The sequence below is a fragment of the Rhizobium sp. P40RR-XXII genome (assembly GCF_012641405.1).
In the GTDB taxonomy this organism is placed as follows: Bacteria; Pseudomonadota; Alphaproteobacteria; order Rhizobiales; family Rhizobiaceae; genus Rhizobium.
On sequence record NZ_JABAII010000030.1, the window covers coordinates 1 to 42,394 of the forward strand.

Consider the following 42,394-nt stretch of genomic DNA (forward strand, 5'->3'; position numbering starts at 1 on the left):
ACTTGCCTGACTTTGCCACGTCTTCTGGAGAGCTGGATGCATAACGAAAGATGCACGTCCGGTTCGGTGAAAGGCGACTAGAAACCGACTGCCGTGAGGCAGCACGGCGCTAGTCGCCTATTCTACCCCGCGGCGGCTGGGTCGATGAACCCCATACGAAAAAGGGTTATCGTTCCGACTTCGACATATTGATCATCGTCAACGATAAGAGGCTGACCGATTTCGACCGCTACTGGCAAAGGGCGGCCAATCGATTCATGCACGAAGAGGAGTTCAAAACGCCGGTCAATTTCATCGTGCACTCGCTTCGTGAGGTGAATATTCTGCTGGAGCAAGGCCGGTATTTCTTCGTTGACCTGCGCCGCGATGGCATCGTTCTCTATGAATTTGACGACAAGCCGCTGGCCACGCCAGGACTGCTGCCCCCAGCCGACGCTTACAGATTTGCCAAGGAATATTTCGAGGATCGGCTGCCTCACGCGGAGACTTTCGCGGAGGGAGCTGAATTCTTTAAGGAGAAAGGTAGACTCAAAGAAGCGGCCTTCCTTTTGCATCAGTCGATCGAGCAGACCTATGCGACCTTGTTGCTGGTTCTGACCAACTACAGCCCCGCCGCCCACAATATCAAACATTTGCGCAGCCTCGCTGAAAGTCAGTCTCAGCAATTGATTGAGGTATGGCCACGTGATCAGCAGCGCTTCATTGCGTGGTTCAATATCCTTAACGAGGCCTATGTTAAGGCACGCTATTCAAAACACTTTGAAATCAGCCGAGAAGCGCTCGTTTGGCTGCAAGGGCGTACAGCGGACCTGATCGACCGCGTGGCAAAGGCTTGCCTGACGCATCTTGAAGCGTTGAGACAACAAATCGAAGACGCCGAGCGGCGCTCCGGTAACGCGTGAATTCGCCTTGATCGGGAAGGTTCCGAATCGCTTTTTTTCGAACAAGAATTTCTACTCTAAACTACCGCTTGCAAATGCCATGGACTGCCAGAAGTCAGTCGAAAATATCGACTGATGTGCCGCTGAGCACCAAAGTCCGGCTTCGATCTTTGTTCCCTGCGCCGGACGCAGGAGGCTTTTGCATGTCACGAAACTCAACAACCCGCCCGATCGGCGGCGACCATGGTGCCGCATTGGACGTCGCAGACAATAGTCATCAAATTGTCCAGGATATCATTGCACTCCACGGCGATCAGGCGCCGACCGCTGCAGCCTGGTGCGCTTTCACAGCCTGGTGCGAAGGCGACGATGAAGAGTATCGTTTTTGGTCGCGCATCTTCCTTAGACTGCGCAACTAACGTTGGCTTGCTCGCCCTTGATGACCAGAGCTATTTCACTTTCCGCAATCAGATTCGGACCCAAGGCATAGCCTTGCGAGCGAACAGTACGAATAAGATCAGGGCCAAACCTACGAAGCGCTCGGCGGATATGGCCCATATGGATATCGACGGTCCTGGGTTCCACATCCGCGACCGCCGAACGGGATCGAAAGGCCGCAAGAGAACAAAGTCAGCGCCAGTCCCGTCAAACCTGTGATCGGGAAGCACCCGCCGCCGACCAAACCCAAGGCCTGTCGTTATCGCAACGGTTCTGCGCGACACGCAAGAGCGTGATGCCGAAAAGTGTAGGCGGTTTTCGGACGACATCACGCTCTCCTTCTTTGATTCTAAAGCGAATTCAGATTTTAGGTCAATTCGACCTAAAATCGTCCGGCTCTAGCAAAAGACATGGGCAGCGTCTGGATCGAACTCCAGATGCACATTGTCGCCGCGGCTCAAGCCCGAGATGGCCTCGTGGCCGAAAGGCAGCCTAACGGACAGGGTTTCGCCGGCGGCGATCCGGGTCGTCACATGCACGTTGTTGCCGAGGAAGGTGATGTCGTTGACGGTCGCGCTGAGGCCCTTGTTCGCGCTCGCTTTGCGCCCGAGGCGGATGCGTTCCGGCCGCAACATCAATGCCGCTTTGCTGCCCGATGTCGGCCGGCCGTGAACCGGAATGCTTTCGAAGACGGTCTTGTCGCCGAGTGAGATCGTCGCCTGGCCATTGTCCGAAGACAGCAGATGGCAGGAGATGAAATCGCTGTCGCCAATGAATTCGGCCACGAAGCGGGTGCGCGGATTTGCGTAGAGCTCTGGTCCCGTTCCGATTTGGTCGATGACGCCCTTGGAGAAGACGGCGATGCGATCCGACAACCGCAGCGCCTCCTCCTGATCGTGCGTGACATAGAGGATTGTTACTTCCGTCTGCTGGTGGATGCGCCTGATCTCGTGCTGGATCTCCTCGCGCAGCTTCTTGTCAAGCGCCGACAGCGGCTCGTCCATCAGCAGCACCGGCGGATCGTAGGCCAAGGCTCTGGCAAGGGCGACGCGCTGCTGCTGGCCGCCCGACATCTGCGCGGGCTTGCGATCCTCGAAGCCTTCGAGCCGGACGAGACGCAGCATTTCCTTAACGCGGCTGTCGACCTCGGCCTTGGACTTGCGACGGACTTTGAGCGGAAAGGCGATATTTTCTCCGACGGTCAAATGCGGAAACAGCGTATAGCGCTGGAACACCATGCCGATATTGCGCTTGTGCGACGGCGTCGACAGCAGCGTCTCGCCATTCAGCAGAATATCGCCCTTGGTCGGATTCTCGAAACCGGCCAGGATATAGAGCGTCGTGCTCTTGCCCGATCCGGAGGGGCCGAGAAAGGTCAGGAACTCGCCGCGCTTGACTTCGAGATTGACGTCGTGGACTGCGACGACGGGGCCGTATTCCTTGCGGATACCTTTGATCTTCAGGAGGGATTCGCTCATGATTTCAGAACCTTGCGTACGATCGCGGCCAGCGTCATCAACATGACCGTCAACAGAATGAGAAGTGTGGAGGCGGCAGCGACGACCGGGGTCAGATCCTGCCGGAGCGTCGCCCAGACCTTGACCGGAAGCGTCTGCAGCGTCGGGCTTGCCATGAAGATCGCCACGACCACCTCGTCCCAGGATGTCAGGAACGAAAAGACGGCTGCCGAGAATAATCCATGGCTGATGGCGGGCAGCGTGACCCTGATCTTCGCCTCGAGCGGAGATGCGCCGCAGAGCACGGCTGCATCCTCAATGGACTTGTCAAAGCCTTCGAGCGCGCCGGAAATCGACAGGATGGAGAAGGGCAGCGCCAGGACAAGATGCGACAGCACGAAGCCGATCAAGGTGCCCCCCAGCCCGATCCGCAGGAAGAAAGCGTAGAGGGCAACGGCGAAGACGACGACCGGAAGGATCATCGGCGTCAGGAACAGCGCCTTCAATGAGTGGCGAAACAGGAATTTTCCGCGCACGAGGCCGAAGGAGGTCACCAAGCCGAGCAGTACCGAAAGTATCGTGACGATCGTCGCGATCTTGAAGCTCGTCCAGGCGGACGCCAGCCATTGCGGATCGGAAAGCAGTTCCGTGTACCAGCGCCAGGTCCAGCCCGGCGGCGGAAAGATCAGCCATTGCGAGGAGCCGAATGACAAGGCTGCGATGAAGAGGATCGGCAGCAGCAGGAAGGCTGATGTGAGAACCGTGATCGCGAGAAGCACATATTTCCACCAACCAAGGCGGTCGAAATTCAACAGCATCTCAGCGCCCTCCCGTATTCTGGACGCCGAACAGCCGCAGCTGGACGGCATAGAGCGACAAGGTGACGACAAGCAGGACGAAAGCAGCCGCTCCGCCCATGCCCCAGTTGACCAGGGATTGCACGAATTGCGCGATGAGTTCTGCCAGCATCATGTTCGCCGTGCCACCCAAGAGCGAAGGCGTCACGTAGTAGCCGAGCGACATGACGAACACCATCAGGGCGCCCGCCATCATGCCGGGAGCGGCAAGGGGCAAGAGAACACGGATGAGACATTGCAAACGGTTCGCACCGCAAAGTGCCGCCGCCTGCAGCACGGCCGGATCGATCTTCCTGATCATGCCGTAGAGCGGCAGAATGATGAAGGGCAGCATGATATAGGTCATGCCGATCGTCACGCCGGTGAGATTGTTAACGAGAGCGAGCGGTTTGTCGATCAACCCCATGCCGACAAGGATCTTGTTGATCAATCCCGTGCGCTGCAAGAGCACCATCCAGGCATAGGTCCGCGCCAGCAGGTTGGTCCACATCGACAGAAGCAGGATCGCAAAGACTACCGAAGACCAGCGCGTCGGCATGATCGCCAGCGTCCACGCGACGGGAAAGCCGATCAGCAGCGATATGACGGTGACGAGGCCCGACACGATGAACGTGTTGGCAAAGATCTTCAGATAGGTCTCGGATCCCAGCAGTTCGGCATAATTGCCGAAGCCGAATGCCGGTTCCAGCACGCTGCGCAGGAGCAGCGCGATGACCGGAAATATGAAAAAGATCGTCACGAAGGCGAGAGCCGGAGCCACCTGGACAAATCCGTTGGGCTTTGCCGCCTTGCGTGCCGGTGCAGCCTCGTCCGCAACGTCAATATATGTCGACATGGCAATTCCTTCCCACCAGGGGGCCTGCGCGCAGCGATCGCCGCCAGTAGGCCCGGACCTCGCATTGCCCCACCGCGGACCTTAATCCGCGGTGGCGTAGTCGTCCCTTACTTTGCCTGCCAGGCGTACCACCTCTTGCCGATCTCATCGCGGTTTGCGGCCCAGTAGCTCATATCGGCATTGACCTGGCTCGCCGTCTGCTGGTCCGGCAGGGTCTTGGCCGTCTCCGAATCCATCAGTTTCGCCGAGTCGAGATTGATCGGCGCATAGCCCGTGGCCTTTGCCAGATCGGCCTGCGGCTGTGCCGAGGTCGCAAGCGCGATGAATTTCATCGCCGTCTCCAGGTTCTGCGCGCCCTTGGGGATGACGAGAGAATCCGCCGCCGTGATGTTCTGGCTCCAGGAGGTCTCCGTCTTAACGCCGCTATTGGCGAGCGCCGTCATGCGGCCGTTCCAGAGACTGCCGAAGGGTGCTTCCGCCGATGCCAGAAGCTGCTGCGACTGCGCGCCGCTCGACCACCAGACGATATCCGATTTGATCGTATCGAGCTTCTTGAACGCACGGTCGAGATCGAGGGGATAAAGCTTGTCGGTGGGAACGCCGTCAGCCAAGAGCGCCGCTTCGATCACGCCCGGCGCGGACCACTTGTAGAAGGTGCGCTTGCCCGGAAATTTCTTCGTATCGAAGAGATCGGCCCAGGTCTTCGGGCAGGCGCTCACGGCATCGGCATTGCATCCGATGACGAAGGAATAATAGAAACTGCCGACCGAATAGTCGCTGACGAAACGCGGATCGAGCTTGGACTTGTCGATGACGGAGAAGTCCAGCTTTTCGAGCAGGCCGTCTTTCCCAGCCTGCGCGGCATAGTCGCCCTCGACGTCGACAACGTCCCAGCTGACCTGGCCGGCTTCGACCATCGCTTTCAGCTTGCCATAGTCCGTGGGGCCGTCCTGCATGACGCCGATGTTGGTCTTTGCCGTGAACTGGTTGGCCCAGGCGACCTTCTGCGCATCCTGCGTCGTTCCTCCCCAGCTCGTGAAGACCATGGTGTCGGCCTTGGCAGGCATGGATGCGGCCATCATTGCGGCAAAGGCCGCGAGTGCAATTTTTGCTTTCATGTTCCCTTGTCCTTTTTTTCAGTCTTTGGAGGCATGCCTTATGCGGCCGGCCGTTCATCCCGTTGGAGAAAACCCGGCAGGCTTCATAATCTTGTTTTCCGCCACCTCGATCAGGTCGCGGATCTTCGGCAGGAAAGCCTGCCACTGAGGGTCGGCAGCCAGTCGCTGGCGCCGTGCCTCGCGATCGTCAAGGCTTGCATAGGACCAGATGTGGACGATCTCGTTGATCGTGCCGATTTCCGAGTAGAAATAGCCGACGAGATTGCCGAGATGCGCCTTCTGGATGGCAATCCCCTCTTCCTCCACGACCTTTAGATATTGCGGGATCGTGCCGTTCTTCAGCCGGTAGGTGCGGATCTCGTAGAACATCGGCCTCACCTCATGACAAAGGGATCGGGGATCGGATCGTCTGACGTGCGAAGCCAGATGGTCTTGGTGCGGGTGTAATCGAGCGCTGCCGCAAGCCCACCTTCCCGGCCGTGGCCGGAGAGGCCGAAACCGCCGAATGGCGCGATCGGCGATACCGCGCGGTAGGTGTTGACCCAGACGACACCGGCACGAATTCCCTTCATCAGGCGATGGGCGCGCGTGAGGTTCTGGGTGAAAACGCCGGAAGCCAGCCCGTAGCGGGTGTCGTTCGCAAGTCTCAGGGCTTCGGCCTCGGTCTCGAAAGACACGACGGACAAGACCGGCCCGAAGAATTCGTCGGTCAAGGAAGGCGAGCTGACGCCATCGCAATCCAGGATCGTCGGCGGGAAGTAATAGCCCATGCCATCGGGCCTTTGTCCGCCGGTGACGAGCCGGGCGCCGCTCTGGATGGACTTCTCGACAAGAGCCGCTACATGATCCTGCTGGCGCTTCGTGGCAAGCGGGCCGACCTCGGTCGCCATGTCGAGCGGCGAGCCGATGCGGATGGCCTCGGCCTTGCGCTTGAGGATCGACAGGAATGCGTCCTTGACGCTGCGCTCGACGATCAGGCGCGAGCCGGCAACGCAGCTTTGGCCCGTCGCCGCGAAGATCCCGGCAACCTGCGCATTGACGGCACTCTCGAGATCGGCATCGGCAAAGACGATGAAGGGCGACTTGCCACCCAGCTCCAGCGACGTCGAGGCAAGATTTTCGGCCGAGTTGCGGATGACATGGCGTGCCGTCTCCGGTCCGCCGGTAAAGGCGATATGCGCGACTTTGGAGTGGCGCCCGAGTGCCGCGCCGCAGGAAGGGCCGAAACCGGTGACGATATTGACGACGCCGGCCGGGAAGCCGGCCTCATGAACGAGGCGGGCAAACTCCAGGAGCGGTGCCGGCCCATCCTCCGATGCCTTGACGACCATGGTGCAGCCGGCCGCAAGCGCCGGCCCGATCTTGACTGCCGACAGGAACAACTGGCTGTTCCAGGGCACGACCATGGCGACGACGCCGATCGGCTCGCGGCGCAGCCAGACATCCATGTCCGGCTTGTCGATCGGCAGGTAAGAGCCCTCGATCTTGTCGGCGATGCCGGCATAGTAGCGGTAATAGTCGGCGACATAAGCAATCTGCGCCGAGGTCTCGCGAATGATCTTGCCGGTGTCACGCGTTTCCAACTCGGCAAGCCGTTGTGCATTGGCGGCAACGAGATCGGCGAGCTTGTAAAGCAGTTTGCCGCGCTGCGTCGCCGTCGTCTTCGCCCAGGGACCGTCGTAAAGCGCCTTCTCGGCGGCATCGACGGCGCGGTCGACATCGGTCTCGCGCGCTTCCGGCATTTCTGCCCAGACGTTACCGGTCGCGGGATCGATGCTCTGGAAACGGGCCTCCCCGTCCAGGAACTCGCCGTCGATATAATACTGGAAGTGCTGCATGGGGTTCACTCCGCAAATGCCGGCATGACCTCGGCGATGAAGCGTTCGAGCGAAGCTTTCTTGCGTTCGAACGACATGCCGGTGTCGATCCAGAAGGAATATTCGTCGTAGCCCATTGCCTCATAGCTCTTCAGCCGGGCGATCACGGTCGAGGCATCGCCGACGACATTGTTGCTGCACATGACTGCTTCGGACAGCATGGCGTTGGCGCGAATGTCTTCTTCCGGGATGCGCTCGATCAGGCCCTGATGGATGGGCTTCTCGTTCTTGAACCAGGCAAAGAAGTAATTGTAGTAGACGCTAAGCTCATGCGCGGCCCGCGCTATGTCGTCCTCGAACGAGCCGACATAGGTATGGCGCAGAAGCATGATCTTCGGCCGCTCGATGTGAGAGTTCTTCGCGCAGGCATCGTTGAAGCGCCCCATCAGCGCCTCGACCTCGTCATCGCCCTGCCAGAGCGGTGTCACCTGGACATTGCAGCCATTGGCGACGGCAAATTCATGCGAATTCGGGTCGCGCGCCGCAACCCATATCGGTGGGTTCGGCTCTTGCAGCGGCTTCGGCGCCGAGGTGGTCGATGGAAATTTGAAGAACTCGCCCTCATGGGCGTAATCCCCCTTCCAGATGCCTTTGACGGCCGGGATCAGCTCGCGCATGCGCTGGCCGGCACCCCAGGCGTCGAGACCCGGTAGCAGACGTTCATATTCGAAGGAATAGGCGCCGCGGGCAATGCCTATATCGAGCCTGCCGTCGCAGATGATGTCGGCCATGGCGGCTTCGCCGGCGAGTTTGATCGGATGCCAGAACGGCGCGATCACCGTTCCCGTGCCCAGCCTTGCCCGCGACGTCCGCCGCGCCAGATCGGCGATCGTCACGAAAGGGTTGGGCGCGATGGTGAAATCCATCCCGTGATGCTCGCCCGTCCAGATCGCATGCATGCCACCCTTGTCGGCAATCTCGCAGAGCGCGACGAACTCCTCATAGAGGCTCTTATGGGTCTGGCTCGCGTCGAGGCGCTCCATGTGAACGAAGAGAGAAAATTTCATGCTTGCACCGCCTTCCCCGAGACCGGACGCACCATGCCGGAGGTCTCGTCGCCGAAATAGACCCCGAAATTGCCGATCTGGCTTTCCAGCGCGAAGCGGGAAACGATATCGGCTGTCGAGCTCGTCTTGAAGCGCGCAGTCTTCAGCGCATCCGGCTTCAGGAACCTGCCCTGGCGCGGCTCGCCTTGCGAAGCGAAGGCGCGATAGACGATATGATGCTTGCCGTCGCTCTTGCCTTCATAGACCGAATAGAGGAAGCCGACGGTTACCGTGAGACCGGTCAGCGCCTGCAGGTATTGACCGAGAATGTCGGCGGGGCTTCCCTCGCTACCCTCGCAATCCGGAAGAGCAAGGACATCATCCCCAAGCAGCAGGATCTCGCCGTCGCGCTCGAGGACGGCACCCAGCTCGATATTGCCTTCCGCGGCAGCGGAGACCGCCTTGCTCGCCAGGATCGGCGTGAAATAGCCGCCTCGGGCATAGCCCAGGCCATTGCGGCCGCTATTGTCGAACGAGACGATGCGCCCCATCAGGACAACATGGTCGCCGGCTTCGATCACCTGGTTCATGGCGCATTCGAACCAGGCAGCGACATCGGAAAGGATCGGACAGCCATCAGCTCCCGAATTCCATTCGACGGCGGCGAACCTGTCTTCGACGGGCCGCGCAAAGGTGTTGGAGACGGCCTTCTGCGCCTCCGACAGCACGTTGATCGCAAAATGCTTGGCGCCCGTCATGGCCTCGAAATTACGCGAGGTCTTTGCCAGGCAGACAAGAAGAAGCGGCGGGTCAAGCGATACCGAGGTGAAGGAGTTGGCCGTAAAGCCGATCGGCAGGCCCGCCTGATCACGCGCGGTCACGACCGTAACACCGGTCGGAAATGCACCGAAGGCGTCGCGCAACGCCCGTGGATCGAAATCTTGCGTCGTCATCTTGCGTCCTCCCCGCATGAAAGCCACTCGGCGAGCAGCTCATTGACGATTTCAGGTGCCGTAAGGTTCACCATATGGCGGTGCCCCTCGACGATCCGTACCCAGCCTTTGGGCGTCGCCGCCGCCATCTGTTCGGCCATCAGTGGCGTCGAATTCGGATCGTCCGAGCCCGTCAGGAACAGTGCCGGCGCCTGCACTTGCGGCCAGCGATCGGCATAGGTCTCATCACCACCGGCGAAAGCCGCATAGGCCGTCACATATCCTTGCGGATCGACAAGGCTCAGCCAGTTGCGCGTCAGTTCGCGCGCCATCGCGCTTTGAGCATCATCGCCAAACCAGCGCAGCAGCGGGCCTTCCTTGTCGACACCGACAAGCGTTATTGCCGCCGCACGCGCAAGTACGGCCGCCTTGGCCTCGGGATCACGGCGGTAGACGCCGTTGAGATAGGCGATCCGTTTGATCCGTTCGCCGAAGGTGGCGGCCGCCCCGCCGGCAACGAGCGCGCCCATCGAATGGCCGGCGACGCTGACCTCACTGAGCGCCATCTCATCAAGGAAGCCGCCGAACCAGGCGACGAAGGCCTCCAGTTTGCTGCCGACAGACAGGGCAACGCTTTCGCCATGGCCCGGCATATCGACGGCAATGACACGATGGCTCCGGGAAAAAGCCGCGATCTGCGGCAACCAGGCTTCAAGCCGCATGCCGACTCCGTGGATCAGAACCAGCGGCTCGCCTTTGCCCACTTCATGATAGGCAGTACCACGCGCCGTATGCTTGCGGAGCAAGCCTTCCGTATTGAGATGATCCGCCTTGTTCTGGTCTATGGTTTCCATCGCCGGCATCCAGACGCTCGATCTCTCACACGCCGGCCGGATTGGCGACATCCTGTCCCAGATCCTTGAGGTCCTGGTAACGGTCGCCGATGCGATGATGCGGCCGACCGCCGACCGAGGCGCCGAGCGCGACAACGATTTCGTCGGCCGCCGGCGCATCCGGTATCGACGTCTGGATCGTCAGATAGTGCGAGCGACGACCTTCATCATTCTTGTCCATGAGCGGGATCATGACCGGCGCATTGGCCGGTCCGCGCGTATTGCAGAAGGCGAGATAGGACTTGGCGCCGACGGCGTGGCGATAGTGATTGCCGAACCGCAGTGTGTGGATCAGCGCGGATGCATGCTCGATCTCGCCATCGAGACCGACAACGGCCGATTTGCCATAGGCTTCTACCGCTTCACCCGATCCCACCGCATCGATGATCATCTTGGTGAGCAATTCGCCGAGCACAGGAGCGGCGGCGTGAATCTCCGGCTTGAGATCCTCGACAAAACCGCGGCCGGCCCAGGGATTTTTGACGATCGCGCATGCCGAAAAGAGCTTCAAAGGCGCGGCCGCTGCCCTGCCCCCTTCAACAAGCGTCGTTTCGATCTGCAGGACAGTTTTTCGGATCTGAAGGCTCATGGCTCACTCCCGTTTAGGATTAGATGTGATGGTATGCCATAATACCAAACTGTCAAGCAACTTTGAGCAGACGGATCAAAGGTCGCGGTGCATATGAAGAATTAACAGTTACAACAATGACTTATTGATACAAAAAGGAGGCGCTGCCGGTCATCGCATGTCTCCAGCGATCCGTCGTTCCCGCTTTTGTATTCATTATTATGGTATACCGCCACATCGAACGGAAGACGGAGTCAACCGGCGTCGTCAGCCGGACGGCGATTTAATGTGACGTGAGCTCTTCGAGATCGCCCGGGCGTCGTAAGCTAGTCGCGATAGGCCATCGATGCATGGGCACGACCAAGGCCGATGAAGCGAAAGGCTCGGTATCAGCGCTCGCAATCGGATCGACCGCGAACGAGGTCTCGCATGGCCGCTATGCTTGCGGGAAGCCGACTGGGTTCAAACCTGCCGGACGATGGCGCCGATCGCGTTGACGACAATGCGCGACGCCGTCAGGGCCGACAGACCGTCGATATCGGCGGGAGGATAGAGTTCCACCAGATCGAAGCCCGCAATCTTCGCCCGCCTACCGAGGCCGGCGATCAGATCGGTGATCTGTGTGTAGGTGAGGCCACCGGGTGTCCGCGCCGCGACGCCGGGCATGATACCGGGATCGATACTGTCACAATCCAGGGTGACGACGACATGCGCTCCCTCCGGAATATGCCGGAGAGCCGCGTCTACCCCCTGGGCATGGATTTCGCGGGCAGTCACGAAATGGCTGCCGTAGCACCGTGCAGCCTCGATATCGGCAAGACGCGCACTGCCGACGCTGCGAAGGCCGACTTGCACCATTCCGGCGACATGCGGCATCTCGCTCGCCCGGCGCATCGGGCTCGAATAACCGTAGCGCTCGCCATATACTTCGTCGCGCCAGTCGATATGGGCGTCGATCTGCAAAATCCAAACCGGCCCGTGATCCGCAAAGCCGGCGAGGAAAGGCGTGGTTACCGAACAGTCGCCGCCGAGCAGGATCGGCACGACAGGCAATGCCAGCATCTCGCGCGTCTTCGCCTCGATCCGAGCGCGGTTGCCTGCATTGTCATGCATGATGGTCGCGATATCGCCGGCATCGATGCAGCAGGCCGGCTTGCCGTCGAACAGCGGGCCGCCGAGATCGAAATCCCAATGTTCGACGAGTGCGGCGTCATCCTGGCTTGCTGCACGGATCGCGTCAGCGGCAAGGAGATAGCCGCTGCTGTCCTTGCCGGGATAGGTGCTGCCATGACCGGCCCCAAAGATCGCCACGCGCGGCGAAAGGGCATCGTCGAGGCGATATGGAAAGCCGAGAAACGACGGAGAGGCTGTCATTTCGTGATGGCCTTGACGAGGGTTTCGCTGAGGGCTCGATGTGGGCGTGCGGAAATCAATCGGCGGACTGCCGCCCGGAAAGCACGGCCTGAGCGATCGCGCTGGCGCTTGCGACATGATCCATTGCGGCCTTATACGCGCCCTCGCCGTCACCGCGCCGGATGGCATCGACGATGCGAGCCATTTGAGCCGGCCCCTGGACATCGCGATTTTCCGTCTTGATCGTCATGGAACGCAGGTGATTGATGCGCACGGTCAGAAGGTTGACGACGCCCCAGGCCACATGGCGGTCGACCATGCTGAACAGCGTCTGATAGAAGGAAGACGTATGGGCGAGCACGCCGGCCATGTCCCTCTCGCGATAGCTGTGCCTTATATCCTCGAGCGACTTGTCCAGCGCGTCGGCGATTGCGGGATTGTTCTGCTCGGCGCAAAGCCGCGCCGCCATTCCTTCGAGGGCACCGCGGATCTCGTAGATCTGCTTGGCTTCGTCATGATTGAGCTGCGCGACGATCGGCCCCTTGTTCGGGAGATTGGCGACTAGGCCCTCGGATTCGAGATGACGCAGAACCTCGCGCACGATCGTGCGGCTGACGCCGAGCTGGGCGCAGAGATCGCGCTCCACCAGGCGGTCCCCCGGGCGGAAATAGCCGTTGACGATCGCTTCCCGCACCTTGTCGAGGGCAAGCTCACGCAGCGTCTTTGCCGGACGCTCCACGCGAATTGCGGCGCTGTGCGCATGGTCATTCATTCCCGCATCCCTTGCTATCCGGATACCATATTATGGCCTACCAAGATCATTCATTGTCGAAATGAAGTCAATGCAGCAGAGAGCGCCTCAGAGCAAGGCCTGTTGCCGGATGCCGAAATGCTCCTTGAGCCCTTTCCAGCCTTTTGGCGTGACGTCACCGGCACGGGACGATGGCGATCGCCGTATCCAACCCTCCGCAAAGAAGAGATTGGCAAGATGAATACCAAGCGGTCCGGCGAGGTGATGTTGCCGCTCCGTCCAGTCAAGCAATCCGAACGTCTCCGGACAGACACCGAAACATTCGGCTACCGCATCCTGGAACTTGACGGTGCCGAGATCCGAACACAGGTCGTTCTTTTCGCCGGATCCGGCGCATGCGCGAGCGGATGAATGACGCCGCGATCATCGCTTGCCATGCGGTGCAACTGCATCATACATCAACCTGATGACGGCCTTCGGAGCGGCTCCGGTCAATGCACCGGTGCCGGCTCTGCTTCTGACGCAGCCTGCTTGTGGTGGTCGGCGGCGAGCAGCATGTAGACGGCGGGCACCACGAAGAGCGTGAACAATGTCCCGATAGCGAGCCCCGTCGCGATCACCAGGCCCATGTTGAAGCGGGCCGATGCGCCGGCGCCGGTCGCCAGAATCAGCGGCACGACGCCCAGAACCATGGCACCGGTCGTCATCAGGATCGGACGCAGACGAATGCTGCAGGCACCCTCGATCGCCTCCCGCTTGGTCTTTCCCGATGCCTGCAGCGTATTCGCCACCTCGACGATCAGGATGCCGTGCTTGCTGATCAGCCCCATCAGCGTCACCAGGCCGACCTGCGTATAGATGTTCATCGTCGCGCCGCCGATGCCGAGGCTGATGAAGGCGAGCGCGCCCGCGATCGACATCGGCACCGATACCAGGATGATCAGCGGGTCGCGGAAGCTGTTGAACTGCGCCGACAGCGCCAGGAAGACGATGATCAAGGCGAGAGCGAAGGTGGTGGCCATGCCGCTCGATTCCTGCACGTATTGACGTGACTGCCCTCCGTAATCGACCGAGTAGCCCTGTGGCAGCGTGCGCGCTGCGATCGACTTGAGGGTTTCCAGGGCATCACCGACAGCGACGCCCGGCGCCGGCACGCCGGAGACGGTGGCGGAATTCAATTGCTGGAAGTGCGCGACCGAGCGCGGCGTCGCCTCGAGTTTCGCAGTAGCGATCGCCGAAAGCGGGATCTTGGAACCATTCACGCTTGCGATCGGATAGTTCATGATCTGATCGATGGTCTGGCGCGAACGCTGCTCCACCTGCGGAATGACCTGATACGAGCGATTGTCGATACTGAAATAGTTGACGTAGCCGCCGCCCAGCATGGAGGCGAGTGCAGAACCGACATTGCTCATGGACAGGCCAAGCGTCGCCGCCTTGCTGCGGTCGATCTGGATCGAGTATTGCGGATTGTCGACGTAGAGATCCTTCGTCAGAAAGATGAACTCGCCGGATTTCTGCGCTTCCTGCAGGAAGGTGTTGGATACGTCGTTGAGCTGGTCGAAGCTGCCGGTGCTGCCGACGGCGAACTGCACCGGCAAGCCGCTGGCGCCGGGCAGCGGCGGTATCTGGAAGACCACCGCCTGTCCGCCGGCGATCTTCGCGAGGTCCGCCTGCACCAGCGGCTGCAGTTGGTCCGCCGTCCGGTTACGCTGGTCCCACGGCTTCAGCACCATGCCCTCGAAAGACGTGCCCGGCACCTCGACCTGCAAGGTCTTGTCGGTTTCCGGGAAACTACGGAAGATCTTGGTGACCTGGTCGGAATTGAGCAGCTTCTGTTGAAGCGTCGCATTGGGGGCGTTGGTCACCTGTGAGGCAAGGAATCCCTGATCTTCATTGGGAGCCAGCTCGCTCTTGGCACTGGTGTAGAGGAAATAGATGCTGCCGAGGACAATCACGGCAAATACCAGCGTCACCGGCACGGTATTCAGGCTGCCATGCAGCATGCGCACATAGGGCCGATGAATTTCCGAGAAACGACGGTCGATGAAATCGGAAACGCGCTCCTCCCAGCCGCTACGGTCAGTCAGATGCGGTTTCAGGATGCGCGAACACATCATCGGCGTCAGCGTCAGCGCGATGATCATGGAAACGGTGACGGCGCCAACCAGCGTAAAGGCAAACTCCGTAAACAGAGCTCCGGTCAGGCCGCCCTGAAAGCCGATCGGCACATAGACGGCGACAAGCACGACCGTCATGGCAAGGATCGGCCCCACCAGTTCGTGCGCCGCGGCCAGCGCCGCCTGCATCGGCGGCGCCCCCTCCTCGATATGACGGTTGACGTTCTCCACGACAATGATGGCGTCATCAACCACGAGACCGATGGCAAGCACCAAAGCCAACAAAGTCAGAAGATTGATGGAGAAGCCGAAGATCAGCATCATCGCGAAGGTGCCGACCAGCGATAGCGGTATGGCGACGATGGGAATGGCGACCGATCGCGGCGAGCCGAGAAATGCGAACACCACGAAAATGACGATCAGCAGAGCCTCGACCAGGCTCTTGACGACCTCGTCGATCGACTGGGTGACGAAGGTGCTGGAATCGTAGACGATATAGCCCTCAAGCCCCTGCGGCAGTTGTGCCAGAATGGCCGGAAACACCGCACGCACACCGGCAATCACATCGAGCAGATTTGCCGTCGGCGCGATTTGGATACCCATGAACACGCCGTCCTGAGCATCGAATCCGATCTGGACATCGGGGTTTTGCGAGCCGAGCGCAACGGTGGCGACATCCTTCAGGCGAACGATCGTATCGCCGATCTGCTTGACGACCATCTCCCGGAACTCGTCGGCCGAATGCAGATCTGTCTGCGCCGTCAGCACCGTCTGCGTCATCTGGCCGCGCGTCGTGCCGATACCGGAAATAAAATTGTTGTTCGCAAGCGCGGTGCTGACATCGCCGGCCGTCAGCCCATAGGCGGCGAGCTTGTCAGGCTTCAGCCAGGCTCTCAGAGCAAAGGTCCTGCCACCGAGGATTTCAGCCGTCTGAACGCCCGTGACTGCCTGCAGTTTCGGCTGGACCACGCGCGTCAGATAGTCGGTGATCTGGTTGCTGGCCAGAACGTCGCTGCGGAAGCCGATATACATCGCGTCAATCGTCTGGCCTATCGACACCGACATGATGGGTTGCTGCGTGCCCGTGGGCAGCTGGTTGAGAACCGAGGATACCTTGGCGTTGATTTCCGTCATCGCCGCATCGGCATCATAGTTGAGACGCAGGTTGACCGTGATCGTCGAGGTACCGCTGGTGCTCGACGACGTCATGTAGTCGATGCCGTTGGCCTGGGCGATGGCGTTTTCAAGCGGCGTCGTGATGAAACCGGCGATAACGTCGGGCGCGGCACCCGGATAGGTGGTCGTCACGGTCACGACGGCATTCTGGGTCTGCGGGTACTGACGCACCGTCAGCGTACGGAACGACTGGTAGCCGATCACGATAATCAACGCGCTGACCACGAGAGCAAGCACGGGGCGCTTGATGAAGATATCGGTGATATTCATCGCCACACCTCAGTTCGGGTTTGCCGGATTTGCATTGGGATCGTTCGACGCCTGCACCTCGTTATTGATGATAACAGGCGAGCCGTTGTTCAATTTCAGCTGGCCGGAGGTCACCACCACCTCGCCTGCGTTCAACCCCTTGGTCACCGCGATCTGATCGCCACGCGCCTGTCCTGTGCTGACGAATTTCTGATTGGCGACAAGCTGCGGCTTTCCATCCTGTCCGCCGCCCTTGTCGGTCACGACATAGACGACGTTGCCGTAGGGGTTGATGGTGACGGCGGTCTGCGGCAGGGCGATATAATCTTTCGGCTCCCCAACCGTTACCGATACGTTGCCGAACATTCCAGGCAGGAGCTTGCGATCGGAATTCGGGAAAGTCGCCCGGATGGTGATGTTGCGGCTTTGGGTATCCACCAGCGGGCTGATTGCCGTAATCTTGCCCTCGAAGGTCTGGCTCCCATAGGCATCGACCGTTGCCGTCACCGCCTGTCCGACCTTCAGTTGCGACAAAGCCTGCTGCGGCATCGAGAAATCGAACTGGATCGGGTCGAGCGACTGCAATGTGACGACCGCGGTCCCGGCCGCCAAATATTCGCCGAGGCTGACCAGCCGGATGCCGAGGTGCCCGTCGAAGGGCGCGCGGATCGAATATTGATCGATCAGCGCCTGCTGCGACGCGACTTGTGCCTGCGCAGCCTTCCATGTGGCGAGATCACTATCGACCTGGCTTTGCGCGATGGTATTTGCCTTGATCAGCTTGGAATCGCGCTCATAGGCGATCTGCGCGTTCGCCGACGACGCCTGATATTGCTGCAGCGTTGCGATCTGCTGGTCGGCAAGCAGCTGCACGATGAGATCGCCCTTCTTGACATCCTGGCCATCCTGAAAGCCGATCTTCTGGACGATGCCCTGCACCTGGGCGGAGAGATTGGCGCCCTCGACCGCATTGAAGCTGCCTATGGATTGCAGCGTGGTTTGCCACGGGCTCGTCGCCGCCGTAATTGTCGAGACCGTCTGCGGTGGCGCCTTGAGGTTAGCCAGATACGCCGCGATCATGCGGTTCTTGAATGCCTGGAAGCCGAAAATCCCACCCAGGATCAGGCCTATGACGATCAGCATGATCACCATGCGTTTTATCATGACTGGTAACTCTATTTTTCGGGAACAGGTCGCTGGGAATTCTGATGGTGCCGGCTCCGGCGAGGCTTACGAGAGACCCTTCCGCGCCAAAATTGTCTCATCCTTACTGACGCCTGCGATCGGCGCCTGCTTTGAAAGCGATCTTGATCGGGTTTGGCTGGATCGCGGGAAACGGCGCTTTTATATCGGTGGCCGCCGAACAACGTCTTTCGGCCGCCGTAGGCGGCATCGACTTCGCCATGATTGAAGCTGGTGGCGTCCAAATCGGCCGTCCTCAGCAAACAGACCAGTCAAACGTCATTCGCACGCCTCTGCTTCTGATTCAGCACGAGTTTTTACGATCCGAATTACGATAGGCAATTTGCTATGTCCGAAACTTTATTTAGTAGAGTCCTGAATAAAGGCAATAATGGTACAGAAACTATCACCGCTGGGCGAAACGAACTCATTCGCCCGATCAATATTCTGTGCAGTCTGGCGAAGCTTCCCAGCCGGTGCCGCAGAGAGCCGATCCTATCTTATCAGACCGAGCCGAATGGCGATCGCAATGGCGTTGGTTGTGTTTCTCGCCTCGAGCTTGTCGCGAACCGAGCGCAGATGCTTTTCGGCGCCATGATGGGTGATGCCCATCCTCACCGCGATCTCATGATCGCGCAAGCCGTCCGCTGCCAATTGCAGCGCACGTCTTTCCCTTAGCGTGACGCCCTTCAGCAAAGGAAGCTGATCCAGTTCCTGGAGCTGGAGGGCACGATCCACGGCAAAGGTCGCCAGCAATTGCAGACCGCCGCGCTCCTCCTCCCTGATCTCGAGATGCTCACCGCCGATGGAAAAGCCTATTGCGGTCCCATCAAAAGTCTGCAGGGCAATGGTGAACCCCTCGCGCAAGCCAAACTCCCCGGCTTCGCCCATGACATCGCGCGCCATCACATTCTGCAGTCTCTGCCCCTCTATGTCCCGCCAGAAGAACGGCGCATGCTGCTCCTTGACCATGCCTATCGTCGGATCGTGGCGCAGATAGTCATTGCTGAAATAACGGGAGATCCAATCGGTCGGCCACGCATTGAGAAGAATATGGCCGACTTGCTGTCGCTTGGTGTCGCCGATCGGCGGCATCGTGCCCGCCAGCACGTTTGTCGCGCCGAAGCGGCCGATATAGACGAGCACCAGCCGCAGGATGTCGGCTTCGGTCTGCGCTGCCTCCATGGCCGTTATCAAGGCCGTCGTTTCTTCAAGCAGATGCGCTGGCATCGTTTCCGCGGAGGGTGGCGAGGAACGCGTGTTCATACTGATCTCACAGACTATTCGAAGGCAGAGAAGGACTGCTTATATTAAGCATTCCTCATTAATTATGAATGCCCCAGAGAAAGGAAAATTGAAAGGCGAAAACCTCCGTTCGATGCCGCGCAATATCCAACAATTCGCCGCAGAACAGGCGACACCAGTGGGATGCGTCAGGCGCTCCAGCACGGAACTGAGCGACCGTGCTGGAGGGCTGATTATATAGAGGAAGGAGGCTGCATATCGAATAGCAGACGTGCGCATGCCGCTAAAGCATCCGATGGCATTCCATCTAAGCCGCGCGACGGCGCAGGTCTGTCTTCAAGGAACGAAGCTTCGCCAGCGTGCGTTCATCGAACGATGCGGTGACAGCCACGACATCCTCTCCTGAAATCGACTGCGGCAATCCAAGCGCGCTGACCCGGAAATGAAGCTGCAGCAGCCGGAGGATCCAGAGTGGCTGCATTTCGATGATCACGGTATTGATATCGTTTTCCAAGCCCCATTCGACAAAACCCGAAAGCAGCGTGTTGGAAACCGCGCTCAAGGCGCGGCCATGCTCTCTGTAGGCCGGCTCGACACAATAGCGCGTCCATTCCCATATGTGCCAGCCGACGGGCCTTTCCTGCTCGCAGAGTTGCGGCAGCACCTCGGACAGGAGGTGAGGTTTGGTGGAGGGCAGCATTCGCTGATATCCAAGAACCTCGCCTTCATTGATGAAAAGCATGTGCACCGCATCTGCCGTATCGAATTGGTCGGTCTCGCGACCATCGGCACGCGTCAGATCATTCCATCCGCGCTCCTCGACGAATACGCGGTGCCGCAGGCGAAATGCCTGATCCATCTCGTCCTGATAGTCGTGCATGTTCCGGTCGGTGATAATATGAAGCATCTCTACAGCTCTCCTGTTTGGGCAAGCTGATCATCGAGCCGTTTCACGATCACCACAGGTACGGAAAAGCGTACCTCACGAAATCAGACCCTTTCGCAGAGCAAGGGCAATTGCGTGATTAGTATTGCGCGAACCAAGCTTTTCGCGGCAGGAGCGCATGTATTTGTCGATGGCATGATCGGTGATTCCGAGGCGAGAGGCGATCTGCCGCTCCTTCCAGCCTTCGGCCGCCAGCTGAAGAACCTCACGCTCCCGTGCCGTCAATTTAAGGACGCTGCTGTTTTGCTGAGTGCGCCGGATCCGCAAGGCGCGATAGACTGCAAAATTCGCAACAAGCGCCAGATTCCTCTTGTTTTCCGGCGAGAGCTGAAGCCGCTCGCCGGCGATCGAAAACCCGACATGTTCGTGTTCCTGCCCCAGGCTCGGAAGCGTCATGGTGAAACCCTCGGCAAGGCCGAACTCCTTGGCTTCGCCCATAACACGCAGCCCGGACCGAAATCCGACGACTTCGTCGTCGTTCCAGAAAAAGCTTTCAAGCCCTTTGCGCACCAGCGTGATCGTCGGATCCTTGAAGAGATAGTTCTGAGAAAAATAGCGAGCCGACCAATCATTCGGCCAGGCATTGATCAGGACATGGCCTATCTGCTGGCGTTTAGTCGCGCCAATCTGGGGCATGGTGCCGACCAGAACATTGGTCGCGCCGAAAGGCTCCACATATCGAATGACGACCTCGGCCAGCTCCTCCTGAGTTGTGCAGGCTTCGAGCTCAGCCAGAAAATACTGTGTCTCCTCGAGAGTACGGGTCGGAAAAATTGGATTGCCGGGCAATATCCAGTGGTTTGACATAACAACGATCTTCGAAGTTTCACGATGAAGCAAGAAACATGGCCACGACACCGGCCAGAAACTTCGGGCAGTGCATTGGTGATTATTTGCTCATATATTCAACGATACGGTCTTATCAACGCGACCATACCAGGAAGGCATCACGTAACGCGCCTGACGCGGCAATGCCAAAGTATTTCAGCTAATATACACTTCATACAGTCGTTTGACGACCGGCACGCAGCGTCTCAATCTTCTTTATCGATAGGACGGCCGGCCAGGCTATCGGCAGTGCCCTTCACCGATCCTGCCGAGCGCTGCATGACCGAAAATCGTTCCTCGTTAGAATTTTAAATAAGCCTGCAAGTCGTCAGCAAGACCGCTGCTCTACTATCGGTGTGTCTGGCCGAGCTGATTTCGGCGGCACCATGACAGTGCCAAGGCATCCGCGAGCCGGTTCGCCTCAGACGGCTGCACTTTTGAGCAAGGGGTCCCTCAAGGGGAAAAGTGCTTTCATGGCTCTGTCAGCTTTCCTTCGCCGCCGCGCTGCGATGGCGGTTCGCGTGCACAACACGCTATGTACCTTCGTTGATGGAACGATCGTCGCGCGAGCGGACAATTGGCGACCGCTCGGCAAAGGCCCGGATTCGTGTCGTGCGACACTCGGTCACACGTCGTATCGTGGCGAATTGGTACCGGTTTACGATTTGGCGCCGATGCTCGGCGACATTCCCTCAAAGAGCTGCCAACTCGCCATTGTGAAAATGGCGGCCGGGCATATTGCATTCCTGATCGACGAATTCATCGGACGCACGACTGCAGCGAGCGAAGCCATCAACCTCTCGCAACTCGGGATTTTCCACCGTGAATTTACGGCCGCATGACATGCTTGTCCCACGACTCTAGGCATCCTTCCATTTGGAAAATGTGGCGGCCTGCCCGCGCAAATTCCCGTCGCGATCCACGAGCTGCCAGACAATGCCGTCTTCGATCCAAAAACGACGCCCGGATTTTGCAATCCGCAGCCCGCGATAGTCGGAAATAAAGCCATCGCGCGTCACCGCGTCCAACAGCCGTTGGCGCTCCGCACGATCGGGAAGCTCCGCCGAAAGCCGCGAGGGGAGCGTCACAAACTCATCCCACGGATATTCGAAGCAGTTCTGCGCTGCCTTGTTGGCGTAGACGAAACGGGGATCGGCATCCGTATTATGGGCGACGACCACGAAGGGCGCGTCGCGATAGAGCCAATCCGTCCCGGTTCCTTCATCGACAAGGGCAACGCCTACGATGCGACGAAAACTATCCGTCAGAAGGTCGAAGAACGCATCATCGACCGATAAATCCACAGCCTTGCCTCTAGCTTCGCCTGCCATCAATCCCATCCTGTCACTCGGTGCATCGACGGCGATACTTAGTAAAATGCCATGAAGATCAAGGGGCGACGGCCGGTCCTTTATAGGCCGGCTTGTGGATTGCCGGCGCAGGCAGCTCAGGGACAGACGGAGCGCCGACAGAAATCGGTAACGGCGTCGACCAGTTTCTGCCGATCGACGGTCGGTCCGTCGGCCAGACAGTCATCGACGGCGCTGTGCATGGCATTGAACTGCATGACGGCCGAGAGCCGGGCGTCGATGAAGGAGAAGGCTTTGGCTTCCTGCCCTTCCAGCAGGAAGGATGAAAGGCGTGCTACCAGCGGGTTGGCGCGTTTCATGCCGCGTTTGGCCGGGTGGAACTCATGGAAAACCAGATCGTGCAGCGCGACCTCGTCGAGATAGCCGACCACGCATGACCCTATCCAGACATCGAGCCTATGCATCCAGCTGCCGGAAGACGCCGCCGCGGCTGCCGCGTCTATCTTTTCGCAAAAGCGCTCGATGAAGCGCGCCTTCAGAGCGGCAAGAACATCCTCTTTCGTCTGGAAATAGAGATAGAAAGTGCCCTTGGCGACATCGGCGGCCTCGACGATTTCCGCAACGCTGGTCGCGGCAAAGCCCTTCTCCAGAAACAGGCGCTGCGCGGCGTCCATCAGTTCCTCCCGGCGGATTTCCGGGGGCTTGGTGCGCGGGCGCGGGCGTTCTGCGGCGGTCACGGGCTTTTCCTCATCTACAGCCTATCAATGGCAAGGCCCGCCGGCACGAGAATGGAACTGCGTAGCCATTCCGCCGCGGGCGGAGCCTGGTTGAAGATTTCTAGCGGCATATGAAGCGGAAGACGAGCAAGACTTTGCCGCACGCCGTCAGCCGTCGCCGCCGGAACGACGACGGCAATGCCGAGCAGAAACCGATGAAGCGCGTCGCGGACAATCCCGATCCGCTGCGCCACCATAGCCAGCAAGGCCGCATCGCTGGCAAGCGGCGGTCCGTATGCGGAGATCAACAGAAGAGCAAACGGCTTTTCGTGCGCCAGCCAGCGCTCGATCGTATCGAGGTCCGATCCTATCCCATCGGCGCCCAGCCTTGCCTCCGCGACCACGATCGCCAGCGGCCAGTGCGTCTCGTCGCAATCAGGCAGCAAGGTTTTGAACGCCATCATGACGGCCTGCACAAATCGGTCAGGCTTCGCAGCACATGTCCCATGTGCACCGGCTTTCCGCGCACGGCGGAAACCGAGGCGAGCCACATCGTCGCCTCGTTGGCCTCATCGAAGATCTGCGCCGGGACGCCATACAGCTTTTCGGCATTCATCCGGCTCATCTCTTCCAAGGCACTGGCCGGCACGACGGTCGCCATGCCGATCACGAGCCGCTTGATCCGCTCGCCGTTGGACTGAAGCCAGGCCCTTGCCTCCCTTGCGCTGCCTTCGGGGCGCTCGAGCGCGTCAACATCCGTAAAGACACGCAGGGTTGAAAAGGGTTCGCCGCGGTCCAGCCACGACGTCCAGTCGGAGAGGAAAGCAAGCTGTTCTTCGCGCGACATCGAATCACGGGCGGCGGACAGCACAAGCGGCCATTGGCTAAGATCGTGACGGATCATGATGGGGATTTCTCCTATGCGATGAGATGCGGACAGCAACGGCTCCGCGCTGCTGCGGTCCCCACACCCAAAATAAGGGCGACCATTCGAACGTCTCCAGATTCCGATGATGGCGTTATTTATGACTGACCGTCGGTCATTTGTAAAGAGCGTAGTTGGATGACCGCCGATTTCGTCCGGCATCGCCTTGCTCGGCTCCCCATGCGACGGTGATCGACCGTAGCCGGACCAAGGCCTATTGTATGTCGCGCGACTATGCGGGAACGTATGTCAACCTGATCACGTCCTTGCCAATGCGATCGCTCGCCACCAGGTGGAGCGGCGGCCGCGGACCGGCAAAGAATGGCTTGCCGCGACCAAGCACGACGGGATGGAGATACAGCCGATATTCATCGACAAGACCAAGGTCGGTCAGACTTCGCGCCAACTCAGGCCCGGCAACTTCAATCTCGCCATTCAGTCGAGCCTTCAATTCGCGTATCGTCGCCTCGATGTCATCAGCGACAAGAGTGGCATTCGGGCCGACTAATTTCAGCGAGCGCGACACGACCCATTTCGGCAGGCTCCGCCAGGCTGCTGCATAATCACGTCGCTCCTCGTCCCACTCGGAATGATCGTCGTCCCAATACCGCATCACCTCGTACATGCGGCGACCATACACACTGCCGGCCAGCCCGCGCACGTCGTCGATGAAATGATGAAAGAGCGCGGCATCGGGCGCAAAGTCCGTGTGGTCGACATAGCCGTCCAGCGACTGGTTCAAAGCGAACACAAGCTTCGCCATGTCGCAGGACCTCCCCCCGAGTTTCCCAAAAAGGCGTGAGCCGATGCTACGCGGAAATGGAGTTGGCTACAATCCGGCAGCCGCTTCGCTGGTGAGCCAATAATTGGGCTCCGCTTTCCAGCCTCTACGAAAGGCCTTCTTCCCAATCGCTGCTTTTATAATTGATTGACCGGTCGGTTTATGCAAGAATTTTCCCCAGTCGCCATGGGAAAGGCGACGGGGAGGAAGCATGTCCGATTCCGACACCATTCTGTCGGCACTAGCCGATGGCGTTTTGAGCCTCACGCTCAATCGACCCGACAAACTCAATTCCTTCAACGAGGAAATGCATCTGGCGCTGCGCGCCGGTTTCGAGCGTGCGCACAAGGATGCGGAGGTGCGTGCGGTGCTCCTGACGGGAGCCGGCCGCGGCTTCTCGGCCGGCCAGGATCTCGGCGACCGTGACCCGCGCAAGGGAACGCCGGATCTCGGCCATACGATCGAGACCTTCTACAATCCGTTGCTCCGCCTCATCCGCAGCCTGGAAAAGCCCGTTGTCTGCGCGGTCAACGGCGTGGCGGCCGGCGCCGGCGCCAATATCGCTTTTGCCTGCGACATCACGCTTGCCGCCCGTTCAGCCCGCTTCATCCAGGCCTTTGCGAAAATCGGCCTGGTGCCGGATTCCGGCGGCACCTGGAACCTGCCGCGGCTCATCGGCGAAGCTCGCGCCAAAGCGTTAGCGCTAACGGCCGAGCCGCTCGATGCGGAAACGGCGGCTGGCTGGGGCCTGATCTGGCGCGCGGTGGACGACGACAAGCTGATGGACGAGGCAACGGCCCTTGCCATCAAGCTCGCTGCCGGTCCGACGAAAGGCCTTGGTCTGACGAAGCGCGCCATCCAGGCGGCGGCGACCAACTCGCTTGACGAGCAACTCGATCTTGAGCGCGACCTGCAGCGCGAGGCCGGCCGCAGCGCCGATTATGCCGAAGGCGTCACCGCCTTTCTCGAAAAGCGCAAACCGGAGTTCAAGGGGCGATGAGCACAGTCGAAAACCTTACCACGCAGGCGCTCGCGGAAGCCTGTGCAAGATGCATGTGGGACGAAGACAATGCCAGCCGCCGCCTCGGCATGGAACTGCTTGCCGTCGTCCCCGGCGAAGCAAGCCTTTCGATGGCGATTACCGAGGCAATGACGAACGGTCATGGCACTTGCCATGGCGGCTACATCTTCACTTTAGCCGACTCGGCCTTCGCATTCGCCTGCAATACCTACAATCAGCGCACCGTCGCCCAGCACTGTTCGGTGACCTACATCGCGCCGGCGTTCAAGGGCGACCGGCTGACGGCGACGGCACGGGAGGTGTCGCGCCGCGGACGAGGCGGTATCTACGACATCGCGGTTACCAATCAGGAGGGCGAGCAGATCGCGGAATTCCGCGGCCACTCGCGAACGGTCAAGGGCACGCTTCTGCCGGACTAGCGGTTCACGCCGGCAACATCTGGCATTTCTGGAGGAGACATTCATGGAAAACCTTTCCCCGCGCGCCGGCGAGCTCGAGGCGATCGAGATGGCCTCGCGCGACGAGATTTCCGCGTTGCAACTCGAGCGCATGAAGTGGTCGCTCACACACGCCTATGAGAATTCGCCCTTCTATAGAAAGCGTTTCGATGAAACCGGCGTGCATCCCTTAGACCTGAAGACATTGCCGGACATCGCCAAATTCCCTTTCACCACGAAGAAGGATCTTCGCGACACCTATCCTTTCGGCATGTTCGCCGTGCCGCGCGAGAAGCTCGTCCGCATCCACGCCTCGTCCGGAACGACCGGCAAGCCGACCGTCGTCGGCTATACGGCCAGGGACATCGATACCTGGGCGAGCCTCGTTGCCCGCTCGATCCGCGCCTCCGGCGGTCGCGCCGGCGATATCGTCCATATCGCCTATGGCTACGGCCTCTTCACCGGCGGCCTCGGCGCGCATTATGGCGCGGAGAAACTCGGCTGCACGGTCGTACCGGTCTCCGGCGGCATGACGGAGCGGCAGGTCGCGCTGATACAGGATCTCAAGCCGCGCATCATCATGGTGACCCCTTCCTACATGCTGTCGATCCTCGACGAATTCCGCCGCCAGGGCCTCGACCCGCGCGAAAGCTCGCTCGCCGTCGGTATCTTCGGAGCCGAGCCATGGACCAATGCCATGCGTGCGGAAATCGAGCACGCCTTCGACATGCACGCCGTCGATATTTACGGCCTGTCGGAAGTAATGGGGCCGGGTGTCGCCAGCGAATGCGTCGAGAGCAAGGACGGGCTGCACATCTGGGAAGATCATTTCTATCCGGAGATCATCGATCCGGTCACCGGCGCGGCATTGCCCGATGGCGAGATCGGCGAGCTGGTCTTCACCACGCTCACCAAGGAAGGCCTGCCGGTCATCCGCTATCGCACGCGCGACCTGACGCGACTGCTGCCCGGCACGGCTCGTTCCATGCGCCGCATGGAGAAGGTGACGGGTCGCTCCGACGACATGATGATCCTGCGCGGCGTCAACGTCTTTCCGACCCAGATCGAGGAGCAGATCCTGAAATGCCGCGGGCTCGCGCCGCATTTCCAGATCGAACTGACGCGCGCCGGCCGCATGGACGACATGACCGTTCATGTGGAGTGCACGCCGGAGGCGTCGGACGAAGCGGCGCGAAACGTTTCGGCAAGGGAACTCATCCACCATATCAAGAGCGTGGTCGGCATCACGACCAAGATTACCGTGCATCCGCCGGGCGGCGTGGCACGTTCCGAAGGCAAGGCGAAACGCATTGTCGACAACCGCCCGAAAGAATGATCGGCACCCGGCGGGATAACGCATGTCGCGCAAAAGTGTGCAGCGGTTTTGCGGCAACGACATGCGCGACATCAAAGGCCTAATGCACGAGAAGCGAATCTGAAAGATCGCGACGCGCTTTAGTCTGGCAAGCATTTGATTGTATATAGGAAGAACGGCCGCCAGGTACGGTTAAGGTCAATCGGGAATGAGCAGAGCAGGATCACATGGCACGCACGCGCGCAGTTGATTTCGAGGAAAAGCAGCGTGGCATCTTGGCAAGCGCAGCGGCAGTCTTCGCCGATATGGGCATGGAGAAGGCATCCATGTCGATGATCGCCTCGCATGGCAACATCTCGAAAGCCCTGCTTTATCACTACTATCCCGGCAAGGACGCGCTGATCTTCGACATCGTGCAAACACATCTGACGGAGCTGGAAAGCGCGATCGAAACAGCGGATCGCACTGATGTTGCGCCGCAGGAACGCCTGCGCCTGCTCGTGAAAGCGGTGCTGAAGAACTATGAAGGCGCCGACAACGAACACAAGGTTCAGCTGAACGGCACGCATGCCCTATCGCAGGAGCAGCTAGCGGAATTGCGGACGATCGAACGGCGGATCGTCAAACGCTTTTCCAGCGTCATCGAGGATCTCAACCCGGACCTCAACAAGAACAGGCCGTTGCTGATGCCGGTGACCATGTCGCTCTTCGGCATGATGAACTGGGTCTATATGTGGTTCCGGCCCAATGGACCGATCACCCGTGACGAATATGCTGACATTGCCACCACCCTCATCCTCGAAGGGGTCAAGGCCGTCCGTTGAGGCGGCGTTGACGCCGCCGGTCAGTCGCCGAGCTTCATCCTTTCAAGGATAAGCGGATCGTATTCCGGCGCCCGAATGCGGCGTCGATCCGGCTCGGGCGCGGTCAATGGCTCGACGGCCACCAGCTTCTCCTTCGCCTCCAGCGCCAGGCGCTGATAGATGGCGGTACCCTGGCGCTTCCAGGCGATCTCCTCCGGCGTCAACTCGCGCACGACACGCGCCGGCGAACCGACGGCGAGGCTGTTTGCCGGGATTTCGGCGCCGGCCTTGACGAAGGCCATGGCGGCCACGATGGCGTTCTCGCCGATGACGGCCTCATCCATAATGACAGCATTCATGCCGACCATGGCATTGACGCCGATGCGACAGCCATGCAGCACCGCGCCATGGCCGATATGCCCCGCCTCGCCGATCGTCACTTCCAGATTCGGGAAACTATGGACAACGCAGGTCTCCTGTACGTTCGAACCGCGCTCGAGCACGATGCGCCCGAAATCTCCGCGCAGCACGGCACCCGGCCCGACATAACAGGCGGGACCGACGATGACATCGCCGATGACGGTTGCGGCAGGATGCACGAAGGCTGCGGCATCGATGACCGGGATCACGCCGTCATAGGAATAGATCTGCGCCATTCAGTCGCCTCCCAATCCTTCCACGTCGCGTCCGGTCTCGGCCACCGCATCAAGCCGCTGCGCGAATTCGCGGCGCAACGTCCGGCGAAGCTGGGCGGCCTTGTGCCGGCGGATATCGGCCGGCGTTACCGGCACCAGCTCGGGCACGCGAACCGGGCGGCCGGCCTCGTCGACGGCGACCATGGTGAAATAACAGGAATTGGTGTGGCGGCGCTGGCCGGACCGGATGTTTTCCGCCTCGACCCGGATGCCGACTTCCATGGAGGTACGGCCCGTGTCGTTGATCGAGGCGCGGAAGGTGACCAATTCGCCCACCTGAATCGCCTCCTTGAACAAGACCTGGTCGACCGACAGCGTCACCGCATATTGTTTGGAATAGCGCGACGCGCAGGAAAAGGCGACGCGATCGAGCAGGTTCAGAAGGGCGCCGCCATGCACCTTGCCGCTGAAATTCGCCATGTCCGGCGTCATCAGCACGGTCATTTCCAGGCGATGCGGGTCTTGCTCGATTGTCGTCATGCGCTCACTCTCTCGTTTTCGCCACCATCGTCAGAACGTCATATTGCGCGACGACGGCATCCAGCTGGTTGGTTACCTTGCAATCCCAACGCACCTCGCCATGCTCGGCATTGATGCGGGGATTGATCTCCTTGCAGGTCAACTGCACCTTAAGCGTATCACCCGGATTGACCGGTGTCAGGAAGCGCAGATTATCGACACCGTAATTTGCAAGGACCGGGCCAGGAGCCGGATCGACGAAAAGGCCGGCCGCGAACGAAACAATGAGATAGCCATGCGCCACGCGGCCGTCGAAGAACGGATTGGCCTTGGCAGCCTCATCGTCCATATGGGCATAGAAGGTATCGCCGGTAAAACTGGCGAAGTGCTCGATATCGTCGAGCGTGACCGTGCGCTTCGCGGTTATGAGCTGGTCGCCGATCTTGAGCTCGGCGAGCGACTTGCGGAAAGGATGTTCGCTGCCGGTGCGGGCATCCGCGCCATCCATCCAGCGTCCGGTAACGGCCGAAAGCAGGCGCGGCGTGCCCTGAACGGCGGTGCGTTGCATATAGTGCTTCACGCCGCGGATGCCGCCGAGCTCTTCGCCGCCGCCGGCGCGGCCGGGACCGCCGTGGACGAGGCCAGGCAGTGGCGAGCCGTGGCCGGTGGAGCTCCTGGCGCTGGCGCGGTTGCCGATCATCACACGGCCATGGAACGGCGCGAGCCCGAGAACCACGTCCTCGGCGAAATGCGGATCATTGGTGAAGACCGAGGCAACGAGGCTGCCCTTGCCGCGTCGCGCCAGATCGACCGCCTCTTCCGCCGTGTCATAGGGCATGACGGTGCTGACCGGACCGAAGGCCTCGACCTCGTGAACGGCACGCGCCGAGCCCGGCTTGTCGCAATAGAGCAAGACGGGATTGAGGAAGGCGCCGACATTCGCATCGCCAGACACGACACTCGGATTATCGGGATCACCGCCGACGATCTCGGCATCGGCAGCAAGATCCCGGATACGCGCCCGCACCTCCTCGCGCTGGCCGAGGCTCGCAAGCGGCCCCATGCGAACCGTCTCGTCGGCCGGATTGCCGATCGCCGTCTTGCCGAGGCGATCGTTCAAGGCGGCAATCAGCGCCTCGCTATAGGCGCGGGGAGCGATGACACGACGGATGGCGGTGCATTTCTGGCCGGCTTTCACGGTCATCTCACGGGCGACTTCCGTGACGAAGAGGTCGAACTCCTCTGTGCCGGGTGCCGCATCGAGGCCGAAGATAGCCGCGTTTAGGCTGTCGGCCTCCATGGTGAAGCGCACGGAATTTTCGATGAGCGCCTTATGCGTCTTCAGACGTTGGCCGGTTGCAGCGGAACCGGTGAAGGTCACCACATCCTGGCCCTCGACGTGATCGAGGAGATCACCAACCGAGCCGCAAACGAGTTGCAGCGCGCCTTCCGGCAGCAGGCCGGTCTCGATGATGCGGCGAACCATGAGTTCGGTGAGATAGGCCGTCTGGCTCGCCGGCTTGACGATGGCGGGAACGCCTGCAAGCAAGGTCGGCGCCACCTTTTCCAGCATTCCCCAACAAGGGAAGTTGAAAGCATTGATGTGAACGGCGACGCCCTGGAGCGGGCTCAATATATGCTGCGCGGAAAAGCTCTGATCCTTGGAGAGTGGCTCCACATCGCCGTCGAGCAGCACGCGTGCATTCGGCAACTCGCGCCGGCCCTTGGAGGCGTAGGAAAGCAGGGTGCCGATACCGCCTTCGATATCGACCCAACTATCGGCGCGCGTGGCGCCGGTCGCCGTCGAGAGCGCGTAGAATTCTTCCTTCCTGTCGAGCAGCGCCTGGCCGAGCGCCTTCAGCATGGCGGCGCGCTCATGGAAGGACATGCGCCTGAGCGCTGGGCCACCCTTGTCGCGACCATGCGCCAGGGTCTGCTTGAAATCGATGCCCGAGGAATCGATTAAGGCGACGGGCGCACCGGTCGACGCATCGAGCAGCGGCACGCCTTGCTTGGCGCCGGCGACCCAGGCGCCGCCGACATAGCTTTCAAGCCGCCGCGGCTGGTTTGCCATGATGTTCATCCGAATTTCCTTCCTTCGTCTTTTCCGGCAATCCCGAACGGAAAACCGCTGCACGCTTTTCCTGGGATTGCTTAGATCAATCCAAGCGCAGACATCTGCGCATCGACCTCGGCCTGCCATTCGGCAAGCAGGGTCTCGTTAGGCGTATGGCGCAAGCCGAAGCGCGACAGTGTCTCGAAGCGAGCCGAGCCGGCATGGCCGAAACTCGCCGCAACGCGGGGATACCAATAGGCGACCGAAGCGCGCGCCTTCGCCCGCCCCTCGTCATCGGCGACGATGCGGGCTAGACCGGCAGCGCCGAGCTCCGCATGGCGCTTTTCGCGCGGCAGGATTGCGCGAAAGACTTCGGCGACCGGCTGATAGGAAACGCGTGCGAGCTCCTTCAGCTGCACAACGCTGGCAGCGCCCATCAACACGTTCATGACAACCGCATCCACCCAGCCTTCCAGCGGATAGTGGAAGACGGAAAGCCGCATGTCGCCGCCCTGCCTGACGGCACCGATATCGGCCTCACGAGAAAGCCGCACCGCCCAGGGGTGGTGCACGGCATACCGGCCGCCGTCGACACCGAAGGTCTCCATGATCTTCAGGACCTGGCCGGCATGATCGGTCTTTTCCAGCACGATGCGCGCTGCGGAAATCCTTTCCTGAATGCCAGGCGCATCGTTGATAATATCGGCAAAGCCAGCTGAACCGGCCAGTTCGCTGTCGACGAAGCTCGCCATCAATCGCAGCAATTCGCCGCGATAGCGGGGAGGCGCATTGTCGGGAGAGGACAGGATGCCGCCCTCCTCCAGATATTGCTCGATCGGCATCGTCTCGGACATCTTATTCCTCCCTTCGATGCGACCCTACTGGTCGTAGCTGACGACGATGCGGTCAGTGAGCGGATAGCACTGACAGGTCAGCACATAGCCCTGGCGCACCTCATAATCCTCAAGCGCGTGATTGACCTCCATCTCGACCTCGCCTTCGAGAAGCTTGGCGCGGCAGGTGGAGCAGACCCCGGCCTTGCAGGCATAGGGCACGTCCATCGCGTTTTCGAGCGCGGCATCGAGCAGGCACTGGCCATGCTTGGGAAACTTGAAGACACGCGTTGCCCCGTCGAGCGTAACGGTCGCCTCGCAGCTCGTTCCATGATCCGCGGCGGCTGCGCTCTCCACCTTGCGGCGGGCGCGGCCCGGCTGGGAGGAGGCGAAGAGCTCGAACTTGATCTGGTCGTCGCGCATGCCGTGCTCGCGCAGCGCCGAAGCGATCGCCAGCATCATGGGCTCGGGGCCGCAGATGAAAGCGGTCGCAACCGACGTCAGATCGATCCAGCTCTTGAAGAGCGCCTTGCATTTTTCCGCGTCGATCCGACCGGTGAAAAGATCGATCTCCTGCGCTTCGCTTTCGAGAAAATGCAGCACCGACAGGCGGCCGAGATAGAGGTTCTTCAGATCATCGAGCTCTTCGCGGAACATGATCGAGCTGATCTGCCTGTTGGCGTAGACCAGGGTGAAGACCGAGCGTGGCTCGCGCGCCAGCACGGTCTTGATGATCGAGAGAAGCGGCGTGACGCCGCTGCCGCCGGCGAAGCCGATATAGTGCCTTGCGAGATCGGGCTCGATCGCCGTGAAGAAAGCGCCCATCGGCGGCATGGCTTCCAGCGTGTCGCCGGCTTTGAGGTTTTCATTGATCCAGGTCGAGAAGCAGCCGCCATCCACGCGCTTGATGCCGACCTTCAGCACGCCTTCGTCCTTGCCGGCGCAGATCGAATAGGAGCGACGCAGTTCCTCGTCGTCGAACTTGCGGCGGAAGGTGAGATATTGCCCTTGCGTGAAATCGAAGACGGCCCGATCCTCCTCGGATGGCGCAAGCGTGACGACGACCGCATCGCGCGTCTCGCGACGCACATCGGTGACGGTCAGGGGATGGAAACGTGCCATGGATGCGGGGCCTCGTCCTATTGGGGTCAAATGCACTTGAAGTAATCGAACGGCTCGAGACAGTCGGTGCAGCGATAGCTCGCCTTGCATGGCGTCGAACCGAACTGGCTGATCTTTTCCGTAGTTGTCGATCCGCAGCGCGGACAGGCGATGGTAAGGTTGGAGCGGCCGGAAAGCCGGTCGATACGCTTCATCAGCACGCCGTCGGCAGCCGTGCCATCGATCGGCGGGGCGATGCCGTAGGCGCGCAGCTTCTCGCGCCCCTCGGCACTGATCCAATCCGTCGTCCATGCAGGCGACAGCTGGCGCTCGAGGCGCACCCGGTCGAGGCCCTTTTCGGCCAATGCCCGCTCGATATCGAGGTTGATCACCGTCGTGGCGGGGCAGCCCGAATAGGTCGGCGTCACCGTGACAACAATCGTATCGTCCTGCCAGCCGACGTCGCGGATGATGCCGAGATCGGTCAGCGAAATCACCGGAATTTCCGGGTCCGGCACCTCCGACAGCCAGTGCCAGACCTCGTCGACCGAAGGATGAAGTGCGGTCGCCATGCCAGCCTCCTACCAGGTCGCGCCCGGATAGGCGCGCTGCAGGAATTGCATCTCGGCAAGCAGATAGCCAAGATGCTCGGTGTGAACGCCGCGCCGGCCGCCCTTGTGCATGTAGCCATCCGCCGGGCGAGCGAGGGTCGCATCGGCGAGCGCATCGGAAACGATCTCGTCCCAGCCGGGTTTGAGGCTTTGCGGTTCCGGGATCACCCCGGCCTGCGCCAGCGCGACATCGGCGGCGTCGCCGACGAACATTTCGCCGGTGAAGGGCCAGAGATCGTCCAGGGCATCCTGCATGCGGCGATGGCTTTCGGCCGTGCCGTCGCCCAGGCGGATGATCAGGTCACGGCTGCGATCGAGGTGGTAGGAAACTTCCTTGAAGGCCTTTTCGGCAATCTCGGCGATGCGACGGTCGCTCGAACCCTTCAACGCTTTCAGCAGCAGATAATGCCAGGCGTCAAAGAGGAATTGCCGCATCAGTGTCTTGCCGAAATCGCCGTTGGGGCGCTCGACGAGCAATATATTGCGGAACTCGAAACCGTCTCGCAGATAGGCGAGATCATCAGCCAAGCGGCCCTTGCCTTCCACCTCGCCCGCCAGACCGAGCCAGAGCTGCGTCTGGCCGATGAGGTCGAGCGCCGTGTTGGCAAGCGCGATATCCTCCTCCAGCGCCGGCCCGCGGCCACACCATTCGGAAACGCGATGGCCGAGGACCAGCGCATTGTCACCGATGCGAACCAGGAATTCGACGAGAGCGGCTCGATCGACTGTCGGCTCAAAGGTAGCGGTCGCCATCACATGTGCCCCACTTCATCGGGAATGTCGAAGAAGGTCGGGTGACGATAGACCTTCGAATTGGAGGGGTCGAAGAGCGGGCCTTTTTCCGAAGGCGCGCTGGCGGTGATCTCGGCAGACCGCACCACCCAAATGCTGACGCCCTCGTTGCGGCGGGTATAGACATCGCGCGCATTGTTGATCGCCATTTCGGCATCGGGCGCGTGCAGGCTGCCGACATGGCGATGGTTGAGGCCGTGCTGACCACGGATGAAGACTTCCCAAAGCGGCCACTCGCTGGACATGTTCTCACTCCCTATCCTGCCGGCTTTATTCGGCGGCGACCTTTGCGGCGGCCCGGCGCTCCGCCGCCTTTTCGGCATGGGCCGTCAAGCCGTCGCGGAACCATGCACCATCATCCCAGGCCTGCTTGCGGGCATTGAGACGCTCCGCATTGCAGGGGCCGTTGCCGGCGATCACGTTGAAGAACTCTTCCCAATCCGGCTCGCCGAAATCGTAGCCACCCTTTTCCTCGTTCCATTTGAGAGCCGGATCGGGAACGGTAAGGCCGAGATATTCGGCTTGCGGCACGGTCTGGTCGACGAATTTCTGCCGCAGCTCGTCGTTGGAATTCTGCTTGATCTTCCAGGCCATCGACTGAGCCGAATGCACGGAGGCGTCATCTGAAGGGCCGAACATCATCAGCGAAGGCCACCACCAGCGGTTCAACGCATCCTGCACCATGGCCTTCTGAGCCGGCGTGCCCTTCACCATCTTCATCAGGATGTCGAAGCCCTGGCGCTGATGGAAGCTTTCTTCCTTGCAGATACGGATCATGGCCCGCGAATAAGGGCCGTAGGAACAGCGCTGCAAGGGAACCTGGTTCATGATGGCAGCGCCATCGACCAGCCAGCCGATCGCGCCGATATCGGCCCAGGTCAACGTCGGATAGTTGAAGATCGAGGAATATTTGGCCTTGCCGCAATGCAGCTGCTCATACATCTCGTCGCGGCTGATGCCGAGCGTCTCGGCGGCACAATAGAGATAGAGGCCGTGGCCGGCTTCATCCTGGACCTTGGCGAGCAGGATCGCCTTGCGCTCCAGTGTCGGCGCGCGGGTAATCCAGTTACCTTCCGGAAGCTGGCCGACAATTTCGGAATGGGCGTGCTGGCTGATCTGACGGATCAAGGTCTTGCGGTAGCCTTCCGGCATCCACTCCTTCGGCTCTATCTTCTGGCCGGCATCGATGCGTTCCTGAAAGGCGCGCTCCTCAGGGTCCATCTCGTCGAGGGAACGGATGCGGGCGCCATCGGTTTTCACCATCTGTGCGTACATTGATCTTTCCTCCGTCCTAGCGCGTCCGGCGCGCTCATGAGCGCGCAGACCTGCCGTAGTCTTGAACCTCAGCCGAGCTGAAGCTTCAACGCACGTCAGTATAGGCCTGTTTCACGCTCTCCTCCATGAAACGCCTACTTGGCGGCATATGCATTAACCGACCGATCGGTCATTGTATTAGCACGCGATATGTCACAATACAAATCAATTTTCCGAGTTTTCTGTGACATTTAACGTCGTGAAAGCACGCTACGGGGAGGACCCACACGCCATGTGACTGAGAGAACTGATCTTTCAGCGGAACTTGAGGCGATCGAGCCGGTTTTGGCTTGCCGGCGTCGCCTCTTTCAGCTTTCCGGCCTCGTTGACAAAACGGCGGCCGACATAGGCATCGGCCTTCTTCGACAACAGCAGATAGAGATCGGCAAACAGGCGCCTAGCCTCCTTGCCCGGCCAGTTGCCCGGCAGGGCCGATTTCGGAAGATGCGGCTCGCGCAGCATGATCAGCCGGTATTGGTGGACAAGCAGCAGCCGCGCGATCAGGCAATCGAATGATGATAAAGCCGCACAATCTCCGACTCGCTGCGAAAACGCGCCAAATCGCGCGGTAAACTCGCTATAGGCTTCCGCGAAGTGCTGCAGGTTCCAGGCCTCTTCTGCAAACTCCCTCAAGGCGCCGTTCTCGGTTGCGAGCTGAGCATCGAAGACGACAACGCGACCCGGCAAGGGCAGCGCGGGATGCGTTCCCATCGCAAGACGGGGGCCCAATCGGGCGAAGCCGTCCCGCTCGAGGCCCTGCATGATCTCTTCGGGAGCGGGGCCATTGATCAGGACGAATTGCCACCGGACGGCAGGCTCCGGCCCATAGAAGAGACTGGCGGCTTCGGCGAATTCCGCTTGGGCCGCGTCCGTCAGTCGATAGTAGCTGCGGCGCCCTTCCCGCTCTCCGGCAAGCTGGCCGGCCGTAACCAGTCGCGACACGGCGGTGCGCACCAGCGTCTCGGTGATCCCAACGCTCTTGCATGTCTCGATGAGGTTGCCGATCCAGACGACTCCGCCCCGCGGCTCGACGACATCGCCGTAGATCGTGACGATGAAACTCGCGGCCTTGATGGGCAGATCGACGAGAAGCGCCGTAACCGCTTCGCTCAAATCATCGCCGAGTTTGACGTTATCAGCCGACAATCCAACTCTGCTCCGCATCCGCAATCGTTAGGATCTATTAGCGTGAGATGCTCATAATGTTCAAGGTGAGCGCAGCCAGAGGCTTCTATCGTGTGACATTCGTCGGCAACGCCGTCGTGTATTTGACGCATTTCAGCGAGAAGTGCGACGACGAGCTCAACACGGCTTCATGGGTCAGGATACCGCGCATCAGCAGTCCTTCATATTCCCGGACATCGGCAACCACCGCGCGGATCAGATAATCCCACTCACCCGACATGGAATAGCATTCGAGCACTTCGCGATAGCTCGCGATGAATTGTTCGAAATCGCGGCGGGTCGCGGGATCATGGGTCTTCATCTTGACCTGGCAGAAGACATTGAGACCCTTGCCGATCTTGTCGGGATCGACCAGGCGGACCGTCCTGCCGAGCACGCCGGCGCTTTCCAGTGCCTTGATCCTTCGCCAGCAGGAGGCAGGCGACGCGCCCACCTTCTCGGCCAGCGCCGCCTGGCTGATATCGCCTTCTTCCTGCAGCACGCGAAGGATCGCTCTGTCGATATGATCAAGGTCGAAATCTTCCATTCAAAAATCTGCCATTTATGAATTAAAACCATCAAATACTAGGTCAATTTCCATGAGATTGAAAGGAATAACGCGGCCACTTGAATTAGAATCATGCGACCAGATGCAGGAGGAGCAAATGGCCCAACTGGCGATAAAAAAGCATGAGAGCAACGCGCCCGACCACCGTATCGACTGGCGCAGGGTCGCCCGCCTCATCCATCTCTCAAGAGCCCTCGATGAGCTGGAAGAGACGCGCCTGGTTCCGGAAAAAAAGGTGCTCTACCAGTTTTCGGCGCGCGGCCACGACATGGCGCAAATCCTTCTCGGCACGCAGCTGACCGGCCTGCACGACGCGACCTGCGGCTATTACCGCTCAAGGCCGCTTCTGCTCTCGCTCGGCGTCGATCCGGCCGATGCGCTCGGCTCGGCCATGGGGCGCGCCGGCGGCTATTCCGACGGGCGCGATATTGGCGTCGTGTTCAATTATCCGAACCTCTCCGGTGCCTCGGCCCTGCCCATGTGCGGTGGCGTCGGTGCGCAATACACGCCGACTGCCGGCTGGGCGCAGGCGATGAAATACTACGCGACCACATTGGGCCACGAAGAGTATGCGCGGGATATCGGCGTCGTCCTCGGGGGCGACGGCTCCGTCGCCTCGAACGGCTTCTGGGCCGCACTGAGTGCCGCAACGACGCAGGCATTGCCGATGCTGTTTTTCATCGAGGATAATGGCTTCGGCATTTCGGTGCCGTCGACGGTTCAGACACCCGGCGGGAATATTGCAGCCAATCTCGCCAGCTGGAAGAACCTTGCGATATTCGATGGCGACGGCTGCGACCCGGCCGAGGCCGCACACCTCGTACAGGATGCGGTCTCCTTCGTTCGCGAAGCGCGCAAGCCCGCTCTTTTGCGGCTGACGGTTCCCCGGCTCGAGGGCCACAGTTTTCAGGACACGCAGACCTATAAGAGCGAGGAAACCGTGAGGCGTGAGTGGGAGCGCGATCCGCTACCGCGCCTGAAGGAATTTCTCGTCCCCGCCGTTATGTCGATGGAGGAATGGACCGCCTGTGAAAGCGAAGCGCGCGAGGTAGCCGAAAGCGCCCGCGCAGCAGCTGAGGAACGGCCGGTCGCCGATCCCACTTCGGTGACCCGCCATGTGTTCTTCGATGGCGACATGCAGACGATGGGGGGCCAGCATCCAGCCGGATATGTGCCTCCGGCGACAACGAACGAACCGGCGACCTCCGGCCCGCGCATCAACATGGTCACCGCCATCCGCAGAACGCTCGAACACGAGATGTCGATCAACGAGCGCGTCGTCATGTTCGGCGAGGATATCGGCCTGAAGGGCGGCGTCCATGCCGTAACCCTTGGGATGCAGGAAAAATTCGGCAACGAGCGCGTTTTCGATACCTCATTGTCCGAGGAGGGGATCATCGGCCGCGCGGTTGGCATGGCACTTGCCGGGCTCGTGCCCATCCCGGAAATCCAGTTCCGGAAATATGCGGAACCAGCCACCGAACAGCTGAACGACTGCGGCACCATTCGCTGGCGCACCAACAATCGCTTCGCCGCCCCGGTCGTGGTGCGCATGCCCGGCGGCTTCTTCAAATGCGGCGACCCCTGGCACAGCCAGACCAACGAGGTGGCCTTCGTTCATCAGCCCGGATGGAAGGTCGCCGTTCCCTCAAATGCTGAGGATGCCGTCGGCCTGTTGCGTACCTCGATCCGCGGCAACGACCCGGTTATCTTCTTCGAGCACAGGGCAATGCTCGATCACGCATGGGCACGCCGCGCCTATCCCGGCGACGATTTCGCGCTGCCCTTCGGTAAGGCGAAGCTGACACGGACCGGCAACGACATCACCATCGTCACCTGGGGTGCGATGGTGCACCGCTGCGAGGAGGCAGCCGAAGGCATCTCCGCCGATGTCATCGATCTTCGCACGCTGATGCCCTGGGACCAGGAGGCTGTGCTTGCCTCGGTCGCCAAGACGCATCGCTGCCTGATCGTTCATGAAGATCTCGAGACCGGTGGCTTTGGCGCCGAAATTGCCGCCGTCATTGCGGACAAGGCGTTCATGGATCTCGATGCGCCGGTCTCCCGCCTGACCATGCCCGATATCCCGAGCCCACATAACCCCGTCCTATTGGAATGGGCCGTGCCTTCGACGGAACGGATCGCCAAACGCATCGCCGAAATCCTGGAGTTTTGAGCATGACGAATACCATCGAGATCACGGCTCCGCTCGAACAGGAAGGCACGAAAGCGATCGTCCGTAACTGGTTGAAGCAGATCGGCGATCATGTGAAAGAGGGCGATGCCCTCGTCGAACTCGAAACCGACAAGGTGACCCAGGAGATAGCGGCGCCATGCGACGGCATCCTGAGCGAGATCGCCATGGAAGACGGCGATGACGCAGCGCCGGGGGCGATCCTCGGGCGAATGAGCACCAAAGCGAACAGCGTTGCAATGGAAGCACCCTCTGCTCCCTCGCAGGTGCAGCCAGTCCCGACCACAGCCGCAATAGCCTCCAACTATTATTCGCCGGCCGTTCGCAAGGCCGCCGAAGAATACGAGATCGATCCGGCGACGCTGAAAGGCAGCGGCAAGGGCGGGCGCGTCACGCGCGCCGATATGGATCACGCGCTCGAAGCCGGTAAGCCCCATCCGGCCGCTCCGGTACCGCAACAGGTCGGCGGCGAGCAGCCTTTCGCGGCAACTCCGGTTGACGGCAAATCCCGGACCGTACCCCATTCGGCCATGCGGCTTGCGATCGCAAGACACATGGCCGAATCCTTCACGACGGCACCGCAAGTCACGGCGGTTTTTGAAGCGGATTTCATGGCGATCATGCGCCATCGCGATCACCATAAGGAGCGCCTGAAAGCCGAAGGCGTGAACTTGTCCTATACCGCCTATTTCGTGGCGGCGTCTGTCGCGGCCATGAAGGTCGTACCAGAGGTGAATAGTCAGTGGCACGATGACAGCCTTGAGATATTCGAGGACGTCAATATCGGCGTCGGGATCGCATTGGGCGACAAAGGCCTGGTCGCACCGGTGATCCGGCACGCGCAGGATCTTTCGCTTGAGGCAATCGCCGCCCGGCTGCAGGATCTGACGAACAGGGCCCGATCCAATACCCTCAAGGGTGACGAGCTGAAGGGCGGAACATTCACCATTTCCAATCACGGGGTTTCCGGCTCGCTGCTGGCATCCCCGATCATCATCAACCAGCCGCAGTCGGCCATTCTCGGTATCGGCAAGCTGGAAAAGCGTGTCGTCGTTCGGGAGGCCGACGGAGTCGATACGATCCAGATCCGCCCGATGGCCTATGTCTCCCTGACGATCGACCACCGTTCCCTGGACGGCCACCAGACGAACGCATGGTTGACCGAATTCGTGCGGGTCCTGCAGGATTGGCCTCAATAAATGGAGGGAGGCACCAATGAACAAGACGGCGTTTTTCGATAGTCTGACAGAGCAGAAGCCCGATCCTCTGCTGGAATTGATTGCCAAGTTCGCGGCCGATCCGAGACCCGGGAAAGTCGATCTCGGGGTCGGCGTCTATCGCGATGAAACGGGCCGCACGCCGGTCATGAAAGCCGTCAAGACGGCCGAGCATTATCTCTGGGAAACGCAAGAATCCAAATCCTACATCGGCCCCGAGGGCGATCCTCTCTTCCTGCGGACATTGGCACACGAAGTCTTCGGCGGGCGCCATTGCGGCAGGCTGCTCGCCGGAATTCAGACGCCGGGCGGCACCGGCGCCCTGCGCCTGGCCGCTGAGCTGCTTGCTCTCGACAAGCGGCGCAAGATCTGGATCGGTACGCCGACATGGGTCAACCATCAGGCGATCTTTGCCGCCGTCGGCCTTCAGGCCGGAACCTATCGTTTCTTCGATATCGGCAAGCAGGCCGTTCTGATCGACGACATGCTGACGGCCCTGCAGAACGCCGCTCCCGGCGACGCGGTGCTGTTGCAGACGAGCTGCCATAACCCGACCGGCGCAGCTTTATCGCAACAGAACTGGCGAGATATTGCCGACATCGCCGCCGCCCGGGGATTGCTCCCCCTCTTCGACAATGCCTATCAGGGCCTGGGGCACGGCCGGGCCGAAGATGCAGCCGGCATGATGATGGTCATCGAAGCGGTCGGCGAAGCCATGGTTGCCGTCTCCTGCTCGAAATCCTTTTCGCTCTATCGGGAGCGTACCGGCGCGGTCTATTTGGTCGGAGACCGGCAGGCATCGTTGAACAAGGCGATCGGCAATCTCGCAGGCTATGCCCGCGCGAGCTACTCCATGCCGCCCGCGCACGGAGCGGCCATCGTCGCGGCAATCCTCCAGGATGCGTCACGCCGCCAGGCCTGGATGGATGAGTTGAATGACATGCGCATCCGCATAACGGAGATCCGCCGCGCGGCCGGAGAGGCCTTTGGTCGATTTCGTTCCGAGCTCGCCCATATAGGCGCCCAGGAGGGCATGTTTTCCCTGCTGCCGATCTCCCCCGAAAATGTCCGGAAACTCCGGGCCGAACACGGCATCTACATGCCGGACTCCGGACGGATCAATGTCGCGGGCATGCGGGTCGAGGACGTGGCGTCCGTGACCGAATGCATCGGTCCGTATCTGGCTTGAAGACGGGCCGAAGTGGTCAAGCGTTTCAGGCGAGCGCTTGACTGCAATGCACTATTGAACCGCGACGTTGGAACTGCGCTAGAGCCTGCTGCTTTCATACGGAAGCATATCCTGAGTTTGTGAGGTAGTTTGCGCATTCGGCTGGCGAGAAGCAGTCGAGCATTTCACCAGCCTTGCGCCATGTCGCTTCGACTGTGCGAG

The 42,394-nt window shown here is 60.4% G+C and carries 45 protein-coding genes and 1 pseudogene; 12 read left to right on the forward strand and 34 right to left on the reverse strand.

Annotation, left to right across the window (positions count from 1 at the left end):
- Positions 1-188: 188 nt before the first annotated feature.
- Positions 189-902, forward strand: a complete 714-nt coding sequence (locus HGP16_RS32170) for a HEPN domain-containing protein (protein WP_409526878.1) — start codon at positions 189-191, stop codon at positions 900-902.
- 182 nt (positions 903-1,084) lie between these two features.
- Positions 1,085-1,300 (forward strand): hypothetical protein, encoded by a 216-nt coding sequence (locus HGP16_RS32175; protein ID WP_168843994.1) that lies wholly within the window; start codon positions 1,085-1,087, stop codon positions 1,298-1,300.
- Here HGP16_RS32175 and HGP16_RS32180 read toward each other — a convergent pair.
- The 13 genes and pseudogenes from HGP16_RS32180 to HGP16_RS32240 form a co-directional block, all read right to left on the reverse strand.
- Positions 1,284-1,472, reverse strand: a pseudogene (locus HGP16_RS32180) (winged helix-turn-helix domain-containing protein); the annotation flags it as partial. The gene HGP16_RS32175 and the pseudogene HGP16_RS32180 sit on opposite strands and share 17 nt — an antisense overlap.
- A 245-nt stretch (positions 1,473-1,717) precedes the next feature.
- Complete coding sequence (locus HGP16_RS32185) at positions 1,718-2,797, reverse strand: ABC transporter ATP-binding protein (protein ID WP_168843995.1); 1,080 nt, start codon at positions 2,795-2,797, stop codon at positions 1,718-1,720.
- Positions 2,794-3,594 carry an ABC transporter permease gene (locus tag HGP16_RS32190; RefSeq protein WP_168843996.1) on the reverse strand — a complete coding sequence of 267 codons (801 nt, stop codon included), beginning with the start codon at positions 3,592-3,594 and terminating at the stop codon, positions 2,794-2,796. Before HGP16_RS32190 ends, HGP16_RS32185 begins: the two co-directional genes overlap by 4 nt.
- Position 3,595: 1 nt before the next feature.
- Complete coding sequence (locus tag HGP16_RS32195) at positions 3,596-4,468, reverse strand: ABC transporter permease (RefSeq protein WP_168843997.1); 873 nt, start codon at positions 4,466-4,468, stop codon at positions 3,596-3,598.
- Between the two features lie 107 nt (positions 4,469-4,575).
- Complete coding sequence (locus tag HGP16_RS32200) at positions 4,576-5,586, reverse strand: ABC transporter substrate-binding protein (protein WP_168843998.1); 1,011 nt, start codon at positions 5,584-5,586, stop codon at positions 4,576-4,578.
- Positions 5,587-5,640: 54 nt separating this feature from the next.
- Positions 5,641-5,955, reverse strand: a complete 315-nt coding sequence (locus tag HGP16_RS32205) for an NIPSNAP family protein (RefSeq protein WP_168843999.1) — start codon at positions 5,953-5,955, stop codon at positions 5,641-5,643.
- A gap of 5 nt (positions 5,956-5,960) precedes the next feature.
- Entirely contained in the window at positions 5,961-7,424 is a 1,464-nt protein-coding gene (locus HGP16_RS32210) for an aldehyde dehydrogenase (protein WP_168844000.1), read from the reverse strand.
- Between the two features lie 5 nt (positions 7,425-7,429).
- On the reverse strand, positions 7,430-8,470 hold the full coding sequence (locus HGP16_RS32215; protein WP_168844001.1) for an LLM class flavin-dependent oxidoreductase: 1,041 nt from the start codon (positions 8,468-8,470) through the stop codon (positions 7,430-7,432).
- Positions 8,467-9,402: a flavin reductase family protein gene (locus tag HGP16_RS32220; protein ID WP_168844002.1), complete on the reverse strand. Its 936-nt coding sequence runs from the start codon at positions 9,400-9,402 to the stop codon at positions 8,467-8,469. Before HGP16_RS32220 ends, HGP16_RS32215 begins: the two co-directional genes overlap by 4 nt.
- Positions 9,399-10,235 carry an alpha/beta fold hydrolase gene (locus HGP16_RS32225; RefSeq protein WP_205926787.1) on the reverse strand — a complete coding sequence of 279 codons (837 nt, stop codon included), beginning with the start codon at positions 10,233-10,235 and terminating at the stop codon, positions 9,399-9,401. The genes HGP16_RS32220 and HGP16_RS32225 overlap by 4 nt, the downstream gene beginning before the upstream one ends.
- 25 nt (positions 10,236-10,260) lie before the next feature.
- A complete protein-coding gene (locus HGP16_RS32230; RefSeq protein WP_168844004.1) occupies positions 10,261-10,863 on the reverse strand; it encodes an amino acid synthesis family protein in 603 nt (200 codons plus the stop codon).
- A 441-nt stretch (positions 10,864-11,304) separates the two neighbouring features.
- Complete coding sequence (locus HGP16_RS32235) at positions 11,305-12,216, reverse strand: agmatinase (protein WP_168844005.1); 912 nt, start codon at positions 12,214-12,216, stop codon at positions 11,305-11,307.
- 55 nt (positions 12,217-12,271) lie between these two features.
- Entirely contained in the window at positions 12,272-12,967 is a 696-nt protein-coding gene (locus HGP16_RS32240; RefSeq protein WP_168844006.1) for a GntR family transcriptional regulator, read from the reverse strand.
- Here HGP16_RS32240 and HGP16_RS32245 point away from each other — a divergent pair.
- Positions 12,956-13,357, forward strand: a complete 402-nt coding sequence (locus HGP16_RS32245) for a hypothetical protein (RefSeq protein WP_168844007.1) — start codon at positions 12,956-12,958, stop codon at positions 13,355-13,357. The two genes, HGP16_RS32240 and HGP16_RS32245, sit on opposite strands and share 12 nt — an antisense overlap.
- Positions 13,358-13,437: 80 nt before the next feature.
- Here the strand turns inward: HGP16_RS32245 and HGP16_RS32250 are convergent, their stop codons facing one another.
- Complete coding sequence (locus HGP16_RS32250; protein ID WP_168844008.1) at positions 13,438-16,512, reverse strand: efflux RND transporter permease subunit; 3,075 nt, start codon at positions 16,510-16,512, stop codon at positions 13,438-13,440.
- Positions 16,513-16,521: 9 nt separating this feature from the next.
- Positions 16,522-17,643 (reverse strand): efflux RND transporter periplasmic adaptor subunit, encoded by a 1,122-nt coding sequence (locus tag HGP16_RS32255; protein ID WP_246703636.1) that lies wholly within the window; start codon positions 17,641-17,643, stop codon positions 16,522-16,524.
- Between HGP16_RS32255 and HGP16_RS33840 the strand changes: the two genes are divergently transcribed.
- Positions 17,621-17,902 carry a hypothetical protein gene (locus HGP16_RS33840; RefSeq protein ID WP_168880146.1) on the forward strand — a complete coding sequence of 94 codons (282 nt, stop codon included), beginning with the start codon at positions 17,621-17,623 and terminating at the stop codon, positions 17,900-17,902. The two genes, HGP16_RS32255 and HGP16_RS33840, sit on opposite strands and share 23 nt — an antisense overlap.
- Positions 17,903-18,168: 266 nt before the next feature.
- Here HGP16_RS33840 and HGP16_RS32265 read toward each other — a convergent pair whose 3' ends face one another.
- The 3 genes from HGP16_RS32265 to HGP16_RS32275 all read right to left on the reverse strand — a co-directional run bounded on the left by HGP16_RS32265 (position 18,169) and on the right by HGP16_RS32275 (position 20,671).
- Entirely contained in the window at positions 18,169-18,939 is a 771-nt protein-coding gene (locus HGP16_RS32265; RefSeq protein ID WP_168844011.1) for an autoinducer binding domain-containing protein, read from the reverse strand.
- Between the two features lie 286 nt (positions 18,940-19,225).
- A complete protein-coding gene (locus HGP16_RS32270; RefSeq protein ID WP_168844012.1) occupies positions 19,226-19,825 on the reverse strand; it encodes an acyl-homoserine-lactone synthase in 600 nt (199 codons plus the stop codon).
- A 75-nt stretch (positions 19,826-19,900) separates the two neighbouring features.
- Positions 19,901-20,671, reverse strand: coding sequence for a helix-turn-helix transcriptional regulator (locus HGP16_RS32275; protein ID WP_168844013.1), 771 nt, complete (start codon positions 20,669-20,671; stop codon positions 19,901-19,903).
- Between the two features lie 542 nt (positions 20,672-21,213).
- Between HGP16_RS32275 and HGP16_RS32280 the strand changes: the two genes are divergently transcribed.
- Positions 21,214-21,534 carry a chemotaxis protein CheW gene (locus tag HGP16_RS32280; RefSeq protein WP_312862966.1) on the forward strand — a complete coding sequence of 107 codons (321 nt, stop codon included), beginning with the start codon at positions 21,214-21,216 and terminating at the stop codon, positions 21,532-21,534.
- 18 nt (positions 21,535-21,552) lie between these two features.
- Here the strand turns inward: HGP16_RS32280 and HGP16_RS32285 are convergent, their stop codons facing one another.
- From HGP16_RS32285 to HGP16_RS32305, 5 genes are all read right to left on the reverse strand, one after another.
- Positions 21,553-22,032 carry an MEKHLA domain-containing protein gene (locus HGP16_RS32285; protein ID WP_409526879.1) on the reverse strand — a complete coding sequence of 160 codons (480 nt, stop codon included), beginning with the start codon at positions 22,030-22,032 and terminating at the stop codon, positions 21,553-21,555.
- Between the two features lie 107 nt (positions 22,033-22,139).
- Positions 22,140-22,739, reverse strand: coding sequence for a TetR/AcrR family transcriptional regulator (locus tag HGP16_RS32290; RefSeq protein WP_312862967.1), 600 nt, complete (start codon positions 22,737-22,739; stop codon positions 22,140-22,142).
- 14 nt (positions 22,740-22,753) lie between these two features.
- Positions 22,754-23,182, reverse strand: a complete 429-nt coding sequence (locus tag HGP16_RS32295; protein ID WP_168844016.1) for a hypothetical protein — start codon at positions 23,180-23,182, stop codon at positions 22,754-22,756.
- Positions 23,179-23,622, reverse strand: coding sequence for a hypothetical protein (locus HGP16_RS32300; RefSeq protein WP_168844017.1), 444 nt, complete (start codon positions 23,620-23,622; stop codon positions 23,179-23,181). The genes HGP16_RS32295 and HGP16_RS32300 overlap by 4 nt, the downstream gene beginning before the upstream one ends.
- Before the next feature lie 253 nt (positions 23,623-23,875).
- The gene (locus tag HGP16_RS32305; RefSeq protein WP_168844018.1) at positions 23,876-24,406 is read right to left on the reverse strand and encodes a dihydrofolate reductase family protein; all 531 of its coding nucleotides are present in this window, start codon (positions 24,404-24,406) and stop codon (positions 23,876-23,878) included.
- Positions 24,407-24,635: 229 nt separating this feature from the next.
- Here HGP16_RS32305 and paaG point away from each other — a divergent pair, with 229 nt between their 5' ends.
- The 4 genes from paaG to HGP16_RS32325 all read left to right on the forward strand — a co-directional run bounded on the left by paaG (position 24,636) and on the right by HGP16_RS32325 (position 28,021).
- On the forward strand, positions 24,636-25,424 hold the full coding sequence (gene paaG / locus HGP16_RS32310) for a 2-(1,2-epoxy-1,2-dihydrophenyl)acetyl-CoA isomerase PaaG (RefSeq protein WP_168844019.1): 789 nt from the start codon (positions 24,636-24,638) through the stop codon (positions 25,422-25,424).
- Entirely contained in the window at positions 25,421-25,864 is a 444-nt protein-coding gene (paaI, locus tag HGP16_RS32315; RefSeq protein WP_168844020.1) for a hydroxyphenylacetyl-CoA thioesterase PaaI, read from the forward strand. The genes paaG and paaI overlap by 4 nt, the downstream gene beginning before the upstream one ends.
- A gap of 43 nt (positions 25,865-25,907) precedes the next feature.
- Positions 25,908-27,218: a phenylacetate--CoA ligase PaaK gene (gene paaK / locus HGP16_RS32320; protein WP_168844021.1), complete on the forward strand. Its 1,311-nt coding sequence runs from the start codon at positions 25,908-25,910 to the stop codon at positions 27,216-27,218.
- Between the two features lie 206 nt (positions 27,219-27,424).
- Positions 27,425-28,021, forward strand: coding sequence for a TetR/AcrR family transcriptional regulator (locus HGP16_RS32325; RefSeq protein WP_168844022.1), 597 nt, complete (start codon positions 27,425-27,427; stop codon positions 28,019-28,021).
- Between the two features lie 20 nt (positions 28,022-28,041).
- Here HGP16_RS32325 and HGP16_RS32330 read toward each other — a convergent pair whose 3' ends face one another.
- The 11 genes from HGP16_RS32330 to HGP16_RS32380 all read right to left on the reverse strand — a co-directional run bounded on the left by HGP16_RS32330 (position 28,042) and on the right by HGP16_RS32380 (position 37,572).
- Positions 28,042-28,656, reverse strand: coding sequence for a transferase hexapeptide repeat family protein (locus tag HGP16_RS32330; protein ID WP_168844023.1), 615 nt, complete (start codon positions 28,654-28,656; stop codon positions 28,042-28,044).
- Positions 28,657-29,175: an acyl-CoA thioesterase gene (locus HGP16_RS32335; protein ID WP_120668632.1), complete on the reverse strand. Its 519-nt coding sequence runs from the start codon at positions 29,173-29,175 to the stop codon at positions 28,657-28,659.
- A gap of 4 nt (positions 29,176-29,179) precedes the next feature.
- Positions 29,180-31,237: a phenylacetic acid degradation bifunctional protein PaaZ gene (gene paaZ / locus HGP16_RS32340; RefSeq protein ID WP_168844024.1), complete on the reverse strand. Its 2,058-nt coding sequence runs from the start codon at positions 31,235-31,237 to the stop codon at positions 29,180-29,182.
- 71 nt (positions 31,238-31,308) lie between these two features.
- The gene (locus tag HGP16_RS32345; RefSeq protein WP_168844025.1) at positions 31,309-32,064 is read right to left on the reverse strand and encodes a Phenylacetic acid catabolic protein; all 756 of its coding nucleotides are present in this window, start codon (positions 32,062-32,064) and stop codon (positions 31,309-31,311) included.
- 24 nt (positions 32,065-32,088) lie between these two features.
- A complete protein-coding gene (gene paaE, locus HGP16_RS32350; RefSeq protein WP_168844026.1) occupies positions 32,089-33,165 on the reverse strand; it encodes a 1,2-phenylacetyl-CoA epoxidase subunit PaaE in 1,077 nt (358 codons plus the stop codon).
- Positions 33,166-33,191: 26 nt separating this feature from the next.
- The gene (gene paaD, locus HGP16_RS32355; RefSeq protein ID WP_168844027.1) at positions 33,192-33,716 is read right to left on the reverse strand and encodes a 1,2-phenylacetyl-CoA epoxidase subunit PaaD; all 525 of its coding nucleotides are present in this window, start codon (positions 33,714-33,716) and stop codon (positions 33,192-33,194) included.
- Positions 33,717-33,725: 9 nt separating this feature from the next.
- Positions 33,726-34,508: a 1,2-phenylacetyl-CoA epoxidase subunit PaaC gene (gene paaC / locus HGP16_RS32360; protein WP_168844028.1), complete on the reverse strand. Its 783-nt coding sequence runs from the start codon at positions 34,506-34,508 to the stop codon at positions 33,726-33,728.
- Positions 34,508-34,792 (reverse strand): 1,2-phenylacetyl-CoA epoxidase subunit PaaB, encoded by a 285-nt coding sequence (gene paaB / locus HGP16_RS32365; RefSeq protein WP_168844029.1) that lies wholly within the window; start codon positions 34,790-34,792, stop codon positions 34,508-34,510. The genes paaC and paaB overlap by 1 nt, the downstream gene beginning before the upstream one ends.
- Before the next feature lie 25 nt (positions 34,793-34,817).
- Positions 34,818-35,822 (reverse strand): 1,2-phenylacetyl-CoA epoxidase subunit PaaA, encoded by a 1,005-nt coding sequence (gene paaA, locus HGP16_RS32370; RefSeq protein WP_168844030.1) that lies wholly within the window; start codon positions 35,820-35,822, stop codon positions 34,818-34,820.
- A 294-nt stretch (positions 35,823-36,116) separates the two neighbouring features.
- On the reverse strand, positions 36,117-37,007 hold the full coding sequence (gene paaX / locus HGP16_RS32375) for a phenylacetic acid degradation operon negative regulatory protein PaaX (protein WP_246703638.1): 891 nt from the start codon (positions 37,005-37,007) through the stop codon (positions 36,117-36,119).
- 85 nt (positions 37,008-37,092) lie between these two features.
- The gene (locus tag HGP16_RS32380) at positions 37,093-37,572 is read right to left on the reverse strand and encodes an Lrp/AsnC family transcriptional regulator (protein WP_168844032.1); all 480 of its coding nucleotides are present in this window, start codon (positions 37,570-37,572) and stop codon (positions 37,093-37,095) included.
- A gap of 118 nt (positions 37,573-37,690) precedes the next feature.
- Here HGP16_RS32380 and HGP16_RS32385 point away from each other — a divergent pair, with 118 nt between their 5' ends.
- The 3 genes from HGP16_RS32385 to HGP16_RS32395 are packed head-to-tail and all read left to right on the forward strand — an operon-like array spanning position 37,691 to position 42,193.
- The gene (locus HGP16_RS32385) at positions 37,691-39,769 is read left to right on the forward strand and encodes a transketolase C-terminal domain-containing protein (RefSeq protein ID WP_168844033.1); all 2,079 of its coding nucleotides are present in this window, start codon (positions 37,691-37,693) and stop codon (positions 39,767-39,769) included.
- A gap of 2 nt (positions 39,770-39,771) precedes the next feature.
- The gene (locus HGP16_RS32390; protein WP_168844034.1) at positions 39,772-40,986 is read left to right on the forward strand and encodes a dihydrolipoamide acetyltransferase family protein; all 1,215 of its coding nucleotides are present in this window, start codon (positions 39,772-39,774) and stop codon (positions 40,984-40,986) included.
- 16 nt (positions 40,987-41,002) lie between these two features.
- Entirely contained in the window at positions 41,003-42,193 is a 1,191-nt protein-coding gene (locus HGP16_RS32395; RefSeq protein ID WP_168844035.1) for an aromatic amino acid transaminase, read from the forward strand.
- The last annotated feature ends 201 nt before the right edge of the window (positions 42,194-42,394 follow it).

Excerpts from the sequence above, each read along its gene's own strand:
- HGP16_RS32255 (WP_246703636.1), bottom strand. The coding sequence starts at position 17,643 with ATGGTGATCATGCTGATCGTCATAGGCCTGATCCTGGGTGGGATTTTC.
- HGP16_RS32395 (WP_168844035.1), top strand. The coding sequence starts at position 41,003 with ATGAACAAGACGGCGTTTTTCGATAGTCTGACAGAGCAGAAGCCCGAT.
- paaA (WP_168844030.1), bottom strand. The coding sequence starts at position 35,822 with ATGTACGCACAGATGGTGAAAACCGATGGCGCCCGCATCCGTTCCCTC.
- HGP16_RS32245 (WP_168844007.1), top strand. The coding sequence starts at position 12,956 with ATGGTCATTCATTCCCGCATCCCTTGCTATCCGGATACCATATTATGG.
- paaZ (WP_168844024.1), bottom strand. The coding sequence starts at position 31,237 with ATGAACATCATGGCAAACCAGCCGCGGCGGCTTGAAAGCTATGTCGGC.
- HGP16_RS32205 (WP_168843999.1), bottom strand. The coding sequence starts at position 5,955 with ATGTTCTACGAGATCCGCACCTACCGGCTGAAGAACGGCACGATCCCG.
- HGP16_RS32275 (WP_168844013.1), bottom strand. The coding sequence starts at position 20,671 with ATGTCAAACCACTGGATATTGCCCGGCAATCCAATTTTTCCGACCCGT.
- HGP16_RS32265 (WP_168844011.1), bottom strand. The coding sequence starts at position 18,939 with ATGAACACGCGTTCCTCGCCACCCTCCGCGGAAACGATGCCAGCGCAT.
- paaG (WP_168844019.1), top strand. The coding sequence starts at position 24,636 with ATGTCCGATTCCGACACCATTCTGTCGGCACTAGCCGATGGCGTTTTG.
- HGP16_RS32195 (WP_168843997.1), bottom strand. The coding sequence starts at position 4,468 with ATGTCGACATATATTGACGTTGCGGACGAGGCTGCACCGGCACGCAAG.
- paaC (WP_168844028.1), bottom strand. The coding sequence starts at position 34,508 with ATGGCGACCGCTACCTTTGAGCCGACAGTCGATCGAGCCGCTCTCGTC.
- HGP16_RS32175 (WP_168843994.1), top strand. The coding sequence starts at position 1,085 with ATGTCACGAAACTCAACAACCCGCCCGATCGGCGGCGACCATGGTGCC.
- HGP16_RS33840 (WP_168880146.1), top strand. The coding sequence starts at position 17,621 with ATGACGATCAGCATGATCACCATGCGTTTTATCATGACTGGTAACTCT.
- HGP16_RS32225 (WP_205926787.1), bottom strand. The coding sequence starts at position 10,235 with ATGGAAACCATAGACCAGAACAAGGCGGATCATCTCAATACGGAAGGC.
- HGP16_RS32380 (WP_168844032.1), bottom strand. The coding sequence starts at position 37,572 with ATGGAAGATTTCGACCTTGATCATATCGACAGAGCGATCCTTCGCGTG.
- HGP16_RS32330 (WP_168844023.1), bottom strand. The coding sequence starts at position 28,656 with ATGGCGCAGATCTATTCCTATGACGGCGTGATCCCGGTCATCGATGCC.
- HGP16_RS32305 (WP_168844018.1), bottom strand. The coding sequence starts at position 24,406 with ATGGCGAAGCTTGTGTTCGCTTTGAACCAGTCGCTGGACGGCTATGTC.
- HGP16_RS32335 (WP_120668632.1), bottom strand. The coding sequence starts at position 29,175 with ATGACGACAATCGAGCAAGACCCGCATCGCCTGGAAATGACCGTGCTG.
- HGP16_RS32250 (WP_168844008.1), bottom strand. The coding sequence starts at position 16,512 with ATGAATATCACCGATATCTTCATCAAGCGCCCCGTGCTTGCTCTCGTG.
- HGP16_RS32345 (WP_168844025.1), bottom strand. The coding sequence starts at position 32,064 with ATGTCCGAGACGATGCCGATCGAGCAATATCTGGAGGAGGGCGGCATC.
- HGP16_RS32270 (WP_168844012.1), bottom strand. The coding sequence starts at position 19,825 with ATGCTTCATATTATCACCGACCGGAACATGCACGACTATCAGGACGAG.
- paaK (WP_168844021.1), top strand. The coding sequence starts at position 25,908 with ATGGAAAACCTTTCCCCGCGCGCCGGCGAGCTCGAGGCGATCGAGATG.
- HGP16_RS32200 (WP_168843998.1), bottom strand. The coding sequence starts at position 5,586 with ATGAAAGCAAAAATTGCACTCGCGGCCTTTGCCGCAATGATGGCCGCA.
- HGP16_RS32300 (WP_168844017.1), bottom strand. The coding sequence starts at position 23,622 with ATGATCCGTCACGATCTTAGCCAATGGCCGCTTGTGCTGTCCGCCGCC.
- HGP16_RS32240 (WP_168844006.1), bottom strand. The coding sequence starts at position 12,967 with ATGAATGACCATGCGCACAGCGCCGCAATTCGCGTGGAGCGTCCGGCA.
- HGP16_RS32285 (WP_409526879.1), bottom strand. The coding sequence starts at position 22,032 with ATGGGATTGATGGCAGGCGAAGCTAGAGGCAAGGCTGTGGATTTATCG.
- HGP16_RS32385 (WP_168844033.1), top strand. The coding sequence starts at position 37,691 with ATGGCCCAACTGGCGATAAAAAAGCATGAGAGCAACGCGCCCGACCAC.
- HGP16_RS32235 (WP_168844005.1), bottom strand. The coding sequence starts at position 12,216 with ATGACAGCCTCTCCGTCGTTTCTCGGCTTTCCATATCGCCTCGACGAT.
- HGP16_RS32220 (WP_168844002.1), bottom strand. The coding sequence starts at position 9,402 with ATGACGACGCAAGATTTCGATCCACGGGCGTTGCGCGACGCCTTCGGT.
- HGP16_RS32215 (WP_168844001.1), bottom strand. The coding sequence starts at position 8,470 with ATGAAATTTTCTCTCTTCGTTCACATGGAGCGCCTCGACGCGAGCCAG.
- paaI (WP_168844020.1), top strand. The coding sequence starts at position 25,421 with ATGAGCACAGTCGAAAACCTTACCACGCAGGCGCTCGCGGAAGCCTGT.
- paaD (WP_168844027.1), bottom strand. The coding sequence starts at position 33,716 with ATGGCGACCGCACTTCATCCTTCGGTCGACGAGGTCTGGCACTGGCTG.
- paaE (WP_168844026.1), bottom strand. The coding sequence starts at position 33,165 with ATGGCACGTTTCCATCCCCTGACCGTCACCGATGTGCGTCGCGAGACG.
- HGP16_RS32190 (WP_168843996.1), bottom strand. The coding sequence starts at position 3,594 with ATGCTGTTGAATTTCGACCGCCTTGGTTGGTGGAAATATGTGCTTCTC.
- HGP16_RS32185 (WP_168843995.1), bottom strand. The coding sequence starts at position 2,797 with ATGAGCGAATCCCTCCTGAAGATCAAAGGTATCCGCAAGGAATACGGC.
- HGP16_RS32325 (WP_168844022.1), top strand. The coding sequence starts at position 27,425 with ATGGCACGCACGCGCGCAGTTGATTTCGAGGAAAAGCAGCGTGGCATC.
- HGP16_RS32210 (WP_168844000.1), bottom strand. The coding sequence starts at position 7,424 with ATGCAGCACTTCCAGTATTATATCGACGGCGAGTTCCTGGACGGGGAG.
- HGP16_RS32390 (WP_168844034.1), top strand. The coding sequence starts at position 39,772 with ATGACGAATACCATCGAGATCACGGCTCCGCTCGAACAGGAAGGCACG.
- HGP16_RS32230 (WP_168844004.1), bottom strand. The coding sequence starts at position 10,863 with ATGAGCCTTCAGATCCGAAAAACTGTCCTGCAGATCGAAACGACGCTT.
- paaB (WP_168844029.1), bottom strand. The coding sequence starts at position 34,792 with ATGTCCAGCGAGTGGCCGCTTTGGGAAGTCTTCATCCGTGGTCAGCAC.
- HGP16_RS32295 (WP_168844016.1), bottom strand. The coding sequence starts at position 23,182 with ATGATGGCGTTCAAAACCTTGCTGCCTGATTGCGACGAGACGCACTGG.